Source organism: Pseudomonas nabeulensis, from assembly GCF_004682045.1.
GTDB classification, from domain to species: domain Bacteria; phylum Pseudomonadota; class Gammaproteobacteria; order Pseudomonadales; family Pseudomonadaceae; genus Aquipseudomonas; species Aquipseudomonas nabeulensis.
Genome location: NZ_QUZT01000005.1, coordinates 1 through 54997, shown reverse-complemented (window position 1 = coordinate 54997; position 54997 = coordinate 1). Strand labels below are relative to the sequence as shown.

Annotated in this window: 53 protein-coding genes, 2 tRNA genes and 4 pseudogenes; 20 read left to right on the top strand and 39 right to left on the bottom strand. The window is 59.7% G+C overall.

The genetic code is table 11. The features are described 5' to 3' along the window. Positions 1–11 precede the first annotated feature (11 nt). The 5 genes from DYL61_RS04470 (at position 12) to DYL61_RS04450 (ending at position 4243) form a co-directional block, all read left to right on the top strand. Positions 12–455: a hotdog fold thioesterase gene (locus DYL61_RS04470; RefSeq protein WP_135307363.1), complete on the top strand. Its 444-nt coding sequence runs from the start codon at positions 12–14 to the stop codon at positions 453–455. Between the two features lie 97 nt (positions 456–552). After that, positions 553–1356 (top strand): alpha/beta fold hydrolase, encoded by an 804-nt coding sequence (locus DYL61_RS04465; protein WP_135307362.1) that lies wholly within the window; start codon positions 553–555, stop codon positions 1354–1356. Then, entirely contained in the window at positions 1353–2207 is an 855-nt protein-coding gene (locus DYL61_RS04460; protein ID WP_135307361.1) for an alpha/beta hydrolase, read from the top strand. The genes DYL61_RS04465 and DYL61_RS04460 overlap by 4 nt, the downstream gene beginning before the upstream one ends. 102 nt (positions 2208–2309) lie before the next feature. Next, positions 2310–3116, top strand: coding sequence for a DUF4892 domain-containing protein (locus tag DYL61_RS04455; protein WP_135307360.1), 807 nt, complete (start codon positions 2310–2312; stop codon positions 3114–3116). Positions 3117–3187: 71 nt separating this feature from the next. Continuing rightward, on the top strand, positions 3188–4243 hold the full coding sequence (locus DYL61_RS04450; protein WP_135307359.1) for an AI-2E family transporter: 1056 nt from the start codon (positions 3188–3190) through the stop codon (positions 4241–4243). 60 nt (positions 4244–4303) lie between these two features. Here DYL61_RS04450 and DYL61_RS04445 read toward each other — a convergent pair whose 3' ends face one another. Beyond that, positions 4304–5344 (bottom strand): sensor histidine kinase, encoded by a 1041-nt coding sequence (locus tag DYL61_RS04445; protein ID WP_135307358.1) that lies wholly within the window; start codon positions 5342–5344, stop codon positions 4304–4306. Continuing rightward, complete coding sequence (locus tag DYL61_RS04440) at positions 5344–6108, bottom strand: response regulator (protein ID WP_105699928.1); 765 nt, start codon at positions 6106–6108, stop codon at positions 5344–5346. The genes DYL61_RS04445 and DYL61_RS04440 overlap by 1 nt, the downstream gene beginning before the upstream one ends. Positions 6109–6367: 259 nt before the next feature. Here DYL61_RS04440 and pyrF point away from each other — a divergent pair, with 259 nt between their 5' ends. After that, positions 6368–7066, top strand: coding sequence for an orotidine-5'-phosphate decarboxylase (gene pyrF / locus DYL61_RS04435; RefSeq protein WP_017734306.1), 699 nt, complete (start codon positions 6368–6370; stop codon positions 7064–7066). A 132-nt stretch (positions 7067–7198) separates the two neighbouring features. Here pyrF and DYL61_RS04430 read toward each other — a convergent pair whose 3' ends face one another. Continuing rightward, positions 7199–8206 (bottom strand): NADP-dependent oxidoreductase, encoded by a 1008-nt coding sequence (locus tag DYL61_RS04430; protein ID WP_135307357.1) that lies wholly within the window; start codon positions 8204–8206, stop codon positions 7199–7201. Between the two features lie 173 nt (positions 8207–8379). Here DYL61_RS04430 and DYL61_RS04425 point away from each other — a divergent pair, with 173 nt between their 5' ends. The 4 genes and pseudogenes from DYL61_RS04425 to DYL61_RS31820 all read left to right on the top strand — a co-directional run bounded on the left by DYL61_RS04425 (position 8380) and on the right by DYL61_RS31820 (position 12822). Beyond that, complete coding sequence (locus tag DYL61_RS04425; protein WP_135307356.1) at positions 8380–9141, top strand: SDR family oxidoreductase; 762 nt, start codon at positions 8380–8382, stop codon at positions 9139–9141. Positions 9142–9344: 203 nt separating this feature from the next. Beyond that, positions 9345–10757, top strand: a complete 1413-nt coding sequence (locus tag DYL61_RS04420) for an aminotransferase-like domain-containing protein (RefSeq protein ID WP_135307355.1) — start codon at positions 9345–9347, stop codon at positions 10755–10757. A gap of 97 nt (positions 10758–10854) precedes the next feature. Further along, a pseudogene (locus tag DYL61_RS31825) lies at positions 10855–11961 on the top strand (HAMP domain-containing protein); the annotation flags it as partial. Then, positions 11941–12822 carry a methyl-accepting chemotaxis protein gene (locus DYL61_RS31820; protein ID WP_420825063.1) on the top strand — a complete coding sequence of 294 codons (882 nt, stop codon included), beginning with the start codon at positions 11941–11943 and terminating at the stop codon, positions 12820–12822. The pseudogene DYL61_RS31825 and the gene DYL61_RS31820, both read left to right, overlap by 21 nt. Positions 12823–12855: 33 nt before the next feature. Here the strand turns inward: DYL61_RS31820 and DYL61_RS04410 are convergent, their stop codons facing one another. Then, positions 12856–13668, bottom strand: coding sequence for an alpha/beta fold hydrolase (locus DYL61_RS04410; protein ID WP_135307353.1), 813 nt, complete (start codon positions 13666–13668; stop codon positions 12856–12858). A 241-nt stretch (positions 13669–13909) separates the two neighbouring features. Next, positions 13910–14668, bottom strand: a complete 759-nt coding sequence (locus DYL61_RS04405; RefSeq protein ID WP_135307352.1) for a hypothetical protein — start codon at positions 14666–14668, stop codon at positions 13910–13912. Between the two features lie 370 nt (positions 14669–15038). Here DYL61_RS04405 and DYL61_RS04400 point away from each other — a divergent pair. The 3 genes from DYL61_RS04400 (at position 15039) to DYL61_RS04390 (ending at position 17353) form a co-directional block, all read left to right on the top strand. Continuing rightward, positions 15039–15114: transfer RNA gene (locus tag DYL61_RS04400), tRNA-Glu, on the top strand. A 3-nt stretch (positions 15115–15117) separates the two neighbouring features. Next, a tRNA-Gly gene (locus DYL61_RS04395) sits at positions 15118–15193 on the top strand. 225 nt (positions 15194–15418) lie between these two features. Then, the gene (locus DYL61_RS04390; protein WP_135307351.1) at positions 15419–17353 is read left to right on the top strand and encodes a tyrosine-type recombinase/integrase; all 1935 of its coding nucleotides are present in this window, start codon (positions 15419–15421) and stop codon (positions 17351–17353) included. Here the strand turns inward: DYL61_RS04390 and DYL61_RS04385 are convergent. Continuing rightward, positions 17347–17997 (bottom strand): LysR family substrate-binding domain-containing protein, encoded by a 651-nt coding sequence (locus DYL61_RS04385; protein WP_167497936.1) that lies wholly within the window; start codon positions 17995–17997, stop codon positions 17347–17349. The genes DYL61_RS04390 and DYL61_RS04385 overlap by 7 nt on opposite strands. Before the next feature lie 294 nt (positions 17998–18291). Between DYL61_RS04385 and DYL61_RS04380 the strand changes: the two genes are divergently transcribed. Then, positions 18292–18603, top strand: coding sequence for a helix-turn-helix domain-containing protein (locus DYL61_RS04380; protein ID WP_135307349.1), 312 nt, complete (start codon positions 18292–18294; stop codon positions 18601–18603). 373 nt (positions 18604–18976) lie between these two features. On the opposite strand, the gene DYL61_RS04375 is transcribed toward DYL61_RS04380, so the two are convergent. After that, on the bottom strand, positions 18977–19561 hold the full coding sequence (locus DYL61_RS04375) for a superoxide dismutase (RefSeq protein WP_135307348.1): 585 nt from the start codon (positions 19559–19561) through the stop codon (positions 18977–18979). Positions 19562–19997: 436 nt separating this feature from the next. Here DYL61_RS04375 and DYL61_RS04370 point away from each other — a divergent pair, with 436 nt between their 5' ends. Further along, positions 19998–20531 carry a helix-turn-helix transcriptional regulator gene (locus DYL61_RS04370; protein ID WP_228392664.1) on the top strand — a complete coding sequence of 178 codons (534 nt, stop codon included), beginning with the start codon at positions 19998–20000 and terminating at the stop codon, positions 20529–20531. 56 nt (positions 20532–20587) lie between these two features. Here the strand turns inward: DYL61_RS04370 and DYL61_RS04365 are convergent, their stop codons facing one another. The 18 genes from DYL61_RS04365 to DYL61_RS04280 form a co-directional block, all read right to left on the bottom strand. Continuing rightward, positions 20588–21403, bottom strand: a complete 816-nt coding sequence (locus DYL61_RS04365) for a DUF1460 domain-containing protein (protein WP_135307346.1) — start codon at positions 21401–21403, stop codon at positions 20588–20590. A gap of 117 nt (positions 21404–21520) precedes the next feature. Further along, positions 21521–21904 (bottom strand): VOC family protein, encoded by a 384-nt coding sequence (locus DYL61_RS04360; protein WP_135307345.1) that lies wholly within the window; start codon positions 21902–21904, stop codon positions 21521–21523. A gap of 86 nt (positions 21905–21990) precedes the next feature. Then, entirely contained in the window at positions 21991–22677 is a 687-nt protein-coding gene (locus DYL61_RS04355; protein ID WP_135307344.1) for a class I SAM-dependent methyltransferase, read from the bottom strand. Then, positions 22674–23393 (bottom strand): bifunctional diaminohydroxyphosphoribosylaminopyrimidine deaminase/5-amino-6-(5-phosphoribosylamino)uracil reductase RibD, encoded by a 720-nt coding sequence (gene ribD, locus DYL61_RS04350; RefSeq protein ID WP_135307343.1) that lies wholly within the window; start codon positions 23391–23393, stop codon positions 22674–22676. Before ribD ends, DYL61_RS04355 begins: the two co-directional genes overlap by 4 nt. After that, on the bottom strand, positions 23368–23856 hold the full coding sequence (gene hisI, locus DYL61_RS04345) for a phosphoribosyl-AMP cyclohydrolase (protein WP_135307342.1): 489 nt from the start codon (positions 23854–23856) through the stop codon (positions 23368–23370). The genes ribD and hisI overlap by 26 nt, the downstream gene beginning before the upstream one ends. A 105-nt stretch (positions 23857–23961) precedes the next feature. Further along, positions 23962–25113, bottom strand: coding sequence for an L-threonine dehydrogenase (gene yiaY / locus DYL61_RS04340; RefSeq protein WP_135307341.1), 1152 nt, complete (start codon positions 25111–25113; stop codon positions 23962–23964). A 169-nt stretch (positions 25114–25282) separates the two neighbouring features. Beyond that, the gene (locus DYL61_RS04335) at positions 25283–26668 is read right to left on the bottom strand and encodes a dihydroorotase (protein ID WP_135307340.1); all 1386 of its coding nucleotides are present in this window, start codon (positions 26666–26668) and stop codon (positions 25283–25285) included. Continuing rightward, the gene (gene thrS, locus DYL61_RS04330) at positions 26665–28695 is read right to left on the bottom strand and encodes a threonine--tRNA ligase (protein WP_135307339.1); all 2031 of its coding nucleotides are present in this window, start codon (positions 28693–28695) and stop codon (positions 26665–26667) included. The genes DYL61_RS04335 and thrS overlap by 4 nt, the downstream gene beginning before the upstream one ends. Beyond that, positions 28696–29184: a hypothetical protein gene (locus DYL61_RS04325; protein ID WP_135307338.1), complete on the bottom strand. Its 489-nt coding sequence runs from the start codon at positions 29182–29184 to the stop codon at positions 28696–28698. Positions 29185–29247: 63 nt separating this feature from the next. Then, on the bottom strand, positions 29248–30318 hold the full coding sequence (locus tag DYL61_RS04320; RefSeq protein WP_135307337.1) for an arsenic resistance protein: 1071 nt from the start codon (positions 30316–30318) through the stop codon (positions 29248–29250). Continuing rightward, positions 30312–31433, bottom strand: a complete 1122-nt coding sequence (locus tag DYL61_RS04315; protein ID WP_135307336.1) for an NAD(P)/FAD-dependent oxidoreductase — start codon at positions 31431–31433, stop codon at positions 30312–30314. Before DYL61_RS04315 ends, DYL61_RS04320 begins: the two co-directional genes overlap by 7 nt. After that, positions 31426–32070: a 6-pyruvoyl trahydropterin synthase family protein gene (locus tag DYL61_RS04310; protein ID WP_135307335.1), complete on the bottom strand. Its 645-nt coding sequence runs from the start codon at positions 32068–32070 to the stop codon at positions 31426–31428. The genes DYL61_RS04315 and DYL61_RS04310 overlap by 8 nt, the downstream gene beginning before the upstream one ends. Then, a complete protein-coding gene (gene yidD, locus DYL61_RS04305; protein WP_135307334.1) occupies positions 32064–32318 on the bottom strand; it encodes a membrane protein insertion efficiency factor YidD in 255 nt (84 codons plus the stop codon). The genes DYL61_RS04310 and yidD overlap by 7 nt, the downstream gene beginning before the upstream one ends. Beyond that, a complete protein-coding gene (cysS, locus tag DYL61_RS04300) occupies positions 32315–33730 on the bottom strand; it encodes a cysteine--tRNA ligase (protein WP_135307333.1) in 1416 nt (471 codons plus the stop codon). The genes yidD and cysS overlap by 4 nt, the downstream gene beginning before the upstream one ends. Next, entirely contained in the window at positions 33727–34875 is a 1149-nt protein-coding gene (locus DYL61_RS04295) for a CobW family GTP-binding protein (RefSeq protein ID WP_135307332.1), read from the bottom strand. The genes cysS and DYL61_RS04295 overlap by 4 nt, the downstream gene beginning before the upstream one ends. Beyond that, complete coding sequence (folE2, locus tag DYL61_RS04290; protein ID WP_135307331.1) at positions 34872–35786, bottom strand: GTP cyclohydrolase FolE2; 915 nt, start codon at positions 35784–35786, stop codon at positions 34872–34874. Before folE2 ends, DYL61_RS04295 begins: the two co-directional genes overlap by 4 nt. Before the next feature lie 59 nt (positions 35787–35845). Then, positions 35846–37063, bottom strand: a complete 1218-nt coding sequence (gene zigA / locus DYL61_RS04285; RefSeq protein ID WP_135307330.1) for a zinc metallochaperone GTPase ZigA — start codon at positions 37061–37063, stop codon at positions 35846–35848. A 49-nt stretch (positions 37064–37112) separates the two neighbouring features. Beyond that, complete coding sequence (locus DYL61_RS04280) at positions 37113–37517, bottom strand: Fur family transcriptional regulator (RefSeq protein ID WP_135307329.1); 405 nt, start codon at positions 37515–37517, stop codon at positions 37113–37115. 177 nt (positions 37518–37694) lie between these two features. Here DYL61_RS04280 and DYL61_RS04275 point away from each other — a divergent pair, with 177 nt between their 5' ends. Next, positions 37695–37853, top strand: coding sequence for a hypothetical protein (locus DYL61_RS04275; RefSeq protein ID WP_238704527.1), 159 nt, complete (start codon positions 37695–37697; stop codon positions 37851–37853). 73 nt (positions 37854–37926) lie between these two features. Here the strand turns inward: DYL61_RS04275 and DYL61_RS04270 are convergent, their stop codons facing one another. The 5 genes and pseudogenes from DYL61_RS04270 to DYL61_RS04250 all read right to left on the bottom strand — a co-directional run bounded on the left by DYL61_RS04270 (position 37927) and on the right by DYL61_RS04250 (position 42873). Next, a complete protein-coding gene (locus DYL61_RS04270; RefSeq protein WP_135307328.1) occupies positions 37927–39282 on the bottom strand; it encodes a peptidoglycan DD-metalloendopeptidase family protein in 1356 nt (451 codons plus the stop codon). Between the two features lie 217 nt (positions 39283–39499). Further along, positions 39500–40717 (bottom strand): PepSY-associated TM helix domain-containing protein, encoded by a 1218-nt coding sequence (locus tag DYL61_RS04265; RefSeq protein ID WP_135307327.1) that lies wholly within the window; start codon positions 40715–40717, stop codon positions 39500–39502. Between the two features lies 1 nt (position 40718). After that, positions 40719–42341: a TonB-dependent receptor gene (locus tag DYL61_RS04260; protein WP_135307326.1), complete on the bottom strand. Its 1623-nt coding sequence runs from the start codon at positions 42339–42341 to the stop codon at positions 40719–40721. After that, a pseudogene (locus DYL61_RS31815) lies at positions 42226–42579 on the bottom strand (TonB-dependent receptor plug domain-containing protein); the annotation flags it as partial. The pseudogene DYL61_RS31815 and the gene DYL61_RS04260, both read right to left, overlap by 116 nt. A gap of 15 nt (positions 42580–42594) precedes the next feature. After that, on the bottom strand, positions 42595–42873 hold the full coding sequence (locus tag DYL61_RS04250) for a hypothetical protein (RefSeq protein WP_135307325.1): 279 nt from the start codon (positions 42871–42873) through the stop codon (positions 42595–42597). Between DYL61_RS04250 and DYL61_RS04245 the strand changes: the two genes are divergently transcribed. Then, positions 42872–43069: a hypothetical protein gene (locus DYL61_RS04245; RefSeq protein WP_135307324.1), complete on the top strand. Its 198-nt coding sequence runs from the start codon at positions 42872–42874 to the stop codon at positions 43067–43069. The two genes, DYL61_RS04250 and DYL61_RS04245, sit on opposite strands and share 2 nt — an antisense overlap. A 446-nt stretch (positions 43070–43515) precedes the next feature. Here the strand turns inward: DYL61_RS04245 and DYL61_RS31245 are convergent, their stop codons facing one another. Continuing rightward, the gene (locus DYL61_RS31245) at positions 43516–43830 is read right to left on the bottom strand and encodes a TetR/AcrR family transcriptional regulator (protein WP_167497935.1); all 315 of its coding nucleotides are present in this window, start codon (positions 43828–43830) and stop codon (positions 43516–43518) included. Positions 43831–44088: 258 nt separating this feature from the next. Here DYL61_RS31245 and DYL61_RS04235 point away from each other — a divergent pair, with 258 nt between their 5' ends. From DYL61_RS04235 to DYL61_RS04225, 3 genes are read left to right on the top strand one after another with little or no spacing between them, the layout of a single operon-like run. After that, complete coding sequence (locus tag DYL61_RS04235; RefSeq protein WP_135307323.1) at positions 44089–46476, top strand: membrane-bound PQQ-dependent dehydrogenase, glucose/quinate/shikimate family; 2388 nt, start codon at positions 44089–44091, stop codon at positions 46474–46476. A gap of 20 nt (positions 46477–46496) precedes the next feature. Next, complete coding sequence (locus tag DYL61_RS04230) at positions 46497–47540, top strand: zinc-dependent alcohol dehydrogenase family protein (RefSeq protein WP_135307322.1); 1044 nt, start codon at positions 46497–46499, stop codon at positions 47538–47540. Between the two features lie 40 nt (positions 47541–47580). Then, positions 47581–49929 carry a membrane-bound PQQ-dependent dehydrogenase, glucose/quinate/shikimate family gene (locus DYL61_RS04225; protein ID WP_135307321.1) on the top strand — a complete coding sequence of 783 codons (2349 nt, stop codon included), beginning with the start codon at positions 47581–47583 and terminating at the stop codon, positions 49927–49929. A 700-nt stretch (positions 49930–50629) separates the two neighbouring features. Here the strand turns inward: DYL61_RS04225 and DYL61_RS04220 are convergent. The 8 genes and pseudogenes from DYL61_RS04220 to DYL61_RS04195 form a co-directional block, all read right to left on the bottom strand. Beyond that, positions 50630–50875: a DUF2274 domain-containing protein gene (locus DYL61_RS04220; protein WP_135307320.1), complete on the bottom strand. Its 246-nt coding sequence runs from the start codon at positions 50873–50875 to the stop codon at positions 50630–50632. After that, a complete protein-coding gene (locus DYL61_RS31755) occupies positions 50872–51006 on the bottom strand; it encodes a hypothetical protein (protein ID WP_338053102.1) in 135 nt (44 codons plus the stop codon). Before DYL61_RS31755 ends, DYL61_RS04220 begins: the two co-directional genes overlap by 4 nt. Before the next feature lie 3 nt (positions 51007–51009). Beyond that, on the bottom strand, positions 51010–51507 hold the full coding sequence (locus DYL61_RS04215) for a TraB/TrbI/VirB10 family type IV secretion system protein (RefSeq protein WP_476705391.1): 498 nt from the start codon (positions 51505–51507) through the stop codon (positions 51010–51012). Positions 51508–51558: 51 nt separating this feature from the next. Next, positions 51559–51753 (bottom strand): annotated as a pseudogene (locus tag DYL61_RS32060) (VirB8/TrbF family protein); the annotation flags it as partial. 17 nt (positions 51754–51770) lie between these two features. Next, the gene (gene trbL / locus DYL61_RS04210) at positions 51771–53159 is read right to left on the bottom strand and encodes a P-type conjugative transfer protein TrbL (protein ID WP_135307319.1); all 1389 of its coding nucleotides are present in this window, start codon (positions 53157–53159) and stop codon (positions 51771–51773) included. Further along, positions 53156–53470 carry a hypothetical protein gene (locus tag DYL61_RS04205; protein ID WP_135307318.1) on the bottom strand — a complete coding sequence of 105 codons (315 nt, stop codon included), beginning with the start codon at positions 53468–53470 and terminating at the stop codon, positions 53156–53158. The genes trbL and DYL61_RS04205 overlap by 4 nt, the downstream gene beginning before the upstream one ends. Before the next feature lie 12 nt (positions 53471–53482). Then, a complete protein-coding gene (gene trbJ, locus DYL61_RS04200; RefSeq protein WP_338053100.1) occupies positions 53483–54142 on the bottom strand; it encodes a P-type conjugative transfer protein TrbJ in 660 nt (219 codons plus the stop codon). A gap of 2 nt (positions 54143–54144) precedes the next feature. Further along, a pseudogene (locus DYL61_RS04195) lies at positions 54145–54895 on the bottom strand (LysR family transcriptional regulator); the annotation flags it as partial. Positions 54896–54997 lie beyond the last annotated feature (102 nt).

Genomic DNA, 54997 nt, shown 5'->3' with positions numbered 1-54997 from the left:
AGGACAACGGCATGAGCCTGTGGCGCACCCAACCGAATATCGAACAACTCAATGCGATCCAGAAAAACACCATCGGTGAACTGCTGGACATTCGCTTTGAAAGCTTTGATGAGGAATCCCTGACCGCCAGTATGGTGGTCGATCATCGCACCCATCAGCCTTACGGCCTGCTGCACGGCGGCGCGTCGGTGGTGCTGGCGGAAAGCGTCGGCTCCATGGCCGCTTACCTGTGCATCGACCCCAGCAAATTCTATTGCGTGGGCCTGGAGGTCAACGCCAACCACCTGCGCGGTGTGCGCAGCGGGCGGGTGACGGCGGTGGCGCGGGCGATTCATATTGGCCGTACGACCCAGGTGTGGGACATCCGCTTGACCAGCGATGACGGCAAGGCCAGTTGCGTATCGCGCCTGACCATGGCCGTGGTGCCGTTGGGTGAGAAACCGCCGGCCCGATAGGCGTGGCGTGAGTGTCATCATTCCTGGCAGTTACAGTCATTGCTGTAGTGCGCGAGGGTGGTGACAATCGATCTCTGTTTTTGTAGATGGAACCGGTATGTCGCAGCACGTGTTTTTTGCCCACGCCAATGGCTTTCCCTCGGCCACCTACGGCAAGTTGTTTGCCGCCCTGGCCCCGGAATATGCAGTGGCGCATTTGCCCCAGCATGGTCACGACCCGAGGTTTCCGGTGGATGACAACTGGCAGAACCTGGTGGACGAGTTGATCCACCATCTGGAACTGCAACCGGAACCCGTGTGGGGGGTTGGCCATTCCCTGGGCGGCGTGCTGCATCTGCATGCGGCCATGCGTTGCCCGCAGTTGTATCGCGGTGTGGTCATGCTCGATTCGCCGGTGCTGACCCGCGCCGACCGTTGGGTGATCCGCGCGGCCAAGCGCTTGGGCTTTATTGACCGCCTCACGCCGGCCGGTCGCACCTTGGGCCGTCGTGAAGAATTCAACGATTTGGACACCGCGCGCAGCTACTTCGCCGGCAAGACCCTGTTTCGTGGTTTTGACCCGGAATGTTTCGACGCATATCTGCAACATGGCCTGCAACAAGTGGGCGACCGCCTGCGCTTGCGCTTCGACCCGGCTACTGAAATCAGCATCTACCGCGGTGTGCCCCACACCAGCCCTGGCCAGGTGCGTCAATTGAAAGTCCCATTGGCGGTGGTGCGCGGTCGCCAGAGTCGCGTAGTGATGCGCCACCACGCCAGTGGCGTTGATCGCCTGCCCATGGGCGAGATGCTCACCATGCCCGGCGGCCATATGTTCCCCCTCGAACGCCCCCAGGATACCGCGACCTTGATCAAGCAACTGTTCGCCCGCTGGCAGGCTCGCGAGCGCAATTGCGCATGAGTACGCCCGTCGAAGAAGTGCGCCTGAGCCTGCCCCATATCGAACTGGCCGCCCATTTGTTTGGCCCCGAGGACGGTGTGCCGGTGATCGCCCTGCATGGCTGGCTCGACAACGCCAACAGCTTTGCGCGGCTGGCGCCGAAGCTCAAAGGCCTGCGCATCGTGGCGTTGGACATGGCGGGGCATGGGCATTCGGCGCACCGTCCCGTGGGCGCCGGGTATGCCTTGTGGGATTACGTGTTTGATGTGCTGCAAGTCGCCGAACAACTGGGCTGGAAACGTTTTGCATTACTTGGTCATTCCCTCGGCGCCATCGTCTCGTTGACGCTGGCGGGTGCGTTACCGGAACGGGTGACGCACCTGGGTTTGATCGACGGCGTGATCCCGCCCACCGCCACCGGTGAGAACGCCGCCGAGCGGTTGGGCATGGCCTTGCAGGCCCAATTGAACCTGCAAGACAAGCGCAAACCGGTCTACAGCACCTTGGATCGCGCCGTCGAAGCGCGGATGAAAGGCGTGGTGGCCGTCAGCCGTGAAGCCGCCGAACTGCTGGCCCAGCGCGGCTTGATGCCGGTGCCGGGCGGGTATACCTGGCGCACCGACAGCCGCTTGACCCTGGCTTCGCCGATGCGTCTGACAGACGAACAGGCCATGGCTTTCGTGCGGCGTGTGGGCTGCCCTACGCAGTTAGTCGTCGCGGCTGATGGCATGTTGGCGAAACATCCCGAATTGCTTTCCCAGTTACCCTTTACGGTGACCACGTTGCCAGGCGGCCATCATTTGCACCTGAATGACGAGCCCGGCGCGCTCCTTGTTGCAGACTGTTTCAATCGGTTCTTCTCCGCGCCTTGACTTGGGACGGTCAACTGCCGAGGCTGGGCGGATTGAAAGGGAGTCAACCATGAATAAACTCAACATCGCTGCGACCGCCCATGGCCAGAGCTCGTTGATCCTATGAGCGTGCGTAACGGATGTCTCCGTGTCCTCGGGTTGAGCCTGCTCAGCCCATTGGTGTTCGCCGCCGACGCACCGGGTAGCCAGGACCTGCCCAACGTGGCCCGCCAGGTCGACGCACAGATTGTCGACTACCGCCCCGCCGAAGAAAAAGAACGCATCTACCCCATGGGCGCGATCCGCAAGATCAGCGGCCAGTTGCGTTATGAAGGCCAGGCCACCGCACGGGGCCAGACCACTGCCATCACTTATGAATTACCGCCCGAGCACAGCTCCAGCGCAGCGTTTACCGCCACCCGTGAAGCGTTGCAGGAGAAGGGCGCGCAGCTGTTGTTCTGGTGCAAGGCCCGTGATTGCGGAGAAAGCAGCCTGTGGGCCAACGAGGTGTTTGGCAACGCCAAGTTGGTAGGTGCCGACAGCCAGCAGGAATACCTGCTCCTGCGCATGGACAACTCCCTGCTGGCGCTCTACGGCATCACCCGTGGCAACCGCCGCGCCTATCTGCATGTCGAGCAACTGGACGCCACCGCGCCGTTGGGAGATCTGCTGCCAACCTCGGCCACCTTGTTGCGTGAGCTGAAAAGCACCGGCGAGCTGGATTTTCCTACGCTGGGCGGTGAGCCGGATGACACCTGGCTGACGCTGATTTCCCGCGGACTGAACCTTGACGCAACGTTGCGAGTGAGTTTGACCGGGCCGACCGCCGAAGCCTGGCGCCAGGGCCTGATCGACAGCGGCGTACGTGCTGCGCGCATGGAGACCGGCACCGGCGATGCCAAGGGCCTGCACCTGCATCTGATACGCTAAGCGTCACAGGGCGAACGGACCCGCGCCGTTCGCCTAAGCTTCTTCCTACCGTCTTCTTCTAGAGAACCCCCATGCTCAATAACGATCGCCTGCTGGTGCAAATCCTGCTGCTGGTGCTGTTTGGTGCCAGCTTCTGGGTGATGGCGCCGTTCTGGTCGGCGCTGTTCTGGGGCGCGGTGCTGGCGTTTGCCAGCTGGCCGCTGATGCGCCTGCTCACCCGTTGGTTGGGTGGTCGCGAATCCTTGGCGGCCGGCATCCTGACCTTGTGCTGGATGCTGCTGGTGGCGGCGCCGCTGGTGTGGATGGGGTTCAACCTGGCGGACCATGTGCGTGACGCCGTCACGTTGATCAAGGATATCCAGGTCGACGGCTTGCCCGAGGCGCCAACCTGGCTGGGCTCGATTCCGTTTGTCGGTGAACGCCTGGTCGGCATGTGGGACAGCATCGACCAGCAAGGCGCGGCGCTGATGGTCACGCTCAAGCCGTACTTTGGCCAGGTCGGCAACTGGCTGCTGGCGCGCAGTGCACAGATCGGTGGCGGCATTCTGGAGCTGACCCTGAGCCTGGTGTTCGTGTTCTTCTTCTATCGTGACGGGCCGCGCCTGGCGACGTTTGTACACCGTTTGCTGGAACGTTTGATCGGCGAACGCGCCGGCTACTACATCGAACTGGTGGCAGGCACCGTGCAGCGGGTGGTCAACGGTGTGATTGGTACGGCGGCAGCCCAGGCGCTGTTGGCGTTGATCGGCTTCCTGATCGCCGGCGTGCCGGGCGCGCTGGTGTTGGGCATCGTGACCTTCCTGCTCAGCCTGATCCCCATGGGCCCTCCGCTGGTGTGGATCCCGGCCACGGCGTGGCTGGCCTGGAAGGGCGATTACACCTATGCGGTGTTCCTCGGCATATGGGGCACGTTCATCATCAGTGGCGTGGACAACGTGCTCAAGCCGTACCTGATCAGCCGTGGCGGCAACCTGCCGTTGGTGATCGTGTTGCTGGGGGTGTTTGGCGGGTTGATTGCGTTTGGTTTTATCGGCCTGTTTATCGGCCCGACGTTGTTGGCGGTGGCGTATAGCTTGTTGATGGATTGGAGTGCGACCCAGGCCCAAAACCGTCGGGAAAACACCTGAATGGCCTCGGTCGATGTGGGAGGGGGCAAGCCCCCTCCCACATTTAGAACTGTGTGTGTCCTATGCCCTTGGCAACCACAAGACCGCGGTCAACCCACCGCCTGGGGTTTCTTCCAGGCTCAAGCGCCCACCCAGGCGCTCCACCGCCTCTTTGGATATCGTCATCCCCAATCCAACCCCGCCGGAATTGCGGTTGCGCGAGCCTTCCAGCCGATAAAACGGCTCAAATACCGCCTCGCGCTTGTCCGCCGCAATGCCAGGCCCGTGGTCGATCACCCGAATCAGCAGCGCCTCGCGGCTGTCTTCCAATTCGATACGCGCCGTGCCGGCATAGCGCAGCGCGTTGTCGATCAGGTTGTTGAGGCACGAGCGCAGGGCCATTGGCTGCACCTGCAAGGGTGCGCAAGTGCCGGCGAATTGCACATCCGAGCCTTGGTCCTGGGCGTTTTCGCTCATGGACTCCACCAGCGCCTGCACATCCAGCCAATGCCGGGTTTCGCTGGTGCGCTGTTCGTGCAGGTAGCTCAGGGTGGCGTCGAGCATGCCGATCATGTCGTTGAGGTCCTGACGCATCTGGCCCTGCAACTTGGCGTCCTCGATCTGTTCCAGGCGCAGCTTGAGGCGTGACAGCGGGGTGCGCAGGTCATGGGACACCGCGCCCAGCATGCGTGCCCGTTGGCTGACTTGCTCACGGATACGCCGCTGCATCAGGTTGAACGTCGATGCCGCCTGGCGCGCCTCGCGGGGGCCGGTTTCTTCCAGGGGCGGGCTGTCGAGGTCCAAACTCAGGCGCTCGGCGGCGTCGCTCAGGCGCTGGATCGGCCGGCTCAGCAGTTTGGCGCCGTACCACGCAGCAATGATCAGCGAGATGAACTGGAACGTCAGCGGCACCACCGGGCCACCAAACCAGGGGCGATGATGCTCCTTGTTCAGCGGCTTCATGCTGCCGTCAGGTTGCTCGACAAAGGTTTCTTGAGGCGGCGGCGGAGGCGGTGGGCCGTAATGCCGGAACCAGGCGATGGCCAGTACATGGGCCAGGATGATCGCCACCAGCAACACGCCGAACAGCCGACCGAACAGCGTGTTGAAGGGGGCGCGCATCAGCCGATGTCTCGGGCGTCGAACAGGTAGCCTTCGCCACGTACGGTCTTGATCAACTGCGGTGCCTTGGGGTCATCCCCGAGTTTTTGGCGCAGGCGCGACACCAGCAGGTCGATGCTGCGATCGAATGCTTCGATGGAGCGGCCTCGGGCAGCGTCCAGCAGTTGTTCGCGACTCAACACCCGGCGCGGGCGTTCGATAAATACCCACAGCAGGCGGAATTCGGCGTTGGACAGCGGCACCACCAAGCCATCATCGGCCACCAGTTGGCGCAATACGCTGTTGAGGCGCCAGTTGTCGAAGCGGATATTGGCGCGCTGTTCGGTGCGGTCATCGCGCACACGGCGCAGGATGGTCTGGATACGCGCCACCAGTTCACGCGGCTCGAAGGGCTTGGACATGTAGTCGTCGGCCCCCAGTTCCAGGCCGATGATGCGATCGGTGGGTTCGCAGCGGGCGGTGAGCATCAGGATCGGGATGTCCGATTCCGAACGCAGCCAGCGGCACAGCGACAGGCCGTCTTCGCCCGGCAGCATCAGGTCGAGCACCACCACGTCAAAGGTCTCGGCCTGCATGGCCAGGCGCATGGCGGCGCCGTCGGTCACGCCGGTGGCGAGGATATTGAAGCGCGCCAGGTAGTCGATCAGCAGCTCGCGAATCGGCACATCGTCGTCGACGATCAGTGCGCGGGTGTTCCAGCGCTTGTCATCGGCGATCACCGCGCCTTTTGGCTCTTCGTGTACAGGGACGGAAGGAGTATGCATAGTGCGATCATCTGCCTGGTTGTTGCGGTCAGCATAGGCGCCCAGCCCCATGGCTGGTAGTGCTGGTCGGTGGGTCGTGCGAGCGAGCCTAGCCGGGGGGCGTGTTGGGGGCATGTCGTGAATGTATCAGCTTTGAAATAATTGGCTGAAATGTCCGTCCGATGGCACCTGGTCAGTATTTACCGATCATCGGATCCCGCAACGGCGCCGCTTGCGCTACAATCCGCGCCGATTTCGACTTGCCTGAGAGCCCATCCCAATGTCCGTCTGCCAGACTCCTATCATCGTCGCCCTGGATTACCCCACTCGTGACGCCGCACTGAAGCTGGCTGACCAGTTGGACCCGAAGCTTTGCCGGGTCAAGGTCGGCAAGGAACTGTTCACCAGCTGCGCGGCGGAAATCGTCGGCACCCTGCGTGACAAAGGCTTCGAAGTATTCCTCGACCTGAAATTCCACGATATCCCCAACACCACTGCCATGGCCGTGAAAGCCGCCGCTGAAATGGGTGTGTGGATGGTCAACGTGCACTGCTCCGGCGGCCTGCGCATGATGACCGCCTGCCGTGAGGTGCTGGAACAGCGCAGCGGCCCTAAACCGCTGTTGATCGGTGTGACCGTGCTGACCAGCATGGAGCGCGAAGACCTGGCCGGTATTGGCCTGGACATCGAGCCTCAGGAGCAAGTGCTGCGTCTGGCGGCCCTGGCGCAGAAGGCCGGTCTTGATGGCCTGGTGTGCTCGGCGCTGGAAGCCCAGGCGCTGAAGACCGCCCATCCGTCGCTGCAACTGGTGACACCGGGAATTCGTCCGGCGGGCAGCGCCCAGGATGACCAGCGCCGTATCCTGACCCCACGTCAGGCACTGGATGCAGGTTCCGATTACCTGGTGATTGGCCGTCCGATCAGCCAGGCGGCGGATCCGGCGAAGGCGTTGGCGGCAGTGGTTGCCGAGATCGCCTGATCGCTAAGGCAAACAAAGATCCAAATGTGGGAGGGGGCTTGCCCCCGATTGCGGTGTATCAGTTACAGATGAGCTGTCTGACACTCTGCTATCGGGGGCAAGCCCCCTCCCACATTTAGATCTCCAAAGCCATCAGTTGACTTTCAATACAAGCTTCCCAAAGTTCTCCCCGTTGAACAGCTTCATCAACGTCTCGGGGAACGTCTCCAGCCCCTCCACAATATCCTCTTTGCTCTTGAGCTTGCCCTGAGCCATCCAGCCGCCCATCTCCTGGCCGGCAGCCGCAAAGTTCGCGGCGTGATCCATCACCACAAACCCTTCCATACGTGCGCGATTGACCAGCAGTGACAAATAGTTGGCCGGGCCTTTGACGGCTTCCTTGTTGTTGTACTGGCTGATAGCCCCGCAAATTACCACCCGTGCTTTCAACGCCAGGCGGTTGAGCACGGCATCGAGAATATCCCCGCCGACGTTATCGAAATACACATCCACGCCCTTGGGGCACTCGCGCTTGAGCGCAGCCGGCACGTCCTCGTTTTTGTAGTCGATAGCGGCGTCAAAACCCAGCTCATCCACCAGAAACTTGCACTTGTCGGCGCCGCCAGCGATGCCCACCACGCGGCAGCCTTTGATCTTGGCGATTTGCCCGGCAATGCTGCCTACCGCACCGGCCGCGCCGGAGATCACCACGGTGTCGCCGGCCTTGGGTGCGCCCGTATCCAGCAGGGCGAAGTAGGCGGTCATGCCGGTCATGCCAAGGGCCGACAAGTAGCGTGGCAGCGGTGCCAGTGTTGGATCGACCTTATAGAACCCACGCGGCTCGCCAAGGAAATAATCCTGCACGCCCAGGGCACCGTTTACGTAGTCCCCTACGGCGAATTTCGGGTTATTCGACGCAATCACCTTGCCTACGCCCAGTGCGCGCATAACCTCACCGATACCGACCGGCGGAATGTAGGACTTGCCCTCATTCATCCAGCCGCGCATCGCCGGGTCCAGAGACAGGTATTCATTGCGCACCAGTACCTGGCCATCCTGGGGTGTGCCCACCGGCACTTCCTGGTAGGTGAAGGTGTCCCGGGTTGCCGCGCCGACCGGGCGTTTGGCGAGCAGGAATTGGCGGTTGGTCTGGGCAGTCATGGCAGCGACTCTTCTGGAAATGAACGGGAAGTGATAGACCTTCAGCGCGTGGGAGGCAAGGCCCGGCGCCCCTGCGAATGCAGGTTGATAGGCGCAACTGATAGTGCTGACGTGGCTCTCATGGCGTTGGCTAGACTGCTGCCACGGTCATTTTTCCTACAGGACATCCTCCCATGAGCATGACGTTTTCCGGCCAGGTCGCCCTGGTAACCGGCGCCGCCGCCGGTATTGGCCGCGCCACCGCGCTGGCATTCGCCGCCGAAGGCTTGAAGGTCGTCGTCGCCGACCTCGATGTGGCGGGCGGTGAGGGCACCGTGGCGCTGATCCGGCAGGCCGGTGGCGAAGCGCTGTTTGTGCGTTGCAACGTCACCCAGGAGGCGGATGTGCAGCAGTTGATGGCCCAGACCCTCGGTGCATACGGCCGTCTGGACTATGCCTTCAACAACGCCGGGATCGAGATCGAGAAGGGCAAGCTGGCGGATGGCAGCCTGGACGAGTTCGACGCCATCATGGGCGTCAACGTCAAGGGCGTGTGGCTGTGCATGAAGCACCAATTGCCGCTGCTGTTGGCCCAGGGCGGCGGTGCTATCGTCAACACCGCGTCGGTGGCTGGGTTGGGGGCGGCGCCGAAGATGAGTATCTACGCGGCGTCCAAGCATGCGGTGATCGGGCTGACCAAGTCGGCAGCCATCGAATATGCGAAGAAGAACATCCGCGTCAACGCGGTGTGCCCGGCGGTGATTGATACCGATATGTTCCGGCGCGCCTATGAAGCCGACCCGCGCAAGGCGGACTTCGCGGCCGCCATGCACCCGGTGGGGCGCATCGGCAAGGTTGAAGAGATCGCCAGCGCGGTGCTGTATCTGTGCAGTGATGGCGCCGCATTTACCACCGGGCATGCCTTGGCGGTGGATGGTGGCGCCACGGCTATCTAGGACCTCGCGCCGTACCCCATTCGAAAAGGGTTGGGGTGCTGTGAGGTTTTTTCCGGGCTGGCAAAGTGCCCTGTCAGAATGTGTATCACAAGGTAAATAATTCAATAAAATCAATACTTTAATAAATTTTTGCCGCCGGCTTTCTCAGGCTTCTGTGCTTAACTCCCTCGGGTTGAATAACAGACAGTTGAAGTGAGTGGCTCATGGATTTAGGGATCGATCGACAAGCCCTTGTACCGGTGGTGCAGCAAATCGTCAGTGCGGTAGCGCAGTGGATTCGCAACAGCGGGGCGAGCCCCGGCACCCGTCTGCCGTCCATTCGACAATTGGCCCAAGACAACCTGCTCAGTCAGTCCAATGTGATCGAGGCATTTGAACGGATGGTCGCCCAGGGGGTGCTGGCATCGAAGCAAGGCTCGGGTTTTGTGGTGGCCCATCCGCCGCTTGTGCATGAAGGCCAATGGTATGAAGGTGCGGAGCGGATCTGGGGCGCCTTTGCTGATAATCCGCTGGGCGAGCTGAAACTGGGCTGTGGCTGGTTGCCGGATACCTGGCGCGAAAGTGATGACATCAGCTACGCCATTCGTGAAGTCACACGCACCGACACCGCCGGCCTGTTCAACTACAGCACGCCGCTGGGCCTGCCCGTGCTGCGCGAGCAATTGCTCAAGCGCCTGACTCAGCTTCACATTCCCGCCAGCGTTGACGGCATTCTTACTACGGCAGGCGTCAGTCACGCCCAGGACCTGTTGATACGCACGCTGCTCAAGCCCGGTGATTGCGTGGTGGTGGAGACACCCGGGTACGGCAACCTTTATCGTCAACTGGCGTTCCAGGGCGTCAGCGTGCTTGCAGTACCACGTATGCGAGGCGGCCCGGACATTGCGGCGCTCGAAGCCCTGTTGCTCCAGCATCGCCCCAAATGCCTGTTTATCCATAGCCTTTATCACAACCCCACCGGCACCAGCCTGTCTCGAGGGGTGGCCGAGGACCTATTGGCGCTGGCGCATCGCGAGAACTTCCTGATCATCGAGGAGGACGTGCTGGGCGATCTGCAGCACGCCAGCTGCACGCGGCTTTCGGCCTTGCCCCACGATGAACGGGTGATTTATGTCGCGAGCTTTTCCAAGACCCTGAGCAGTGCCCTGCGCGTGGGGTATCTCAGCGCCAGCGCAGCGCTCATCGCGCAACTGGCCAACTTAAAGACGCTGACCGGCTTCGGCACCTCGCGGTTTGCCGAGGCGGTGGTCGCGTCCTTGTTGGCCAATGGCACCTATCGCAAGTGGGTGCAGCGCCTGCGCAAACGGCTGAACGCCGAAATGGCCGCCACATTGCAGGTGCTGGAAGACGAAGAGTGGGAGGTGTTTGCCGTACCCGCAGGCGGCATGTTCCTGTGGGTGCGGCCGGGTGGCGGGGAGTTTTCGCGGTTGCAGGCTTGCGCCCGACGGCTGGGGGTATTGTTGTCTCCAGGCTCGCTGTTCTATCCGAGTGGTGAGCACAGTGAGTGGTTGCGTATCAATGTGGCCTATGCGAGCGACCCGCGTGCACAGGCGTTGTTTCGGGAAATGGGCCCTGCCAGATCGACCTCGACCATTCTGAAAACGACGAGCATGTAGCTTTTTGCCATTATTCCGGCGCCAGCGTCTTGTGTTGAGTGCCTCTGGATTGCGAATCTCGCAGCTTGGAAACCCGGTGCAAGAGGATTCAAGTGCAATGATTTCGTCCGTGCAACGACGTTTCGCCAGCCTGGGCATGGCAAAAAAACTGGGCTCGGGCTTTGCCTTGGTGTTGCTGCTGACGGCCCTGGTGGCCGTCATCGGTGTGGGGTCCCTGCAATCGGTGGGTCAGCGTTTTGAAGGCTTGAATGCCATGTCTTCGCTCAACAGCGGCTTGCTCAAGGTTCGTTTGATTGAGCAGGACTACGCGCTGCATGCCGACCCCAAGGCTGTCGACGCGCTGCATGAAAGTGTTGATGCCTTGGCGGCCCTCGCAGCCAGCCTCAAATCCCAATCCGCCGCGAATGTCCCGGTGATGACCGACGTCGAGCAGGCGTTGGCGGCGTATCGCAAGGCGTTTGATGAGTTTGTCGAACTGACCCAGACCAAGGACCTGGCGCTGGAAATGGCCAGTTGGTCGGTGTCCAGCGTGGCCAATAACCTTGACGTGTTGCAGGCCGGGCTGGCGGACGACGGCGCTTATGGCCTCAAGGAAAGCCAAGGCAAGGAGGGCGCCGAATTTATCGAGCAGGCCGGGCAAGTCAGCCAGGTGTCGCGCTTGATGCTGCAAGCGATGAACGAAGCGCGGCTGCGGTTGGACCAGAGCCGCAAGGTGAGCGAGGACGACGCCGAGCAAGGCAAGATCGAACAGGCCGAGCAGGCCTTGGCTCAGGTCGAGCAACTGAAAACCTCGGTCAAGGACCCAGGTTATCAGACGGTACTCAATGAAGTGTCCGGGCATATCGCGGCGTTCAGCGAGAAACTCGGCGAGTACACCGGCCTGCTGGCTCAGGAAAAGGTGGTTTACAAACAACTGAATGATCGGGCGGCCCAGGTGGTCAGTCGGGTCAACCAGGCCTACGACGCCGAAGACCAGTCGATGCAGGCTCAGTTGAATAAAAGCACCGTGTTGATCATCGGCTCGTCGGCGCTGGCGCTGTTGGTGGGGTTGGTCGCGGCCTGGGTGATCACGCGATTGATCGTCGCGCCGCTGCGCAGCGTGATTGCCGTCGCCCAGCAGATTGCGGCGGGTGATTTGAGTGGGCGCATGGACGTCAGCCGCCGCGACGAGATCGGCCAGTTGATGCAGGCCATGCAGCAAATGGGCAATGGCTTGAGCCATATGGTCAGTGGCCTGCAAGCGGGTATCGAGCAACTGGCCAGTTCGGCGCACTCGCTGTCCAGCGTCACCGAGCAGACCAATGTCGAGGTCAGCAGCCAGAAGGAAGAAACCGAGCAGGTTGCCACGGCGATGAACCAGATGACCGCCACCGTGCACGACGTGGCGCGAAATGCCGAAGAAGCCGCGCAGGCGGCGCAGACGGCGGACGACAAGGTCGACAGCGGCCAACACGTGGTGCGCCAGAGTTTGCAACGCATTGAATTGCTGGCCACCTCCAGTACCAGCGCCAGTGCCAGCATCGAGAGCCTGAGTGCGGAAATCCAGAATATCGGCACGGTGTTGAGCGTGATCAAGAGCGTGGCCGAACAGACCAATTTACTGGCGCTCAACGCCGCCATCGAAGCGGCCCGTGCCGGCGAGCAGGGCCGCGGCTTTGCGGTGGTGGCCGATGAAGTGCGGGCACTGGCCAAGCGTACTCAGCAGTCCACCGAAGAAATCGAGCGGTTGGTCAGCACCCTGCGCAGCGCGGCGCAGTCCTCGGTGCAGCAGATTCAGGAGAGTGGTGAGTTGGTGAAGCTGGCCGTGAGCGATGTGCTGGAGACTGAAAGCGCCTTGGGCAGCATCGCGGTAGCCGTGTCGTTGATCCAGCAGATGAACCAGCAGATTGCCGCCGCCGCCGAGCAGCAAAGTTCGGTGGCCGAAGAGATCAATCGCAGCGTGACCAGCATTCGTGCCAGCGCCGACCAGTCGGCGTTGAGCATGCAGGGCAATGCCGCGTCGAGTATCCAGTTGGCGCAACTGGGCACCGAATTGAAAGGCATGGTGGGGCACTTTCGCCTCTGATCGCCATAGAGCGGCGATCAAAGGCGAGGGCGGTCAGGCGTTGTTGACGAGGAAGGTCAACAGCGCTTCGTTGACGAAATCCGGGTTTTCCCGCGCGCTGATATGGCCTGCTTCCGGGATCAGGATCAGGCTGCAGCCGATCAGTTTGGCCATTTCCTCGGCTTCGGCGGGTGGCCGGGGTTTGTCATGCTCGCCGCACATCACTTGGGTGGTGTCGGCGTCCAGGCGTGGCAGCTGTTCCAGAATGTCTTCACGGCTAAAGATCAACCGGCCCAGGGGCACGATGCTGTCCAGCAGGCGCTCACGGGAATACGCCTGTAGCGACGCGCGAAAGTCCTGGTACAGCGCAGATTCGCGGTCGATGCCCGGGCGGAAGAAAATCGGTGCGATCACATCCAGCAGCGGCTCGGGGATGGCGCCGGCGTCCTCGATCATCTTGAACAGCGAGAAGTAATACTGGCGGGTAGCCTCGGGCTCGGCACCGAGGTAGGTGTCCATCAGCACCAGGCTGTTGATGCGTTGCGGCGCCAGCAACGCCAGGCGTGCGCCCCACATGCCGCCGACCGAAAGGCCCACCAGATTGGCCTGCTCGATATCCAGGTGATCCAGCAGGGCCAGGGCCTGGCGTGCCAGGTCATCGAGGGAACGGGTTGGCGCAGGCAGGGGGCCCGATTCACCATGGCCCCACAACTCGGGAACGATCACCCGGTATTGGTGCGACAGGGCTTCGATCTGCGGTGCCCACATGTCGTGGCCCCACAGGTAACTTGACCCCAGCAGGACGACCGGGCCGGTGCCCTGGTCGATGTAGTGCAGCGGTTGTCCATCAATGACGGCGACAGGCATAGCAGGCCTCTGACTTCACGGAGTGAGGGGCATTTTTTACGCTAGAAGAGGGCGGGGGGATAGATGCAAAGTGATGGCATGTGCCGATGGGGCGGGATTGTTGTAGTGAGCGGGCTTGCCCCGCGCTGGGGGGCGAAGCCGCCCTAAAACCATACCGCTCGGTCTATCTGACACACCGCGGCGCCTGGGTTTAGGGCGGCTGCGCCCCCCAGCGCGGGGCAAGCCCGCTCACTACAAGGTCTTAGTCGTAGATGACTTTCTTTTTCCACTCGGCATCGGCGTCGACGACTTTGAGGCCTTCGGTCAATTCGTTGACTTCGTCTTCGGCGGGCTTGCTGTTGGTCAGCACAGTAGAGTTGGCGCGGGCCAGTTGCGCTTCCAAGTGTTGCAACTGCGCGCTGTAGATCACCGGCTCCGGTTGTTTGCGCAGGTATTGCACGCCACGTTCGAAGGCCAGGCGCGCCTGACCCGGTTGGCCTTGTTGCAAGGCATGCTGGCCGAGGTTGTTGAAGAACTCGATGTGCAGCAACACCAGAATGTGACGGATTTCCTTGATCCAGTGCTTGGCCTCATTGGTCGGCAGGAAGCCATCCTGGGCCGCGCGGGTGACCTGGCCGTGCAGCGCCTCAAGCAGGAAGCGCACATCCTTGGCCTTGGCTTCGGTCTGGATCGGCGCCGGCGGGTTGTTCACCGGGATTGACTCGCCCTGGGCGATTAATGCATTCAACTCGGTGATACGCGTCTTGAGCGGTGCGCTGCTCTTGTTGAGGTGGAGCAGACGCTGGTTGACGTTGAGCTCCAGGCGGGTCAACAACAGTTTGAGCGCCGGGGTCATCAACTGGCCTGGGAACGTTTCGGTGATTTCACCGCAGCGGCGCAGGCGATCGTTAAGTTCGATCTCGGTGCGCTTCTTTTCCAGTTTGTTGTTTTCCACCACATGGTTCATGTAGCCAATGGCGATCAGTATTACGATCCCGGCTATTACCAGCAGGGTGATCATGAGTGGTGTCACCGGTGTGACCTCTTTATAGGGTTTGCTGTGGAGTGTAGTGACTGGGCCATCCGGCGGATAGCGCGGATCGACCAGTTGTCCAGGTAGAGGCTTCTATATAAGCAAAGGTTCCATGGGTGGATGCACATTGCCATCATCTGTTGGAACGAACTATAGCGTCTTGTCGTGCGTCAGAATATAGGCGCCAAGGCTCAGACAGGCAGAATCCCTGCACAGCCCTGGAAAGCAGGGCGAAGTCATTGATTTTAATAAATTTATCCTTGGGGGTTGACGACCTTTCAATCCATCCATAGAATGCGCGCCACTTAACGCGTAAAGCACATCGCGAAACGCGTTAGGTAGTGAATGTTGTACGTGTGTCCCCTTCGTCTAGTGGCCTAGGACACCGCCCTTTCACGGCGGTAACAGGGGTTCGAGTCCCCTAGGGGACGCCATATGCGGGAATAGCTCAGTTGGTAGAGCACGACCTTGCCAAGGTCGGGGTCGCGAGTTCGAGTCTCGTTTCCCGCTCCATTTTAAGATCTGCAGACATCCACTGACGTCTGTAAGTCGTTGAAAACAGGGCCGAAAGGCCCTTTTTTCATTCCAGTGACGTCCACTGAAATCCACTCGTATCCACGACTTTTTAGTCCATAATTTAGTCCATAAATACGGGTGTGAGTGGTTCCGCATTGTTGCTGGGTGCGAGCGGTGAACAAGTCCAGGATTGGCCCTAACTCTGCAAGTTAGGAGCTACCCATGGCACTCTCCGAAATGGCTGCACGCAAGGCCAAAGCAACTGGCAAGGCCTATACACTAGGCGATATTGACGGCCTCTCTCTCGCTGTCACGGCTCAAGGTGGCCGCACTTGGCACTTCCGCTACTGCTGGGCGGGCAAACAAAAACGCATGTCCCTAGGCACCTATCCCGAGGTGGGCTTGCGCGAAGCCCGAGAACTGCGTGATCAGGCTCGCGCGCTTTTGGCCAAAGGCATCAACCCAAAACTCGATCGCAAGCACAAACGTCAGGCTGTGCGGCTGGCAGATGAACACACCTTCAAGGCAGTGTTCCTGCAATGGGTAGAGCATCGCAAACTGGAACTCAAAGAGGGACGCCAGAGCACGCTCTCTCAGATTCAACGCATTTTTGGTAAAGATGTATTGCCTACGCTGGGCAAGCTATCCATCTACGATGTCCGTCGTGCCGATCTGCTGGATGTGTTGGCCAAGATCGAGCAGCGCCGAGCATTTACCACTGCAGAAAAGGTACGGACATGGTTCAACCAATTGTTCCGTTATGCGCTGGTGAAAGTCGAAAGGATGGAGGTCAATCCTGCGTCCGATCTGGATGTTGTGGCCGTTCCCAAGCCCCCAGTGGTTCACAATCCCTTCCTGCGTCTGCCGGAACTGCCTGAGTTGTTGCAGAAGCTGCGCGGCTATCGTGGCGCGCTAACAACGCAACTTGGCATCCGTCTGTTGCTGTTGACGGGGGTGCGGACTGGCGAACTGCGTCTGGCGACCCCAGATCAGTTCGATTTGGATCAGGGGCTGTGGATCATTCCGCCCGAGGTGGTCAAGCAGTTGCAGTTAGATATGCGCAAGAAAGGCAAGCGCCCGCAAGACATCCCTCCCTATATCGTGCCACTGTCTGTCCAGGCTATTGAAATCGTCCGCCACCTGTTGAGGGAGGTGCGGCCTGCTCAGCGCTACCTGCTGGCTCACCGCAGCGACTTGAAAAAGCGAATCAGCGAGAACACTCTTAACTATGCGTTGAACCGGATGGGATACAAGGATGTGCTGACTGGGCACGGCGTCCGCGGAACGATCTCCACTGCCCTCAACGAAGTGGGCTATCTGAAAATTTGGGTCGATGCGCAGTTGTCCCATAGCGATCCCAATCAGGTCAGCGCAGCTTACAACCATGCCATGTACGTGGAGCCTCGGCGCAAAATGATGCAGGACTGGGCTGATCGCCTTGATCTTCTGGAACAGAACCAGGTGGAAGCTGCCAGTACCCATCTCCACATCCATATCGAAGGTATGCCGACCCTGGCCGATGACGATGTATTGCCCGGAGCTGCGCTTGCGCCTTCGATGAGCGCATCATCTTCGTCTGGTCACGCGCCCATTGTTGTCAGTTCGGTTGGTCAAAGTGCAGCCTTCCAGCGCCTGCCTGCTGTGCCAATCTTGCAGAAGGCGCCAAAAGAGCAAGAGGACGAGGTGTCAGCAATTCAGCGCGAGCGTGAAGCGATGCTTGCCATCTATGAAGACTCAAGCAGCTTGCCTGTTCCTTTGTTTGCCAAGCTGGCAGGCAAGTCCAAGGATCAGATCAATCGCGAACTGAAGGCCGGCAAGCTACTGTCCCTCAGTCTGGGCAATCGGGGGCAGCGCGTTCCTGATTGGCAACTGGTGCCGCTCAAGCAAAAACTGGCGCAAACCCTAATGAAGCAATGCCCGGAGGCCGATTCGTGGGAGTTGTACCATCTGCTGACGAAGCCCCATCCCGGTTTAGACGATCGTGCGGCCATCGACATGGTCACGCCGACCAATCTAGGGCTGGTACTACAAACCATCAGGCCTCGTCATGAACCGATGATTGATAGGACGACTGACTCGTCCCAAGTCCATGAACATGTTTGGCAAGGCGTGCGGCAGTTGGTAAGCAGCGTGCCGATGTTTGAAGAAGTTCAGTGATGTGCAGATGAGCCTTGGCTAGCCAAAGCACGTTCGATAAATCGAAGCGTCTCAGATGAAGCTTGGCTTCGGGAGCTAAGTAAATAGGTGGTCAGGCTCTCAGTGCCTTCGGCAAAGGGCCTGGCCACCACACCGGCTGAACGCGCGGCATCAATCCAAGAGCGAGCGGCCAATCCGATGCCGTAGCCGGCCGCGACCAAAGCTGTCATGAAAGAAAAACTTCTGGCATGAGCCTCGATCTGCGGCGTGACTGCGGCCGTGGCGAGCACGGTCGCAACACGTTGGTGCATCGCGGCACAAGCCTCAGGATGCCACATCACCAAAGGGTATTCTGCAAGAACAGGCAAAGGAATAGCCGGGTAGGCCAACAACGGAGAGCGGACAGGCACGGCAACTGCCAGTTCGTCATGCCATAGCGGCGCTACGCTCAGGCCGTGTCCCGATCCTGCCTCAAGACTAAATCCCAAGTCATAGCGACTGTCCATCAAGCCTGTGCATTGCTCCGTCGAGAAAACTTCAGTGAACGTAAGAGAGGTTTCCGGCTCTTCAACTCGCTGGCGTGCAAGGAGCGTTGCTAATCGCGCATGGAATGCCCCGAACGACAAGGCGATCCGCAAAGGACGGTGTTCACTGTTGGCGAGCATGTTGCGCTCCGTGTCTGTAGAGAGGCTGACGCCTTCTGTAAAAGCTGGATTGACTGATGAATCAGCTGGCGGTGAGTCAGGGCGCGCCGCGCAAGCGCCCGTGTCTTGAGGCATGCCCAAAGGCCACCATCTCAAGGTAGGTACGTTCTGCTACGGCCTCGCTGTCGCAAGGGTCCAAACCTGGACAAGTTCTCGTCTCGTCGGAAAAGTCGTCATCCAGGCAACGCATTAATATAGCAGGATGAGTTAAATTTAACGTGGTTTAAGGCGGACTTGTATTTCAGGCTTCTGCTGATGCAGAAGCGTACTATCCAAAGAGGTCGCCCTACAGGCGCAACGACATACGAAGCAGAGCCCGCCCGCGCGTTTGGTCAAGCCGTCCGTGCCGCTCGGCACTACCAGGGCATCGCCCAGGAAACGCTGGCTCAATTGGCGAACATAGAACGTTCGCACATGGGAAAGATCGAGCGAGGTGAACATATGCCCACCTTGGCGATTATTCTCAAGATATCCAAGGCGCTGAAATGTAGTGCTGCGGATCTGATGACGGCCACCGAGAAAAACCTAGAAGCGCAGAGCCAAATCAGCATTGATCCGCCTGTTTAGTCCGAACATTTTCCCGTTTGGTACCGTGTACGCCAAGAGCAGCATACGCCGCTGGTTGGAGTGTCAATTGATGGAGTGGTATGCAGGGAGTGCGGGCCTCTCGGCTCCGATTGGAGAGTCAATTCCCCACCCGGCAAGGTTCCCACGTTACCTATCGTAGATAGTGCGAGGAGATGGGGCGGCGGAGAGCCCAATGCTTCGATGAAGGTCTCAGCCGAGTTAGAGATGGACATGGCGGCCGGCTGTTGCGTCCGGGCCCAGGCGCTAAGAAGCCTGGTCGACACCGTACACAGCCAGCGTCGACCCGGGCGGCATCACCTTCATTCCCTATGGGGCGATCCGGTAGGCTGAACCCTAACCGCCATTGGGGTAGTCATGAACAGAAGTTGGCCGAGGCGAAGTCCCAGTTGACCAAGTGCTTGAGGAACGTCTCTATGAACTTGGGTCTGGCATTGCGGTGGTCGATGTAATAGGCATGCTCCCATACGTCCAGCGTCAGTAAAGGCACGTCGTCTGAAGTGATCGGGGTGAATGCATTGCTGGTGTTTGTGATGTCCAGCCTGCCATCAGGCTTCTTGACTAGCCACGTCCAACCAGAACCGAAGTTGCCAGTAGCGCTCTTGGTAAAGGCTTTCTCGAATTCGCCATGATCGCCCCAGCGTTCGGCAATTGCCTGTGCCAATGCTCCTTCTGGCCGGCCGCCACCCTGTGGCTTCATGCTGTGCCAAAAGAACGTGTGGTTCCAAATCTGAGCCGCGTTATTGAAAATCCCGCCACTGGAGCGGCGAATGATGTCTTCGAGGCCTTGACCTTCTAGCTCTGTACCCTGCACCAAGGCATTAAGGTTGTTGACATAGGTCTGGTGATGCTTGCCGTAGTGGAAATCTAAGGTTTCTTCACTCATGTGAGGCGCCAGGGCCGATTTGGCGTAGGGCAACGGGGGAAGTTCGTGTTTCATAGTGGCCTCCAAGGTCTATAGAAAAGCGACCGAACATCACCAGATGAAGGGTCGCGGAAAAACGCAGGATTGTTGGGCTCCTTGATCTCCAGCCTGGCACCGCCACGCACCGCGTTAACGGTGAGCAACGGCGAAGCAATGCCACAGTCCCGGCAGGACAATCGAACTCGACAAATACTGGTTGGAGACGAAAAGCCCTACCTACAGCCAAGCTTTGGGTAGCCGAAAGCCCACGCTATTCATTGCCAGGCAAAGGCGCATACGCTACATTAATAAAACAAGGTAATGCTTTGAATATTATGGAGGCACCATTAATTTGTCAAGAACACGCTTGGAAAATTGCGCTGAAGCTGCATCCTCAACAACTGATCGCCTACTCCACCTGCTCAAGACACGCGGCCCGCAACAAGCGGCAGACGCGGGAAGAGTTCTGAGCATGACGGCTGAGGCCGCACGTCAGCAGTTCAACAAGCTGGCCTCATCGGGGCTGGTGGAGGCGTACACGCAAGCCAGAGGCGTTGGCCGCCCCAGCCAATTCTGGAAGCTGACGGAGGCGGGTCATAGCCGCTTTCCAGATACACATTCGGAGCTGACGATCCAGTTGCTGGATACGGTGCGCCAAGCATTTGGTGAACAGGCGATCGACCGCTTGATCGATATGCGTGAGCAGAAAAGCCGAGAGTGGTATTTGCACGAAATGAGCGATGCTCATGATCTGAAGGAGCGGGTGAAGCGCTTGGCGCAGCTGCGTTCGCGAGAGGGTTACATGGCCGAGTATGAGGAGCTGGACGACGGCACCTTGCTGTTCATTGAAAACCATTGCCCGATCTGCGCAGCGGCCACTGCATGCCAGGGCTTCTGTCGAGCAGAACTAATGGTGTTCGAGCAAGTCTTGCGGGCACGCGTAGAGCGTATCGAACACATCATCTCCAACGCCAGGCGCTGTGCTTACAAGATCACGCCTCTTTGACGAGTGTCTCTAACGCAGAAGGTTCCGTGGTTCACTCGTCCAGTCGTCTCTTCTGGCTACTCCGCCCTAAGCACAACAATACCTGGTGTCGAAGCAACGTACTCCATGAACGGCGAATCAACTACTCGCATATTCTCCGCTTTTGATGACGCATTTCTGAACCAAACGCCTTGCTCATTTTTAATAACTATTCCAACGTGAGATACGTCAAGGCCAACGCTTGGTGAATAAATACCGATGTAATCACCTGTCTCTAGTCTATTAATTACCGTTTGGTTTATTGCATGTGTGGGTATGTAATTGATTTCCCTGTGAGTAATGCCAAGCCCTGGCACATACTCGCCCCCATCGGGTTTGCTGTTCAGTTCCTTTTCCGCGGTGATGTAGGAGTGACTGATTTCCTTTGTCACATCGCTGGCATTTGCGGGTGTGGCGGCATACCAATCAGAAAAGAAATGCTTTCTGCTACGATAGTCTACTCGTCCGTCGACATACCGCGTTCTGACAAGATTTTTTATGAAAGTCTTCTCGTCACTGGATCTGGTCAAGGCTTCGACATAGTCAATGAGGGTGAGGCAATCCACCTCACTAAGGTCAGCAACGAGAACTTCGGTAGTAGATGAGGAGCCGATAAGCCTGTTGGCCTGATATGGTGTTGCCAGAAAAGCAGATGACACGCTTGCGATCACATCTCCATGACTGGTCGAGTGTCTCGATAGAGCCTTGCTGCGAAGTATGCCGTCTACCTTTTCAGCCGTGAATTGATCTTGCTTAATAAAATCAACTCTTTCATGGGCAGATACATAAGGGATCGTTAAGGCGAAAATAACCGAGAGGGGGATTGCCCGTGCTATCTGGGTGAGCACGCGCATTAGAGGGCACTTCTGACCCTCTTCCAGCATACGGCTGATATTAGGGTTTTCAGTTGTAATGCAGGCTCTATTGCCCTGTATCCTTGAACTCATGATGCCATCATCTCTCGCAAACCGTTACTCATCTTCTCGTTCAGAAATCTCTATGAGATTGAGATCAGGATCGCGCAGATAGATGGAGCGAATTGGAAAGCAAGCGCCCGTTCGCCGCACAGGTCCTTCAATAATCTCAACACCCTTGCTCTTGATGTGAGCAATAATTTCATCGAGCGGGCGCGACGCAATGAAGCATAGATCCAAAGCACCCGGCACGGGTAAATGTGCTTTCGGCTCAAATTCCTTGCCCTTTACGTGCACATTAATTTTCTGATTGCCGAACTTGAATGCTTTTCTCCCTTCACCGAAAGTTTCCAGGGTCATGCCTAAAAGGCCAACATAGAAATCAGTACAAGCTTGTTCATCAGTGGTTGTGAGCACCAAGTGATCCAGATGGTCAATCATAAGTAAACACCCTGAATTTCAAATAATTAACTTTAACCAGATGGCTGCGTCACCGATCACTTCACCCGACCAGCTGAAAGCAGCACTCAGCATTCAGTATCATTTCGCTTGATCAATCGGAAGACTATTTTTGTCTGAGTATAATAATCTAACGTATCGCGAAAATCCGGCAGCCATCCGCTTGGCATGTAGGGTAAAAAACCATCGAAATCGAGTTTTCTCGCGGTAACAAGGAAGCCTGCAGCTTTGAAAATTTCCGCGTAATCGGTGATCGAGCGATCCTGAACCACGGTATTGGTGCGTTCGGCGACCAGGTCTCGCCAGCGCGGCCACAAGGGATTGTCGGAGTGGCAGCCCGTCACCGCGTAATAGACACCGCCTGGCTTCAATACCCGCAAAATATCCTGTGCATGGCCGGCCAAATCCTCAATGAGGTAGATCACTTCGTGGCTGATGGCAATATCGAACTGATCGTCCCAGCCTACTAGCTGCACATCGGTCTGGTACTGGACAGGCAGCATGCCCTTGAGGTCGTTGGCCCGCGCCACCGATTGCTCGGCAATGTCCACGCCCAGCGCTTTGCGAAAAGGCCGTAGTGCGTGCAGGTGGCGCAAGAAGCCGCCCTGGTTGCACCCGAAGTCCAACACGGTCTTGGTAGACAGATCGTGTTCAGGCATCAGTCCGATCAAGTGGCGCCAGATCGGCGCGTGGCCTTCAGCCATAGCTGCTTCAGCGTCAGGATCAACGTACCAGGTGGGAATGGATGAAGTCATAAGGGATTCTCCAGAGGGCGCGGGGATCCCAAGGCAACCGCGAAGGGATCACCGGTATAGATTGCGACGCTGGTCAGCCCGAGCTGACCGAGGTGAGCTAAGACATCCGTGTCTCGGTTGATATCAAGGACGCTGGAGTTTTCTAAGGTGCGCTGAGTGGTCAGTACCAAGGTGGGCAGACCCTGTTGGGTCATCAACAAAGCATCTTCTCCATCGGGTACCCTGCCGGCCGGCTCATTCAGCCAAGTGACATGCGGAGTTCCAGTGTGCACGCGGTGCAGAAAGCCCATCATGATGCATGCGGCTTCCTTGGCCCCTTCGCCGATGGCGACGTCGATTCCCGCCTCAGCCAACTGTCGGAAGCCGCCTCCGTTCACCCGTGGATCGGGGTCTTGTTGCGAAGCGACCACACGGATGATACCGGCCATGATAATAGCGTCTGCGCATGGCGAGGTATGGCCCCAATGACAACACGGCTCCAGGGTCACGTACAGGGTGGCTCCCCTGGCGGCTTCGCCGGCGATGTCCAGCTCAACCCGTTCGGCATGAGGCCGGCCACCGGGCTGAGTGGCCCCTTCGCCAATGCAGATGCCGTTCTTTACGATTACGCAGCCGACAGGTGGATTGGGCCAGACATGACCGCGCATCGCCTGCGCCAGATCAAGCGCTCGCCGCATCCAGCGGGCATCGTCAGAGCTGTGTAGGGTTGGGTGCATCGCCGTAGACCTGTTTCGGGTCAAACGTCTTGTCCGATTCGGTAAAGATCAGTGTGTCGCCCTGTCCGCGCTCGTTGCCGACCGGGACGCGGCGGTAGAAGCAGGACCGATAGCCCACATGACAGCTCGCGCCTGAGCCCGCGACGCGCACGCGCAGCCACACGGCGTCCTGATCGTCGTCAATCCGCAATTCCTCTACGACCTGAACTAGGCCACTGGTCGCGCCCTTGTGCCATAAGGCCTGGCGTGACCGGCTCCAGTAGTGGGCCTCACCCGTCTCGATAGTCTTTTCTAGGGCATCCTGGTTCATATAGCCCAGCATGAGCACTTCGCCGTTGGCTGCATCGGTGGTCACACAGACGATCAGACCGTCGCGGTCGAACTTCGGTGCCAGTTCATTGCCTTCTTCGACTTGCTCAATGGAAGTCCTCTCGTAAAAAAACACACTTCCTAACTCTGCCATGTTAGCTCCTCTATTCCACATGAACTTATGCTTCTCTGTCGTGACGTTGAGACACCAGACGTGCCACTACTCGCGGCATGTCTGGCAAAGGGCCGCCCCGATGGATCAGAATGCCGCCGCAAAAATACTCTCGATTTCAGCTTGCGACGCAGGACGGGGGTTGGTGAGACCGCAAACATCTTTCAGTGCGTTCTCTGCCAAGACAGGAATGTCGCTGTGCTTTGCTCCAAGCTCGCTCAGCCCTGCAGGAATGCCAACATCCTTGGACAACTGACGAATCGCCGCGATTGCAGCAACAGCTCCAGCCCCAGCGTCCAATTGTCGGACATCCACTCCCAATGCCTGCGCGACATCGCGCAGACGGGCTGCGCTCACACTGGCATTGAACTCTTCGACATGCGGCAGTAAAACGGCATTGCATACCCCGTGTGGCAAATCATAGAAACCACCGAGCTGGTGGGCCATCGCATGTACATAGCCTAGTGAGGCATTGTTGAATGCCATACCGGCTAAAAACTGCGCATAGGCCATGCTCTCGCGAGCCTCTAAATTTTTACCGTCGGTGACCGCGTTTCGAAGATTCGCCGAAATCAGTTCAATCGCTTTGATAGCGCAGGCGTCGGTGATTGGTGTTGCGGCCGTCGAAACATACGCCTCGACGGCATGCGTGAGCGCATCCATCCCTGTAGCGGCGGTGAGCCCCTTAGGCATACCCACCATCAGTTCGGGATCGTTCACCGATAGGATCGGGGTAACGTTGCGATCGACGATCGCCATTTTTACATGCCGCTTTTCATCGGTGATGATGCAAAAGCGAGTCATCTCACTGGCCGTACCGGCTGTCGTGTTGATGGAAATCAGCGGCAGTTGGGGCTTGGCGGAACGATCCAAACCTTCGTAGTCGCTGATGTGCCCTCCGTTAGATGCGCAAAGTGCAATCCCCTTGGCACAGTCGTGGGGCGAGCCACCCCCGAGGGAAATCACGCAGTCGCATTGATTGGCATGCAACATAGCCAAGCCAGCCTCAACATTTGCAACCGTAGGGTTCGGCTTGGTTCCATCAAAGATGACACTTCCGATGTCTTTTTCGGCCAACAGACGCGCAACTTGGTCTGGAACCCCCACAGAAGCCAACCCCGCATCGGTCACGATCAACACCTTGCGGAAACCGAGATTATGGATGGCTTGCATAGCCTCATTGAGGCTGCCCGCTCCCATCATATTGACTGCAGGGATAAAAAAAGTTGTTGATGCCATGAGAACTCTCCTTTCATTTACGGGTTGGTACACTTCACTGACAGTCAGTGAAATCCTTGCTGCTCACATGGTTCGTTGACAGAAAGGCGCTTCGATCGTGTGTCGTGGCCAATATCGAAGTTGCTGGCACATAGGCGTTACTGCGTATCCACCTCCGAATTCAACGGCGTTAGGCATACGTGCCCCCTTGTTGCCCCAAGGAATTTGTTTCCAAAAAACGAATAGGCTCGCCTGGCGGCTGAAGAGAAACCAAATGCGCATCACGTACGACCACATGGCCGCGCACGACCGTATGAATAGGCCACCCCGTGACGGTCACGCCGTCATAGGGGGTCCAGCCGCTAACGCTGGCGATCCAGTCATTGCGGATGGTGCGGCGTGCTTGCAGATCGACGATGCTGAAATCGGCATCGAAACCCAGGGCGATGCGACCCTTGCCTTCAATCCCGAAGATGCGTGCTGGGCCACCGCTGGTGAGGTCGACCAAGCGTTGCAGGCTCAGGCGACCCGCATGTACATGGTCAAGCATCAGCGGCAGCAGAGTTTGTACGCCGGTCATGCCGCTGGGTGACTGCGGATAAGCCTTGGCTTTTTCGTCAAGCGTATGCGGGGCGTGATCGCTTCCGATGACGTCCACCACACCATCGCGTATGCCTTGCCACAGTGCGTCTTGGTGGCGTTGTTCACGTACTGGCGGATTCATTTGTGCCAGGCTGCCCAGACGTTCGTAGCAGTCGGGCGCGTGCATCGTCAGGTGGTGCGGCGTGACTTCCACCGTAACGCGGCTCTTGTGCCTGGCCAGGTACTCCATTTCGGCCGCACTGCTGACGTGCAGCACGTGGATGCGCCGGCCAGTTTCTGCCGCCAGCTGCACGATGCGCTGGGTGGCCATCAGGGCACTGGTCTCGTCGCGCCACACAGGGTGTTGGCGCACATCGCCGCTGGTCTCGACGATAGCTTTGCGTTCGCGCAGCCGGGTTTCGTCCTCGGCGTGCACGGCCATACGGCGGCGACCGTGGCGCAGGATGCGGCGCAGCACCTCGGTATCGTCGGCCAGCAGGTCGCCGAAGGAGCTGCCCATGAAGACCTTGACGCCGGCGCAGCCAGGCAGGTTTTCCAACTCCAACAGCTGCTCGGCATTGACCGCCGAGCCGCCGATATAGAAGGCATGATCGCACCAGGCGCGGCCACTCGCCGCATCCAGCTTGGCCTGCAGGTCGGAGGGGGTGAGCGTCAGCGGGCTGGTGTTGGGCATCTCGAAGATGGCCGTGACACCGCCCAGCACTGCGCCGCGAGTGCCCGCCTCAAGGTTTTCCTTATGAGTCAGGCCAGGCTCGCGAAAATGCACCTGACTATCGACCACGCCGGGCAGTACATGCAAACCGCAGGCGTCGAGCTGTGTATCCGCACTCCAGGTCTGCTGCAGATCGCCCAGTGCCACGACGCGGCCATCCACGCAGGCCACGTCGATGCGCTCGGCCCCGTTGGGGGTGATGACCGTGCCGCCCTGAACCAGCAGATCGGCATGACGGCGGGGGAGGCGTTGATCGTTCATACGCTGGCCTCTTGCGGTGCTTTTGCCTCGGCAGTGTTGCCATAGGTCGCCAAGCGGGCACGTAAGTCGCTTAGCGCCGCCTGGCGTGTCGACAGATCCGGGGCCTGCGCCTGGGCCAGCAAGTACGCCACGGCTTGATCCAGGGGCAGCGTGCCGAGATCCTCGCCCTCACGGCTACGGATGGCGATGGTGCCGTTATCGCGCTCCCGGGCGCCGGCCACCAGCAGGAACGGGATACGCTGCAGCGTCTGCTCACGGATCTTGTAGCCGATCTTCTCGTTGCGCACGTCGGCCTCGGCGCGTAGACCAGCACTGCGCAGCAGCTGGGCCACATCCTGCACATAGGCGGTGTGATCTTCGGTGATCGACAGCACCACAGCCTGTACGGGCGCGAGCCAGGCGGGCAGCTTGCCAGCGTGGTGCTCGATCAGGATGCCGGTGAAGCGTTCCAGTGAACCGAACAGGGCACGGTGCAGCATGACCGGAGGTTTGCGCTGGCCGTCTTCGTCCACGTATTCGATACCGAAGCGCTTGGGCAGATTCATATCTACCTGCAGGGTGCCGCACTGCCAGTCGCGGCCGATAGCATCGCGTAGCACGAATTCCAGCTTCGGGCCGTAGAAGGCGCCTTCACCAGGGTTGAGCTGGTACTCCAGGTCCATACCCTCCAGCGCTTGAATCAGTGCGCCTTCGAGCAGATCCCAGGTCGCGTCGTCGCCCATACGGTTATCGGGGCGGGTCGAGAGCTTGATGCGCACGTCCTCGAAGCCGAACTGGCGGTAGATGTCCAACACCAGTGAGACGATCTCCCTGCATTCGCCGTCCATCTGCTGCGGCGTGCAATAGATGTGCGCATCGTCCTGGGTGAAGTGGCGAACCCGTAGCAGGCCATGCAGCGAACCCGAGGGTTCGTAACGGTGCACCTTGCCGAACTCTCCCATGCGGATCGGCAAGTCGCGGTAGCTCTTGAGGCCGTGGCGATACAGCAGCACGCTGCCGGGGCAGTTCATCGGCTTGAGCGCCAGCGCGCGGCCGTCCTCGGTCTCGGTGGTGAACATATGATCGCGGTAGTTCTGCCAGTGCCCAGAGATTTCCCAAAGGCTGCGATCCATCACGTCTGGGGAGTTCACTTCCACATAGCCGGCATCCTGCTGGCGGCGGCGCATGTAGGCAATCAGTTCCTGGAACACGGCCCAGCCACGTGGGTGCCAGAACACCGCGCCCGGTGCATCTTCCTGAAAGTGGAACAGATCCAGCTCGCGTCCCAACTTGCGATGGTCCCGCTTCTCGGCTTCTTCAAGCCGCTGGATATATGCGTCGAGCTGCTTCTTGTCGGCCCAGGCCGTCCCATAGATGCGTTGGAGCTGCTCGTTCTTGGCATCGCCGCGCCAGTAGGCGCCGGCCAGCTTGGTGAGCTTGAAAGCCTTGAGAAAGCGTGTATTGGGCACGTGAGGACCACGGCACATGTCCACGTATTCCTCGTGGAAGTACATGCCCATGGTCTTCTCGTCCGGCATGTCCGAGATCAGGCGCAGCTTGTAGTCTTCGCCACGCTCCTGGAATAGGCTGATCACCTCGTCACGCGGCAGTACGCGCTTGACGACATCGTAGTGCCTGGCGATCAGTTCGTGCATGCGCGCCTCAATGGCGACCATGTCCTCGGGGGTGAAGGGACGCTCGTAGGCGATGTCGTAGTAGAAACCTTCGTCGATTACCGGACCGATAACCATCTTGGCGGAAGGAAAGAGCTGCTTGACGGCGTGGCCGACCAAGTGCGCACACGAGTGCCGGATGATTTCCAGCCCTTCTTCGTCCCTGGGGGTGATGATCAGCAGCGCGGCGTCGTGGTCAATCAGGTCGCAAGCATCGACCAAACGACCGTCAAGCTTGCCCGCCACAGTGTTTTTGGCCAGTCCGGGGCTGATGGATTGAGCAACGTCGAGCACCGTCACGGGGAGACCGAACTCACGCTTCGATCCATCTGGCAAGGTGATTACGAAAGTCTGATTGGAAGCAGTCGAGGTCATTTACTGTGGCGCCTGTGGATGAAACGGTAACGACGACTGATGAAGGACAATTCTGACCCTGCCGTCATCGCAAATCTTGAAGACAAAACTCTTGTTGACGAAAATGTGGCTATCGTCACCTCCGACGAAGTGAACGTTGCACTGAACGATTGCAAGGTCGCCATGAAGCACATAATCGAGTTTGTTGAACCAGACCTTCACCCAAGGCTTGAGCTTGAAACCCTTGTCGTCTGGAAACTCGGGATTGCCGCCAATGAAGTAGGAAAGTGCGCCTTCCTTGGTCGAGCGAAAGGTCTGTAGACCGAAGGTCAACGTCGGCTTGAACAGCACCTTGCCCTTGTCATAGTCGTAGTTGTCACTGAGTATCTGCGCTGCTGTGGCCGCCACATCGCCACCTTCTGAGTGGATCTTGCCAATCCGGACGACGTTGTCGCACCACAGTTGAAGGCTATCGACCACCAACTGGTCGGTAAAAGTTTTGCTGGTCATGTACTTCTCTTTCTGAAGTGCCTCGATGAGGCTTTGGTAAATCACCGCGCGGGTTTTCCTGGATCATTTATGTCCTAGCGATGGCGGCGAGGCGATGGCGGCAGGACTGTTCGGCAGCCCGCTTTCGGCTGGCGTTGACGGTGTGCCCGAAGGTGGAAAGCGACGGCTAGCGGCGAGTAGCAAGCGCCGCAATGCCGTCAGGTGTGGGAATTCGACCAGCATGCCGATCACCAGAGCGGCATAGACCAGAGGCTGATCCGGCAGCGCGGCCATGGTCACGGCCAGCATCAGCGGCGCATTGCGCGCGGCAATGGTCATGGTCAGCAGCGCGTGCTCGGGGTAGCGCAGCCGAAATAGGCGGCTGATGCCTTCACCCAGCAGGAAGGTGAGCACGAAGAACACAAAGACCGCCAGCAGCACCCAGGCGAAGACCGAACGGTGTTCCAGGATCACCGGGATGTTGGCGGAGAAAATCTCCAGTACCAGCAGGGCAATCACCCACGGCGTGGCTTGGTCGGCCCAGTGCAGCACCCGCTCGAAGCGAGCCTGTCCCAGCAGCCAGCGACCAGCCTGATGCAGCACCACGGCAACCACCAGCGGCACCAGGAACCAGTGCAGCAGCGTATCCCCGAGCGTGCCGGCCTCGACTTGCACTGTCTGGTGGGTGAACCACTGCAGGTACAGCGGGTAGAGCAGCAACTGCACCACCATGTTGATCGGGATCAGCGCCGTGCCCAGCGCCACGTTGCCGCCGGCCAGGCGGGTGAAACCCAGGAACCAGTCGGTGCAGGGCGACATGAAGTAGATCACCAGCCCGACCATGAACAGCGGATGCGCGGACAGGAACAGTGATGCCACGCTATAGCCGATCAGCGGCACTAGCAAGAAGTTGGCCAGCAGCGCGATGACCAGGAAGCGCAGGTGGCCCGCCGCCTGCACCAGCGCACCGAAGCGCACGCCGAAGAACAGCAGGCCGACCAGCGCGAGCAGCGTGTGATCGACGCGCTCGCCCAACCATTGCCCGGTGTCGGGCAGAAAGTGGCCTAACACGCCGCCGGTCACGATCGCGGCGACCAGCAGGAAAGAGGTCACGGCCACGCCGGGCAGCCGTTCCGGTGAAGATGGAGTCAGCATTCGCACCCCTCGCAGCAATCGCTATTGCCAAACGGCCCCCAGGCCCCATCACCTGTGTTCAAGGCCGAGGCGTCGATGTCCAGGCGTTCCGCGACATGGCCGGCAATCACTGCGAAGCGCTGGCGGAATTTATAGATGAAGCAGTAAATGAGCGGGTCGTGGCGCACCTGCGGGCCAACCAGGAAAAGCCCAGGGGTGCGGGTGGATTCGTCCAACTCGCTCAGTACGAGTCGATCTTCGTTGTCCCACTCCCAGAGGTCGGCGATCTGACGTGCTCCGCCGCCCTTGAGAAAACCTGTACCAAGGATGGGAGGGTGTTCTTCATCCCAGTATCGACCGTCACCCGCATGGATTCGGTAGCGGTTTTCTGCTTCTTGGGTGACGGCCAGTACGTCGACACCGAACACGATCTCCAGCTGTCTGGTCTCCATCGCCTGGAGAAGTCGGCCACGGGTATAGGGTGACAGCGACAGGCTGGGATCGTAAGGGCTGTCAGGGTCCCAGGTGGATTTGCGGGCCAACAGGCGCACTGTACGGCCCAGCCGAACCAGTTGAACCGCCGCGTCGACGCCACTCTCATAGCCACCGATCACCGTGTAACGCGGTGCGTTGAAATCTTCCCAGGTACTGACCTGCGCATAGTGGGGGCACCATTGAGCACCTGGGAAAGGAGCAAGATCGGGGAACTGGTATTCACCCGTTGCCCAGATCAGGAAGCGGCTGTGCAATTCGCCCTGTTCCGTGGAAAGAACGAACCCGCCCTCTGGCGCGGGCACGACCTGCAGCACCTTGCAGTCCTCAATGATGGGGAGTTCATGTTCCTGGGCGATGAACGTCAGATAGCCGGCGTACTGTTCACCACTCGGGTGTTCAGACCCGGTGACGATTGCCGGCGAACTCCCTTCGTTGACGGCATTGAGGTCGGTCAGTCCGAATGGGTTGCTATGGAAGGACGGAGTGATAAAGCGAGTTTGTTGTGGCCAGTGGTGGAAGGACTCACCAATGCGTCCACCTTCCAGCACGCCATAGCGGAGTGTCGGTAGTTTGGCCAAGGTCAGTGCCATGCCGATGCCGGCCGGACCAGCACCGACAATCACAACGTCAAGGCTACGCATGGGTACCTCCTTGATCGGAATCCACATGGGTTGCATGTGCCTGGTGCATGTACCTCTCCCCAGGGCGGGGATTTTCTTGGGACTCACCACGCTTGAGGCGCTCGAAAAGGTTTGGATCGCGCCACTCTTGAATGACGGCCGGCGAGAAGGTGATGCTGTCTAGGTCTATTTGACCCATGCGCGGATTGTCGACATCCTCGCGGAAGCACTGCGCATAACCTGTCTCGGTTTCATGGACGATGACCGAATGCAGCCGCACGTCGTCTTCGCCATTGGCCATGACGGTCAGCGAAAGTGCGGTATCGACGAGTCGGAAAAACAACCGAGCGAACTGCTCGGCACTGGGCGATACAGGGATCAGTACCCAGCGCTCAGAGTGTTTGCGCATGGTTGCTAGATAGTCAGGGTCGTCTCCCGACCACAAGGCGACGGCATGGTCGAAGGCGTCGATCAGGTCGCGGATGTCGCCTTTGAGCAAGCCGAAGTCATAGATCATCTGGCCGTTGTCCAGCGCATGGGCCTCCAGCAGAAGCTCGACCTTGTAAGAGTGCCCATGGATCGAATAAGCGCAGCGTTGAGTGCTGCAACCACGCACGATATGGGCGTTCTCGAACTTGAACAGCTTGCGGATCAGCATTGACCGTCCTCCTTGCCGGACCTGGTGGGCGGCACCGGGTCGTATCCACCAGGATGGAGAGGGTGGCAGCGCCCAAGGCGCATCAGGGTGAGCCATGAGCCTTTGAGCGCGCCATGGGTCCTCAGCGCCTCAATGGCGTATTGCGAGCACGTGGGGTGGAAGCGGCAACGTTGACCGAGCATCGGGCTGATGAATAATTGGTAGCCACGCACCAGTAGCACCAGCAGTTGTGAGGGCCAGCGCTTCATGCAGGCTCCTTGGCAACTGGGCGTAGCAGTGGTCCGGTAGAGGTGTCTTCAACCATGAAGCCCAGGCCTTCCAACTCCTCGCGCAGCGCATCCGCTCGGGCGAAGTTGCGATGCTGGCGCGCCTGTTCACGTTGCACTAGAAGAGCCTTAAGCCTCTCGTCATCGGCAGACTGCGTGGCGGCTAACGGCGTTGTCGGACGTAGCGTTGCCAGGGCGGCATGGGGCTCCTGTTGGAGGAGTCCCATCAATCCCGCAGAAGCCAGCAACAAAGACTTGGCATGTGATTGTTGAACCGGGGTGACCGCGTCATCGAGTTGCTTCAACAGAACGTGCAGCCGCACCAAGGCGTTTGGGACATTCAGATCATTGTGCAACGCCACCAATACCTCGGGATCTACCTCGGTTTGGGGCTGGATAGGTACCTGTTCGACCTTTGCCAGGCTCTCGTAATAGCGCGTCAAGGTCTGTTTCGCGGCCTGGAGACGTTGGGCGTTCCAGTCCAGCGGTCGCCGGTAGTGAGTGGACAGCAGTGCCAGCCGGATTGCTTCTCCCGGCGCCTGTTCCAGCAGGTCGCGCACCAACAGCACATTGCCCAGTGACTTGGACATTTTCTGCCCATCCACGGTAACGAAGCTGTTGTGCACCCAGGTGCGGCAATAGAGCGTGCCGTGTGCGCAAGTACCCTGTGCGATTTCATTTTCGTGATGGGGGAAGATCAGATCCTGCCCACCGCCGTGAATGTCGATGGTGTGCCCCAGGTGCTGTCCGATCATGGCCGAGCACTCAACATGCCATCCGGGTCGGCCTCGGCCCCATGGGCTGTCCCAGCCTGGCTGGTCCGGCGTCGACGGTTTCCAGAGCACAAAGTCCAGCGGGTCGCGTTTGTACGGAGCAACTTCCACACGAGCGCCTGCCAGCATGTCTTCGGTGCGTCGGCCTGACAGTCGCCCATAGTCTGGATAGGACGATACATGGAACAACACATGCCCTTGCTCGATGTAGGCGTGGCCCCGTTTGACCAACGTTTGAATCAGCTCGATGATCGCAGGGATGTGGTCGGTGACACGAGGTTCGAGTTCAGGCGGTAACACACCCAGTGCTTGCATATCCTCATGGTAGGCGTCGATATAGCGATGGGTGATGGTACTGATGGGAACGCCCGCAGCGGCTGCAGCGGCATTGATCTTGTCATCCACGTCGGTGAAGTTGCGTGCGTAGATCACCTGTGGGTAGTCGTGCCGCAGCAGTCGGGAAAGCAAGTCAAAGGCCACGGCGGGGCGCGCATTGCCGATATGGGCGAAGTTATAGACCGTAGGGCCGCACACATACATCGTCACCCGGTCGGGTTGTTCGGTGCGCAACGGCTCCTTTTGGCGCGTCAAGGTGTTGTACAGGCGGATGTGGGGTGTCATTGAGCGGACTCCGTGGCTTGCGGGATGACCTGCTGGAAGGCCCGGAAAGTGGCTTCGATCGCGCTTTTACTCACATCCTGCGTGATAAAGACCAACCGAGAACGATGATCGTCGGTCGGCCAAGCGGGTAACGGAACGGGAGGGTGGAAGATATGCTGAACCCCATGCACAACAATCGGCTTGTCCTGCCCTTCAACATTCAAGATGCCCTTGACGCGCAAGATGTTGCTGCCGAGCAGACTCATCAGCACCTCCAGCCACCCCACAAGCAAGTCCTCCGGGATCGGATCGTCCACAGCAAAGCAGAACGCCCGGATGTGATCGTCATGTCGATTCACATCATGGTGTTCATGCGTATGCCCATGCCCGTGTTCATGGCTGTCATGCTCATGCTCGCTATGCCCGTGCCCGTGCCCGTGCCCATGTTCATGCCCGTGCGTATGCGGTACGTCCTCGACGTAGGCTTCTTCGCGTAGCCAGCGTGCTACGTCCGGTGTCTTGCTCTCGGGCGAGAACAGTCCTAGGTTGAGCACCTTCTCGGGAGCGATTTCGCCGCGAGAAACCTCCCACTGCGGGGCCGCCGGGTTGATTGCGGCCAGACGTTGGAGTAATTGGGTTCGCTGCGCTTCTGAGACAAGATCGGCCTTGGTCAGCAGCAATGTATCGGCCATCGCAACTTGTTTGATTGCCTCGGCATGCTGATCCAGCGTGTTCGATCCGGTTGCCAAATCAACTGTCGCGACGATGCCGTCAAGTCGGTACCTTGAGGCAATCTGCGGATCGGTCATCAAGGTGTGAATGATCGGTGCCGGATCTGCCAGCCCCGTTGTTTCGATCAGCACACGATGGAACTGCCTCTCGCCATTGCGCGAGAAGCGCCAGGTGATGTCGCGGAGTGTTTTCACCAGATCGCCACGGATGGTGCAGCACAGGCAACCGCTGCTCATTTCCATGACTAAGTTTTCAGTGCTGTGAGCAACCAGCAAGTGATCCAGCGCCATCTCGCCGAATTCGTTGATGATGACCAAGGCATCTGCCATCTCGGCTTGTTGCACGAGGTGGTTCAACACGGTCGTCTTGCCACTGCCGAGAAAGCCAGTCAGTAGCGTGACAGGAATCAGACTGCGGGTGGATCCGGAACTCATGTAAGTACTCCTTCAGGCAACGGAGAGGCCCAAGCCACGGCATCATGAGGGTGCAAGCTCTCCAGATGACGGACGTGAATGCTGGGCCGTATATAGCCGTACAAGGCAGCCTCGATACGACGCGCCGCGTCTTCGACGAACATCAGGTTTTGGCCGTTGAGCGATGCGAACGCTTGTTCATCGGCACGCTTGACGGCCGTTTGCACTGGTGTGCCGACTGCCTGCTCAATACGCTCGATCAGTGGCAGCAAACCAAGCGTGGTGGCCTCGCCGGTGGCGTTCACGGCGACCACCGCTTCACTACGTTGGCTGTGTGGCGTTGCCAGAGAGGCATGGCGACGCAGCCAGGCTGCCGCGCTGGCCGTCTGTATAGTCTCCTGCCCTTCGAAGGCCTCCTGAAACCCTTGTTCGATCAGCTGTCGAGACAGAGCTGCCGAACAGGGGCATGTCGACGAGTAACCTACTGTGACCTGCACGCGGCAGTCGAACCTACCGTCGATGAGCGAGGCGTCGAGGCGGATCGGGTAGGACTTCCAGCCTGAAAGGTCTTGTGTGACCAAAGCTGGCCGGCGCACCAGCAGATCCACGTTCAGACGCAGCCGTGCACTGCGGCTGTCGCAGTCTTGATGGCTGTCGATCATGGTCTGTAGCAACTGGTGTAGGCCGGCGGGCGACAGTGCTTCACCCTGGCCCAGGGTATCCAGCAATCGGTACAGCCGGGACATATGGATGCCCTTGACGTGCGGTGCAGGCAGGTCGACCTGCACGTCGGCGCGCGCGTGCAAATCACGGCGGTAACCCGGCTCAGCTACAGTGATGGGTAGGTCGATACCCTGCATACCCACCCAGGCGAGTGGACTCAGGTTTGAAGAAACATCAGTGATCGAAACATCAGGTAGTGCTGCATTCATACTCAAAATCCAGTCGGGGTGCACCCCACCCGGTCTGGAGCATGGGGAGCACGGTCGAATTAGGGCCAGTCAGGGAAAGGGTTATGCCAAGTTGTCCAGACTTTGGGGCCTTGAGCCATTTCCTCGTCGGTCAGCAAACACGCATCGAAGCGGGCACGTAGTGCCGTTTCGTCCATGTCCATGCCAATCAATACGAGCTCCTGGCGGGCGTCACCTACTTGGTCGTCCCATTTCGCACGAATCAGCGCGACAGATTCCGGATCCTGCGGCCAGCGCTCCTGTGGCATTGCTGCCCACCAGTAGCCAGCAACACCATGCCGCGCGACAGCACCAGCCTGTGACCAGGAACCAGCCAATGTCGGGTTTGTCGCCAGCCAGAAGAAGCCTTTGGAGCGAACCACGCCCTGCCATTCGCTTTCGACCAGATCGAAAAAGCGCTGTGGGTGGAAGGGGCGACGTGCTCGGTAGACAAAGTTGCTGATGCCGTACTCTTCAGTCTCGGGAGTGTGCGTACCACGAAGCTCCTGTAGCCAGCCGGGAGCTCTGGACGCTTCGTCGAAATCGAACAAGCCCGTGTTCAGCACGCGCTCCAGCGGCACCTTGCCAAACTCCGAGATTTCGATGCGGGCCCGGGGATTGAGGCTGCTCAAGATGGCCATCAACCGCTCGCGCTCTTCGGCGCTGATGAGATCGACTTTATTGAGCACGATCACATCGCAAAACTCGATCTGCTCAATCAGCAGATCCACCACCGTGCGCCCGTCCTCTTCACCCAGGGACTCGCCGCGCGACTGCAAACTGTCGCGTGAGCTGTAATCGCGCAGGAAGTTGTAGGCATCGACCACAGTAACCATGGTGTCGAGCTGAGCCACTTCGTTCAGACAGCGGCCATCTTCCCCTTCGAAAGTGAAGGTTTCGGCCACAGGCAATGGCTCGGAGATGCCGGTGGATTCGATGACAAGCTGGTCGAATTTTCCTTCTCTGGCGAGGCGTTCGACCTCAACCAGGAGATCTTCGCGCAAGGTGCAACAGATGCAGCCGTTGCTCATCTCCACCAGTTTTTCGTCCGTGCGCGACAACTCGGCACCGCCCTCGCGCACCAGATCAGCGTCAATATTGACCTCGGACATGTCGTTGACGATCACCGCAACGCGCCGTCCCTCACGGTTATTGAGGATGTGGTTGAGCAAAGTGGTCTTGCCCGCGCCGAGAAAGCCGGACAAAACGGTGACAGGGAGCTTATGGAGCGTGGGCAGGGCCTGAGCTTGGGTACTCATTTATGTATACCGGTATAAAAATGGATCATCGTGTAAATGCCTTTTGGATTCAGATGGGAGTTGCCTGAGCAAGCTTCATGCAGTTCGCACACGTGCCGCGGAGCTCAATCGCGTGGTCTCCCATAGAAAAAGCGTTGTTCTCTGCCCAGCGCCCCAGGCGTTGACCGAGATCGTTGTCGACAAACTCGTCGATATGTCCACAGTTTTCACAGATGGCGAATGCCTTGAAGCTATGCTTGCAGCTCTGGGGGTGCTTACAGGTGACGTAGGCGTTCAGGGTTTCCAGGCGGTGCACAAAGCCATGTTGTGCCAGCCGCTCCAATGCGCGATAGACCTGCGCCGGTGCGTTCAAGCCAACTGCACGCAGCTGCTCAAGAAGTGCATAAGCGCTGAGCGGGCCATTGGCGCGTTGCAGAGCGCTCAAAACCAGCTGTTGGTTTGCGGTCAGTTGCATTGAAATCTCCCGGCCAGTCTCATGCGGCCCGATTGGAAGGGTTGGTCACTCAATCTGTTATGTTATAACATAACAGTTCAGAGGCGACAGTTCAACGCGTTAAGCAAGAAGGTCTGGCCGTGTGCGATAAAGCAAGCCCGCAGTCTTCGCTCCCGTGAGATTCGAAGAGGGGTATCAATGGTCTTTCCACAAACCTACGAGCAATGGCGTCACTGCATTACGGTTGAATGCGGCATAGCGCTGACACCGGCCTTTATTGCTCAGCGCTTGGCGAGCAGTCAGAAGAAGCGCGAAGGTTTCGCCGCCTCTATGGTGACGCGCATTGGCGATCTGTGATCGGCTGGTTCGAGCGGGCCGAGCGCGATCTAGGTGCGCTTGGCTGATCCTGTAGGCGCAGAGCCGCCATCACTCAACCGTCCGTGTTTTGAGCGTTTGGCTTCATGCGGGATGCCAAGTGCAGTCTATTGTCCATCACTGCGACCAAGGTAGCGACCCTGTTGCGGAACAAGGCCATCTCCTTCGCAGGTATGCGAGTGGCAGTGGGTATATCGGCCTTTAATGGATCAACAGGCCTATTATTGACGTGCAACTCGAAATGCAGATGTGGCCCCGTGCTGCGCCCGGTGTTACCTGACAAGGCGATGCGATCTCCACGGCTGACCTGCTGCCCTTGCTTGACTTGGACCTGGCTCAGGTGCAAGTAGCGCGTTTTGAACTGCCCTGGATGTTCAACTTCGATGTACTGTCCGGCGTACGGGTGGTTGCCGATTCTTGAAACGACCCCGTCGCCTGTGGAAAGTATGGGGGTGCCGGTTGGCATGGCGAAGTCCACGCCATGATGCGGTGCGATACGCTTGGTGACCGGGTGCAGGCGACGAAGGTTGAAAGGTGAACTGACGCGGTAGTTGCCTTGCATGGGGTGACGGAGGAACGCCCTGCTCAGGCTCTCACCGTTGTCGTTGTAGTAGTTGCCATCGACGTGGAGAAACGCGCTCTGAGCAAGCTTGGCCCCCTGGAGTCGAATGGCTTCAATTCGAGTTTGTCCGGTTGATCCGGCATCGACCATTTCTCTACTCAGGACAATCTCAAAACGGTCGTCCACCTGAATGTCCCGATGGAAGTTCACACGATCTTCGAGGATGCGTTGAGCTTGCAGGATTTCCCCGTCGCTCAGTCCCGTTTGGCTGGCCGAGGTGTAGAAACTGCCGCGGATCTGGGCACTGAATACATCTTCGTGCCAGTAACTGGGCTTGATTTCCTCTTCAAACTCGAAGAACCCATCAGTTGCTCGTCGGTAATGAATAGTTCTGCCTGGATGTACGACCAGCGAGAGCGCAAGCAGCTCGATTGAATTGGGGGCTTGCTCGAAATGCAGCGTATTACCTGGCCTTAAAACATCAAGTGCGAGCAGCTCCTCATCAGCAGCTAGAACTGCGTTCATAGTCGCCGCATCAATGTTTCGTTGGGAAAATATACCGCTAAGTGTATCCCCAGGTTGAATGATATGAGTTGTAGCCGCTGCATCCTGTGGGGCGTCCGCCGAAGAGGGTAATGGGTCGATGGAGGCTAAGGAGGAGATGGTCTTAATAGGCGGCTGAATGGAATCTGTTTGTTTTGAGGCTGGCGCATGGGGCCAGAAGTAGGCATACAGGCACAATGCACTCGCCAATACCAAGAGTGCCAACCGAAGTTGATAAGCGCGGGGGGAAAGCGCATTTGTTCTGTCGTTGTTTGAGGGTGTTCTTTCCGCGCGCGAAAATACCATTGGGAGTGCCTACCTCTATCAATGGATGGAAGATACAAGACAGGCACGCCTGCCCCAAAAAGTAATGTTATAACATAACATTAAAGGTAGGTGGAAGGCTTTCTGCAATGCCACGCCACAGGCCTCGACAGGATAAGCTCCCTTCAAATCAGTACGAATGAAGGGCCTGTTTCTGCTCCTGTACCAGTTGTGCCTACTGTTCGCGGCGCCGGTAAGATTATGTCTGCTCGGATTTGGCGGCGCGTTTACGCATCCAGATGAGAATGCCCGTGACCGACAGCATCGTCACAATGATGCCTAGAGCCGCAACGATGAGCCTCCAGGGCCACCCCCAGACATTCGCCACATGCAACGCATAGAGCCAGTGCGTGATCGTCTGGCCGGCCTGATCCCCGGTCGGCAACTGGAGCGTCACCAGATCGCCGGTGCCTGCATCAAGGTACAGGTCGGTCGCGCCGCGGCGCTCCAGAACATCGCGATTGGTTCGGGTGCGATACAGCCACATCCTGTCGTCCGGCATGAAGCGCAGCATGACCTCGCGATCAATGGTCAGGCCTTGGTGCGCAGCCTGCTCCGCCATCAGCAGGCGGGCCCGGCTCAGGGCCAGCGGCCACGACAGAGTAGCGACCAGGTCGACGTCCGCTGCAGCTTTGGGCATGTCCGCCACGGCGGGCGTTTGATAGCCAGTCAGTGTCCGCATCACCGGCTCGTAGACCGACGGCAGATTTAAGGACACGCTGGACCAGGCGAATACCAGCAGCACCAGCCAGCACCAGAGACTGAACGCCCGATGCAGATCGAACAGCCGTCGTATGCTGGAGGCCGGATGCTTGATCCGCCATGCGGGCGCCCAACGCGACCAGAAGCTTTTGACCTGCCTGCGGGCAGCTGTGCGCTGTGCCGGCATAGGCAGGGTCAATAAGAGGCCCACGAAGCAGTCCAGTGTCCAGCCCAGTGCGATCAAGCCCAGCAACAGCATGCCCGGATGACCCAGGGCGAGTTCATAGTGCAGGCGGTAAACGAAGGGGACGAGGTTGATCGTACCCTGTCGAATATCGCCCCAGGTACGTCGGCCGAGTTCGGCCCCGGTCCAGGGATCGAGCAGGAGACTGTCGAACCCTGGATCGACGCCGGTTTGCGCCCCGGCCCACGGACGGGTACGAATCTCGGCTTGCCGTCCGGCGTGACGCCAGGTGGCCTCCACCACCTGAACCTCGGGAGCAAGTGCCTGCGCACGTTCGGCCAGCGTGGCCAGATCCAGCGGTTCCTGGTCTGGCCGTGCGGATGCCAGGAGCTCGGGGGTCATCCATGCATCGAGCTCTTCGTAGAAGGCCAGCACGCAGCCGGTCAGGCCGATCAGCACGAAGAATGCGGCGCCGGCCAGACCGAACCAACGATGCAGGCGCAGGCAGCCTGCCCGGAGGTTCCTGAACATGTCAGAAACGGAACTGCGTCGACAGGAAGACCTCGCGCCCGCGTCCCACCATCAGACCACCCTGATACAGAGCGCTGGCGTAGTAGTACTTGTTGGTGAGGTTCTTGCCGTGCAGCCGGAAGGTCGTGGGGGTGCCGCCTAACTTGGTCTCATAGCTGATGCCGGCGTCCCAGAGTGGGTAGCTGGGGATGAAGCCGCTGTTCTGGGCATCGACCGGTCGGCTACCGGTATAGCTGAGCATCGTGTCAACCGACAGACCCGGCACCTGGGCAAAGGCGTAGCGCCCGCCCAGCGCCCCCTTCCAGCGCGGTACACCTTCACTGCGCTTGCCGAGGACGGTTGGATCGACGACACCGCGCAGTTCGGTGTCTAGGTAGGCCAGGTTTCCGTACAGCGTCAGCTGGTCGCTGATTTCTGCGGTACCCGTGAATTCGACGCCTCGATGGCGATACTGGCCTCCGCTGACGAAGTAGTTATCCAGGTTCACGTAGTTGGCATCGCGCTCGATGTTGAATGCTGCGACCCCCAGGTTCAGCCAGCGGTTGATATCCGCCTTAAGGCCGATTTCCAACTGCTCGGACTCGATCGCATCGGATGGTGGGTTGGCGTTGTGGACATAGAACGGCGCGTATTCGCCCTTCTCGAAGCCGCGCGTGTAGCTCAGGTAGGTCATGATGTTGGCCGTCGGGCGGAAGATCAACGCACCCGTCGGCACGAACGCGTTCTTGTCTTGAGGTAGCGCATCGGCGGACAGGTTACGCGCACGGTACTGGATGTAGCGCCCGCCCAGCAGCACCTCGAAGTAGTCGTTCAATGTGATCAGGTCACTGGCGAAGACTGAGCTTTCCTTGATCGTTGTGTGGAACTCAAGGTCGTTCTCCGGGCCGAAGTGCCATTTTGGGGGCTGTACTGGGTTGAGGATGTTGCCCACGGAAACGTCGCCTGGGGTCAAGGCGCCGCCGCTCTCCACGAAGTCCCAGTACGGACTGCGATCCTTGAACTGCTTGTGGCTGGCACCGAAGAACACATCGTGAAGCACGTCGCCCGTGAGAAACTTGCCGGCCAGGTAGCTTTGCAGCGACCAGGTGCTGAATACCTCGCCACGAGACACATAGTAATCCGCATAGCCGATGTCGCCATTGGGTTGAATGTCGAACAGATCGTTGAAGCCGCCGTGCCGCTCGACGCGGGAATAGTTCGCTTGCGTCACCGATGTCCAACTTTCGTTCAGGTTGTACTCGAACTTGGCGTCGATGTTCTGGCCTTCGGTCTTGTGCCGGAACCATGAGGGGGACAATGCATCGCGCCGATTTACCCTGGGCGGAAGCACATAGCTGGACGGATCGAGTGGATTGGCTCGTCCGCTCTGATCGGCGCGTAGCAACGGGTCGGCCAGATTGGTCTTCGACGAGTAGTCGGCACTCAGTTGCAGCAAGGCACGATCGCTGATGCGGAAGTCTGTACTCAGGCCGAGGAATTTGCGTTCTAGGTCATAGGCATGGTCGAAATCACCGTTCTTCTCGTAGCCAGCATTGAGCCGGTAGCCGAACGCCCCGTCGAACGCTGAATCGCTGGTGTCGATAGCGACATAGCGGCCCTGCAGACTGGAGCCTTGCAGACTCACGTTCGTGAAGGGCGAGGGTCGGCCGCTTCGTCAGGTAGTTGACGCTACCGCCCGGCGAGTTGAAACCGTAGAGGAACCCGGATGGCCCCTTGAGCACATCCACCCGCTCGAACAGCTCCAGCGGCATGTCATGGTGCGGCGCCAACGTCAGGCCGTCCCGGCGAACCGTATTGAAGTTGTCCATCACAAAGCCGCGAATGCGGAAGTTGTCGAAGCTGCTCCCGTAGGAAGCGCCCGTGACCGATGGATCGTTTTAGAGCACGTCCTGCACGGTTCGGGCGGAAGACTCGGCGATGGTTTTGGCCGAGTAGCTCTGGATGGAGATCGGAATCTCCATCGTATCCTTGGCGCCGAAGGCTCCGGCGTTGACTTCCAGTGCTTTGTTGAGTGGTGGTGCAGTCACCGTGACGGCTTCGAGCTCGGTAATAGTACCGTCTGTGGGGGAAGACGTTTGGGCGATTGCCGGAAGACTGAAGGTGGCTGCGGCCGCACTGATCACGATGATCCTGGCGGGATACCGATATGAAAACATGAATAGCATTCCTGAAGATAATCGCGATGCAGTGCGCCCTATGACGCATTGCATCGCCCACAAATCGAACTTGCGCGATCAGCTACAGGCACAGATGGGTCGAAAGTCCCAAATGAGCGCGTGGCGCAAGGACTGGATTAAAAAAGGCAGGCGTCAAGTCATCCGTACCAACCATGTGACGCTTGGAAACGCATAAGGAGCATGAGGTTAGCGCTGTCTTGAACCATTTGCATGAGGTGCGTCGTCGTGGGCCAAGTGCCACATGAGAGCCGAAAAAAAGCCAGCTGGATCGCGCTGTGGAGGCGATGAGCGCCCGGAGCTTGCAGATTTGTTGGGTCTTCATAGTCGATTCCTACGCATGCTATCCAGAGCGAAGAGCGCGTCGCGCTGGACTGCGCGCCCGAGTCCTGGAATCTGCTTGTAAGTGGCACGTCAACTAACTGCTCTCAGCTCACAGCCGGCTGATGACGTCACGGCACCATCTTGCGCTGTTGCGCAAAGCGGCAATAGCAACATTTCTGCAGACAGGGCATGTGCTGTTGCACTTACGTCCGAAAAGCGCGTTCAGATGCCGATCAATTTGGGCTGAATGACAGTCTAGCTAGCCGATTGCTGGAGTCGTCTTCGCAGGGGGAAGAGCGCCTACGCATCAGGACCGTAAACAATGCTGTGGAACAAGTGCCCCTCCGATGTGGTGATTAATTCCGTTGCAGCCTCTTTGGTGGGCTCCCGCCCCTGTTGCGCCATTGACTCCATCGCTAACGCTATAAAGCGCTCGCGGTGTCGAAGCAGCTGGGCCCTGAACGTTCCGTCGCGCGCCGCCATTAGAAACAATTCGAAGCGTGCCAGTGCCAGTTCTCGCGCCTCGGGCGATGCCAGGTGTGCCAGCAAACCATCTAGATCCACACCTCCCGCCGGAAGCATGAATTGCTGGAATATCGCTCTGTCTTGTTCCATTGCGCTATCCAGCGCAAGTTGCAGCAGGGCCGCCCGGGTTCTGCAGTAAAAGGACGTCGACCCAGTTGGTAATCCCAAAAGTTCGTCAACAGCTCGATGCGTCAACCCACGAGCCCCATGCCTCGAAAGAACTCGAACAGCCCCTGCTCCGATCTGATCCTTGCGTTTGTTGTTCAATTGAATGATGATCCTCTACAAATGTAGATACACTATAGCGTATGCACGCGACATCCGCGTGGCCCTAATTGGAAGACAAATATGACTGCTACGCAATTCAGGAATAGGCCATGGTTCGTCTTTGCCTTAGGGCTCGTACTGCTGTTGGCCGGCCTACCACTGCTGGCCGGCGGACTATGGCTGATCGGCCTGGGTGGCTCGTGGTACTACGCCCTGATCGGTGCTGTGCTGGCGCTGTCGGGAATTCTCATGGCTCGCGCTCGTCTCGCGGGAGCTTGGCTGTTCGGACTGGGCTTCGTCGCCACGGTGGTCTGGTCCCTGGCCGAGGTTGGGACGAGCTTCTGGCCGCTTGTGCCCCGGCTGGCGCCAATGCTGGTGCTGGCAGTATTGGTCGTGCTGGTACTGCCCAGCCTGCGCGGTGGCCAAGGAAAGGCGCTAGCACGCGGGCTGGCCGTCGCGCTGGTCGCCGTGCTAGTGGCCGGTGCTGGCGCGATGTTTATGCCGCATGGCGTGATCAGCCCCAAAGTAGCGTCTGGATCCGCGCCTGAGGCTCCTACCCATCAGGCGGCCGAGGACACGAGTGGCTGGAGCCATTTCGGACGCACGCCTGACGGCACACGCTACGTGCCAGAGACTCAGATCACCCCGGCCAACGTCGGTCAGTTGCAGGTGGCGTGGATCAAACGCACTGGTGACATGAGCGAACCTGGCGTGGAAGCGCAGGACACACCGCTGCAGGTTGGCGATACGCTCTATGCCTGCACACCACGTAATCAGGTGCTGGCGCTAAATGCCGACACAGGCGAAGAACGCTGGCGGTTTGATCCCGGCATCCGCGAGACGGCCTACAGCCGCTGTCGAGGCGTGGGTTATCACCAGGCAACTGCGGCGGAAGGAGGGGGCACTGCCGGTGCCGCTCCGGCGCTGTGTGCCAACCGCATTCTCGTGACCACTGTACAGGCAAAAATGTACGCTCTGGATGCGCGAAGTGGTCAGCGTTGCCCTGAGTTCGGCCGAGATGGCGAGGTCGACCTGACCGAGCGCATGGGCAAGGACAATCTGAACTTCTACTACCAAACCTCCGCCCCGACCGTAGTGCGCAACTTGGTCGTTGTTGGTGGTTTTGTTATGGACGGCCGCGCCGAGACCATGCCCGGTGGAGTTATCCGCGCCTTTGATGTGACTTCCGGCGAGTTGGTATGGGCGTTCGACCCGGGAAGCCCGCACACTCCTGCACCTCCGCCGCCGGGACAGGATTTCTTGCACAGTACCGCCAACATGTGGTCCACCCCTGCCTTCGATGACGCGTTAGGCCTGATCTACCTGCCCATGGGCGGAGGCTCAGACGATTTCTGGGGCGCCAACCGGAGCAAGGAAACACGCGACTATTCCACCACCATTCTCGCTCTGGACATAGCTACCGGGCAAGAGCGCTGGAAGTTTCAAACTGTGCATAACGACACGTGGGACTACGACAACGCCACTCAACCCGCTCTTGTGGATGTTCCAGATGCCAACGGGAAAGTCGTGCCAGCACTAATTCAGCCAACCAAGACTGGGCAGTTGTTTGTGCTTGACCGTCGCACCGGCCAGCCGATTACTACAGTTGAGGAGCGGCCAGTGCCGCAGGGTGCTCAGCCCGGCAACGTAGTCTCGCCAACCCAGCCGTACTCGGTTGGCATGCCGCAGATTGGTACTGAGCCGTTGACAGAAGCCTCAATGTGGGGTGCCACGTTCTATGATCAACTGTATTGCCGCATCAAGTTCCGTCAAGCCCGCTATGAGGGGCCGTTCACGCCAATCACTACCCAGCCCACGATCATCTACCCCGGCTACTACGGTGGGATGAACTGGGGTGGAGTCAGCATCGACAAGCAGCGCGGTCTAATGTTCGTCAACGACATCCGCATGCCGCAAGTGGTCTCGTTGGTACCGCAAGCAGACGTAGACCCGGCCGCGACAGCGGCTGCACACTCACTGGGGCTCTACCCTCAGAAGGGCGGCCCCTATGCTACAAGACACGCTACGTTGATGTCGCCGCTGGGCATCCCCTGCAACGCACCACCGTGGGGGACGATGTCGGCCATCGACCTGAATACGCGTCAATTGGCCTGGCAGCGCCCGGCCGGGACCATCAAGGATTCGGTACTTCCTATCGGCATCCGCTCGCCACTGCCGATGCCGGTCGGCATGCCTACGCTGGGCGGACCGATCAGCACCGCTTCGGGGCTGACGTTTTACTCCGGAACCCAGGACTATTACTTGCGCGCATATGACAGTCGCAGCGGAAAGGAATTGTGGAAAGGGCGTCTGCCGGTTGGCACCCAGAGCACACCGATGAGCTACCGCTCACCGACCACTGGCAAGCAATACGTGGTGGTGACCGCCGGCGGTGCTCGACTCTCTCCGGATCACGGGGACTACATCATCGCCTACGCGCTGCCGCAAGCTGCTGGCGGGAAAAACTGATCTCTCACAGGAGCTCTGCCATGTCTAGCGCCATGATGCAATGGTCTATGGATGCCATCGGCCGCGATCGGCTGGGGCTGCATAGCGTGGAGCGGCCCGTGCCGGGCCCAGGGCAGGTACTGGTGCGCACCCGGGCCGTATCGCTGAACTACCGCGACAAGATGATGATCGAGACCGGCATGGGAATTGACCTGTCCTTCCCTTTTGTGCCGGCCTCGGACTTGGTAGGCACGGTGGTCGCTTCTGGAACGGGCGCAGAGCGCTTTGCAGTGGGAGACCGGGTCATCACCCATTTCAGTCCGCACTGGCGTGAAGGCTGGCCGTCCGGAAGCGCGGCACAGCCGCCGTACAACTCGCTCGGCGGCGTCTACCCCGGGGTGCTGTCCGAGTATGTGTGCTTCGATCAAGAGTGGTTCGTCCAGGCATCGGCAACGCTTGACGATGCGCAGGCTAGCACGCTGAGCTGCGCCGGACTGACCGCTTGGTTCGCCCTGTTCGAGCTAGGCCGGGTCAAACCGGGGCAGCGAGTGCTGGTCCATGGCACAGGTGGGGTGGCGCTGTTCGGCCTGCAACTGGCCAAGGCCGCTGGTGCCGAGGTGTTTGTGGTCTCCGGCAGCGACGACAAGCTGGCCAGGGCCATGGCATTGGGCGCTGCGCACGGCGTTAACCGCAAGACCCAAGACTGGGTGCAAGAGGTGCACCGGCTGACCGCTGACGCAGGCGTAGACCATATCCTGGAAACCGTCGGCGGCGATCACCTCGGGCGCTCGGTCGAGGCGTTGGCCCTCCGAGGCGCGATCTATCTGATCGGCGTGCTCGAGGGCTTCACCGTGTCCTCACCAGCGGCAGCGCTGTCGCTGAAGATGGCGACGATCAGCGGGGTCAGCGTCGGCCACCGCCGCGCGCTGGAAGACCTCGTGACCGCCGTCGACCGTCTTGGGCTCAAGCCGGTGATCGACCGGTGCTTCGCCTTCGACGAACTGCCGCAGGCGCTGGACCATCTGAACCAAGGACCGTTCGGCAAGATCGTGATCGAGTTGGCAAAGGACTGGACGTCGGCCTAGGCGAGGTCATTCGACGATGAGCCAGGGTGATTAAACTATCATGCAAAATCTCATAACAACTCGTGGCTGGGCTACAACTGCTTTGAGTGTGTTGCTTGCAGTCCTCGGGCTGGTCTTTGTGGCCGGAGGCGCCCGCTTGGTCGGCCTGGGTGGCTCTTGGTACTACCTGCTGTCCGGGGTGGGCCTGCTGGTGGCTGCAGCGCTGTTGTGGAAGAGACGGTATGTCGCTGCGGCTCTGCTGTACGCCGCTGGCTTGTTGGCTACGCTGCTGTGGGCGTTGGTCGAAGTCGGCCTCAATGCCTGGCCACTGGCACCGCGACTGATCTTGCCGGCGATGATCGGTCTTTTGTTCTTGCTGCCTACAGCGCTGCGCCGCAGCGCGAGCCGCCCCCCGGCCCTTGCGGCCGCGCTGTGCTTGCTGGTTCTGCTGTGCGCCGCGCTTAAGCCTGCGCCCGATGCCTTGCCCGCAACGGCTTCGTCCATCATAGAGTTCACTCCATCCGGCGCGTTGGGCGAATGGCCGGCTTACGGACGGGACCAGGCCGGCACCCGCTTCTCACCGCTGACCCAGATCACCCCGGAAAATGTTTCGTGGTTGAAGCCAGCATGGACCTACCGCACCGGTGTGGTGCAGCCTGGGACCAAAAGCCCGCTGGAAACCACGCCGCTGATGGTTGGCGATCGGCTGTTCCTGTGCACCCAAACCAACATCGTCATCGCACTCGATCCGGAAACCGGTGAAGAGCTATGGCGCTTCGATCCGCAAGTCGACGCCACGGGCGCCTCCAGCGTGACAACCTGCCGCGGCGTTGTCCATGCCCACGTCGAGGCGCCGCCAGCGCAGTGTCCGAAACGCATCCTCACCGTTACCTTTGACGCGCGACTGATCGCGCTCAACGCCGACACCGGACAGCTGTGCCCAGGATTTGGGCAGAATGGTGTCGTCGACCTGAAGGAAGGCATGGGAGAGGTGCTGCCCGGCTTCTACTACGCCAGTTCACCGCCGGCTCTGGTGCGCGGCAACATCGTGCTAGGTGGCTGGGTGGCCGACAACCAGAACGTGGACGTACCGTCGGGTGTGATCCGAGCTTTCGATGTGGTCAGCGGAAAGCTGAATTGGGCATGGGACGCGGGCAATCCCGACAACCGCCATGGCGCGCCAGTCGGCCACTACTATACTCGTGGCACACCCAACAGCTGGGCCGCGCCAAGTGCGGACGAGGCGCTAGGCCTGGTCTACATCCCCACTGGCAACCCATCGCCGGATCACTTTGGCGGACAGCGCACGCCGGCCGATGAGCAGTATGGGAGTGCGGTGGTGGCGTTGGATGCGCTTACCGGCGAGGTGCGCTGGTCGTTCCGCACCGCGTACCACGACCTGTGGGACTACGACATCGCCTCACAGCCTACCCTGGTGGATGTCGACACCGCCAAGGGCCGGGTGCAAGCTCTCCTGCAGGCGACCAAGCGTGGCGAGTTGTTCCTCTTGGATCGTCGCAATGGCCAGCCAGTGGCGGACGTCGTCGAGAAGCCGGCGCCGACGCGCGGTGCCGTGCCGGAAGAGCGGATGGCGCCCGTGCAACCATACTCGGTCGGCATGCCTTCGTTCGCCGGCGATCCGCTAACTGAGCGTGACATGTGGGGCGCTACTCCGTTAGACCAGCTCTGGTGCCGGATCCGCTTCCGTCAGCTGCGCTACGACGGGCATGCCACCCCCCCCGGGCTGGACGAGTCTCTGATTTACCCCAGCATCGGCGGCGGCATGAACTACGGCGGCGTCGCCGTGGACCCAGAACGAGGGATCGTCATCGTTAATTCCATGTATTACGGCACAGTGATCCAACTGATCCCGCGTGAGGATACCGACCGCGCATTGGCTGCGGCTGGCAGTGGCGATTTCCACGGTTTTGACCTGCCGCTTCCGCAAACCGGTACGCCCTATGGTGCCAAGCTCAGCGGATTGATGTCGCCCCTCAATACGCCCTGTAACGCGCCGCCGTACGGCAAGCTCAGTGCCGTGGACGTGCATTCGGGCAAGTTGTTGTGGTCGCGGCCCATCGGTACCCTGCAGGACAGCGGCCCATTCGGTCTGTCGCTAGGGGTGCCAATTCCGATGGGGATGCCCGGATTCGGTGGCAGTGTGGTCACGCGTAGCGGTCTGACCTTCACGGGCTTCGCACGTGAACATGCCTTCCGCGCCTTCGAGACCGCCACTGGAAAGGAAGTTTGGCGTGCGCGCCTGCCAACCGGTGCGCATGCTAATCCGATCACGTACATCAGCCCCAAGAGCGGTCGCCAGTTCGTGGTAGTCGCCGCAGGAGGACACACCAACCTGCAGTCCTATCCGCTTAGCGATGCAATCGTGGCCTTCGCATTACCGGAAGATTGAGTAGGGACACTGCCATCGTACACTGACCCGAGAATCATCATGTAAGAGCGTGGCTCGGGGGCCGCGCTTTGATGATGCACAACGCAGCAGCCTGAGTACCATTAACTCCACCTCGGTTACATGGACTCACCTGCGTTTTCTGGTCTGGTCTAATTCGAGAGTCCAGCAAGAGAGATCGTGAGGGCATGGAAGCCTTGAGGCGCCGCCAAGCTCCAGGTGGCGCAGGTGACCTGATAGTAAAGCCTCAGCACATTCCAAGTTTGTCGAGACCAGCCTCTGGTTGACAGCGCGGTACGACGCTGAGCAATCACGGCATGCCAACCATCGACACGCCACTCACGCCCGAACAGCAGCCCATTCGCGCGTTGGAGCGAGAGAGCATCGGCTGCGCGAGGGCGTCGGGAATGGAGATGTCAGACGTCAAGATTCTCGTGCAATTCACGCAAGGCTTTGCGCCAGAGAGGGGGCAACAGGTTAATTCTGACTAATGCCGTTTGCAGAGGATGAGGCATTGTAGGCTGGAAGCCACATGAGAGCTTTGATAAAGCAAGCCGGGTCGCGTCGCGGCGATGGAGATTGCCAAGAGCTGGCAGGCTTGTTTAATCATCTTAGCCGATTCCCTCGCAGCCTAGACAGAACGAAGAACGCGCAGCGTTGGGCTGCGCGTTCGAGCGATGGTCAGTCTGGTTCCGGCGCATTTTCAGTTCGGCTTCGGCGGTAAGGCCTTGCTGGAGTTTCCTTTCTTGAATCCCCGATCCCCCGCCAGGAATGCCTCCAACATGTGCGGGATCAGCGTCACGGCATCGACCGCCTCGCCATACGCCTGCGCGTGCAGCGCGGCGTAGCGGTCGAGATCGGCTTTCAAGCTGGCCGGGCAAGCGAAGGTCAGCTTGACGCTTTCGGTCTTAGGCAACGGCCCCAGCCGCAGTTTCCTGTTCGTGCTCATCTCGAAGTCCCCTTATTGAAGAACAGCGGCTGATAGGGCCGCAGCACCAGATCGCGGTTGACGATGATGCGCACCGGCAAGCCTGGGCGGCTGGTCAGCGTGGGTTGGATGTTGAGGTTGCGCCGGGTCACTTCCTAGCCGACCTGATTCACGGTGTCCTGCAAGCTGTCGCGCCCGGCGATGATGACGCGATCGGGTGCGGCCAGTTCGGCACCGACGCCCAGCAGCGTGGTCAGCACGGCACCGGCAAAGATCCGATCCCAATGCCAGTCCACGTCGTCTTCCAGACCCGCATACCCTGCTGGGTCGGTGCCGACCAAGTTGTCGAGCGTCAGCGATGACGTATCGGGCAGGATGATGCGGTTCCACACCACCTGCACGCGGCTCTGCCCGTAGCTGACCTGGCTGTTGTACTTGCCCAGGATGCGCGAACCCTGCGGGATCAGCAGGAACTTTCCAGTAGCCGTGTCGTAGATCGGCTCCGTCACCGTGGCGATCACGTCGCCCGGCAGGTCGGACTTGATCCCCGTGACCAGTGCCCCGGCAATGACCGTTCCGGCCATCACCTGATACGGCGAGGTGGGCATTTGCAGGTTGCCGGAGTTACGGGTTTCCGCAGAGCCGCCTGTCAGGAACGCCTCTTTCTGGTCTTGCCGGTTCTGCGCGGCAGTCGGGTCTGCAGGCTGGGCCGCCGCCGAGGCCGGGCCAGCGGCCATCAACAGCGCGAGCACGAGGCAGCCGAAAGCCATCAGCCGCCAGTTCTTGGCCTGCACACGGGCCGAGCCGATGCGCTCGTCCCAAACCTGGGCTGCGGATTGATAGGGAGTGGCAGGCTGCGGCGTATCGCCATAGCGCACCTGCGGTCGTTTGAATCGCATGGAGTTCTCCTTGAAAGTCAGCTATCGGAATCCCGCAGGCTCGGGCCTTGGCCCGAACCGCCGCCGTCGCCACCGCGCAGCGTGTGCGCGGCAGTGGTGGTGGCCTGGGTGAGTTGTTGGCGACGTTGCAGGCGCTTGGCCCAGCCGGGTTGTTCCTGCTTCTGCGCGTTGGCCGTGTTGCCAGTGGCACCGTCTGTGGCGGCTGGCCCGGCAGTGCCTCCGCCTGAGCCGTCATCTGCGCCAGAGCCTTGCCAGCCTGCTTTGAATGGCGCGGCCGCCTTGGCCGCCGCTGCCTGGATGCCAGCGCCAGCGCGCTGTCCTGCCGCCTGTGCGCCGCCCTTGGCAACACTGCCCAGCCCTGCCATCGCGCCTTTGGCTCCGCCGCCCGCAGCGGCAGAACCGGGCTGGAAAGCCGACTTCGCGCTGCCAGCCGCCGAGGTCGCAGCGCGCGCGCCAGCCCCTGCGAGCTTGGCGGCAGCCGGTGCCATACGCGCTCCAGCCATCACCGCACCGCCCACTCCGGTGGCAGCGGCTCCCACGGCCACCGCCGCGCCTGCTGCACCTACAGCAGCACCGGCCATTGCGCCGGCACCCAACTGCGGTGCGCCGGAGACCAGCCCGGTGGCGATGCCCGGGCCGAAGATCCCCAACGCCAGCAGCGTGAGCGAGGCCAGCATGATGACCACCGCATGGTCAATGGACGGCTCGGCCGGATGCACTTGGAACTCGGCAAACAGGCCAGAGCCAATACCGACGATAACGGCCAGCACCAGCACCTTGATGCCCGACGACACCACGTTGCCCAGCACCTTCTCGGCGAGGAAGCTGGTCTTGTTCCACAGCGCGAACGGCACCAGTACGAAGCCCGCGAGCGTGGTCAGCTTGAACTCGATCAGCGTGATGAAAAGCTGGATCGCCAGCACGAAGAAGCACAGGATCACCACCGCCCAGGCCAGGAACATGACCACGATGGGCGTCATGTTCACGAACACTTCGGGGAAGCCCGCCATTTCGCTGATCTGCTCAAGGATCGGTGCCGCCGCGTCGATGCCAGTCTTGGCCAGGCGGCCCGGTTGCAGAAATTCGCCCATACTCATCGTCGAGCCACTGGCCGTCAGGCCCAGGCCCGCGAAGGAGCGGAAGACGATGCTGGCCAGCCAATTGAAGTTATTGATGATGTAGGCGAAGGCACCGACGTAGAGCACCTTGCGCAGCAGCTTGGCGATCACGTCATCGCCCTGGCCGGTGGCGTGGCTCATCGCCCAGTACAGCCCGGCAATCGTCATGTCGATGACGATCAACGTGGCGGTGAGGAATACCACTTCGCCCTGCAGCAGCCCAAAGCCCGAGTCGATGTAGCGCGAAAAGGTAGCGAGAAATCGGTCGATCACTGTCACGTCATTCATGGCGCGTCCCCCTCGAAGGACATGGCGTCCTGGTCACTGGCGGGTGTATCGAAGCTCGCCGGAACCGGTGGCAGTTCGGCCAGCGAGGCGTACTCGTCCGGCCCGGTTTCACCGGCGAAGAAGCGCCGCCGGAAAGCATCGGCCGCGGCCAGGCAGGCGTCCTCGTCTGCGGCCGTCCTGTTGGCGGCACACTGCGCACGCACAGCCTTGAGCCGCACGGGATTGGCGGCCAGGGCAGCGGCTAGGTCTTCAGTCGGCTGCTGGTTGCAAGCGACCAGCAGCACGGGCAGCAGCAAGGAAACGCATCGCATGGCCGTCTCCCGTCAGTTGCCGTAGAAATCCACGCGCTGCGGCGTGTAGGGCGTGCCATCACCCAGGAAGCGGCGCGTCACTTCACGGCCACGTTCGACAGCCGCCGCCTGGCGTGCCAGTTCCAGCGCGGCGGCGCGTTCCTGCGTGATCTGGAGTTGCTGCGCTTGGATGGACTGCTTGGCCTGCAAAGCCAGAAGCTGGTTGGTCGCCTGCATGGCTTGCAGCGCGCCGGTGGCGGACTGGCTCTGGCTGACCAGATCGGCCAGCGCGCTTTCGTCTTGGGTCAGGTTCTGCGACACCTGGGCCTGCATCCGCCTCGCGGTGTGCAGGCCGTTCAGCGTGTTCTTCCAGCGTTCCTGCGCGTCGCGCAGCATCTGGTCGCCGCTGACGGTCGCGGCGTACTGCTCCGGGTACAGCCGGACGAAAGTGGCATCCATGCTCTGCACGTCGTAGGCCAGGCCGCGTGCCTCGGCGATCAGGCGTTCGGTGGTCGCCAGCGTCGAACGCAAGCGATTGACGATGTTGAAGTCCAGGTTCGCCAGATTGCGCGCCTGGTTCATCAGCATCTGTGCTTCGTTCTGGAGTTGGTTGATCTGGTTGTTGATCTGCTCCAGCGTGCGCACGGCGGTCAGCGTGTTCTGCACGAAGTTGGACGGATCGAACACTGTCAACGCGGATGCGGGCTGGCCATGATGTGCCGCTCTCCGGTAATGCCAGTGCAAACCCTGCCGATACGAACGCCATCATCAGGTCGCATGAGGCCACACGCTCGGCAATCAGCGGTTCTGTATCCGAGCGACGCAGTACCCGCTCGATCTGGCGGGTTCACACACAGTCGGGTCGCACATCACCAGCGGATGGTGCAGCACTTCTTCCAGAGGGATACGCTTGTGCCGCAGCAGCGGATGACGCGCAGGCACCACCGCCATCAACGGATCACTCCACACCGCGTCCGCCACAATGCCTTCGCCTACCTCGTCGGACTGCGCGAAGCCCACGTCGTACAGGTCGTCGTGCAGCCCCTTGATCTGCTGCGACAGCGGCACTTCGAACAGACGGATTTCAACCTCGGGTTCTTCCTGTCTGCACAGCGCCAACAAGGTTGGCAGGCGCGACTGTGTGATGCCGTCGGACAGCGCTATACGCAACTGTGCGTGAAAGCCATTGGCCGCCGCATTTACGCTATCGCGCGCTTGCTGAAAGGCCGTAAAGATGCGCGGCACATGCTCCAGAAACAGCTTGCCCGCCCGTGTCAGTCGCGTGCTGCGGCTGGTGCGCACGAACAACTGCTCGCCCAGATCTTCTTCCAGTTCCTTGATGGTGCGCGACAGCGGCGATTGCTCTATGTGCAGCCGCTCGGCGGCACGGGCGAAGTGCAGTTCTTCAGCCACAGCCATGAAGCATCGTAGATGCCGAAGTTCCATCCTCGTGCCCTCCTGGTTGACGTGCAGATTGAGCAGCTGGCCAAAACCACTGCCGGAGCCATTGAACGATGACCATCACAGCGAACAGCGTGGTCGAACACA

What these genes read in the sequence shown, in the direction of transcription:
- DYL61_RS04470 (WP_135307363.1), top strand. Translation starts at nt 12, where the DNA reads ATGAGCCTGTGGCGCACCCAACCGAATATCGAACAACTCAATGCGATC.
- DYL61_RS04465 (WP_135307362.1), top strand. Translation starts at nt 553, where the DNA reads ATGTCGCAGCACGTGTTTTTTGCCCACGCCAATGGCTTTCCCTCGGCC.
- DYL61_RS04460 (WP_135307361.1), top strand. Translation starts at nt 1,353, where the DNA reads ATGAGTACGCCCGTCGAAGAAGTGCGCCTGAGCCTGCCCCATATCGAA.
- DYL61_RS04455 (WP_135307360.1), top strand. Translation starts at nt 2,310, where the DNA reads ATGAGCGTGCGTAACGGATGTCTCCGTGTCCTCGGGTTGAGCCTGCTC.
- DYL61_RS04450 (WP_135307359.1), top strand. Translation starts at nt 3,188, where the DNA reads ATGCTCAATAACGATCGCCTGCTGGTGCAAATCCTGCTGCTGGTGCTG.
- DYL61_RS04445 (WP_135307358.1), bottom strand. Translation starts at nt 5,344, where the DNA reads ATGCGCGCCCCCTTCAACACGCTGTTCGGTCGGCTGTTCGGCGTGTTG.
- DYL61_RS04440 (WP_105699928.1), bottom strand. Translation starts at nt 6,108, where the DNA reads ATGCATACTCCTTCCGTCCCTGTACACGAAGAGCCAAAAGGCGCGGTG.
- pyrF (WP_017734306.1), top strand. Translation starts at nt 6,368, where the DNA reads ATGTCCGTCTGCCAGACTCCTATCATCGTCGCCCTGGATTACCCCACT.
- DYL61_RS04430 (WP_135307357.1), bottom strand. Translation starts at nt 8,206, where the DNA reads ATGACTGCCCAGACCAACCGCCAATTCCTGCTCGCCAAACGCCCGGTC.
- DYL61_RS04425 (WP_135307356.1), top strand. Translation starts at nt 8,380, where the DNA reads ATGAGCATGACGTTTTCCGGCCAGGTCGCCCTGGTAACCGGCGCCGCC.
- DYL61_RS04420 (WP_135307355.1), top strand. Translation starts at nt 9,345, where the DNA reads ATGGATTTAGGGATCGATCGACAAGCCCTTGTACCGGTGGTGCAGCAA.
- DYL61_RS31820 (WP_420825063.1), top strand. Translation starts at nt 11,941, where the DNA reads ATGCAGGCCATGCAGCAAATGGGCAATGGCTTGAGCCATATGGTCAGT.
- DYL61_RS04410 (WP_135307353.1), bottom strand. Translation starts at nt 13,668, where the DNA reads ATGCCTGTCGCCGTCATTGATGGACAACCGCTGCACTACATCGACCAG.
- DYL61_RS04405 (WP_135307352.1), bottom strand. Translation starts at nt 14,668, where the DNA reads ATGATCACCCTGCTGGTAATAGCCGGGATCGTAATACTGATCGCCATT.
- DYL61_RS04390 (WP_135307351.1), top strand. Translation starts at nt 15,419, where the DNA reads ATGGCACTCTCCGAAATGGCTGCACGCAAGGCCAAAGCAACTGGCAAG.
- DYL61_RS04385 (WP_167497936.1), bottom strand. Translation starts at nt 17,997, where the DNA reads ATGCTCGCCAACAGTGAACACCGTCCTTTGCGGATCGCCTTGTCGTTC.
- DYL61_RS04380 (WP_135307349.1), top strand. Translation starts at nt 18,292, where the DNA reads ATGCAGAAGCGTACTATCCAAAGAGGTCGCCCTACAGGCGCAACGACA.
- DYL61_RS04375 (WP_135307348.1), bottom strand. Translation starts at nt 19,561, where the DNA reads ATGAAACACGAACTTCCCCCGTTGCCCTACGCCAAATCGGCCCTGGCG.
- DYL61_RS04370 (WP_228392664.1), top strand. Translation starts at nt 19,998, where the DNA reads ATGACGGCTGAGGCCGCACGTCAGCAGTTCAACAAGCTGGCCTCATCG.
- DYL61_RS04365 (WP_135307346.1), bottom strand. Translation starts at nt 21,403, where the DNA reads ATGCGCGTGCTCACCCAGATAGCACGGGCAATCCCCCTCTCGGTTATT.
- DYL61_RS04360 (WP_135307345.1), bottom strand. Translation starts at nt 21,904, where the DNA reads ATGATTGACCATCTGGATCACTTGGTGCTCACAACCACTGATGAACAA.
- DYL61_RS04355 (WP_135307344.1), bottom strand. Translation starts at nt 22,677, where the DNA reads ATGACTTCATCCATTCCCACCTGGTACGTTGATCCTGACGCTGAAGCA.
- ribD (WP_135307343.1), bottom strand. Translation starts at nt 23,393, where the DNA reads ATGCACCCAACCCTACACAGCTCTGACGATGCCCGCTGGATGCGGCGA.
- hisI (WP_135307342.1), bottom strand. Translation starts at nt 23,856, where the DNA reads ATGGCAGAGTTAGGAAGTGTGTTTTTTTACGAGAGGACTTCCATTGAG.
- yiaY (WP_135307341.1), bottom strand. Translation starts at nt 25,113, where the DNA reads ATGGCATCAACAACTTTTTTTATCCCTGCAGTCAATATGATGGGAGCG.
- DYL61_RS04335 (WP_135307340.1), bottom strand. Translation starts at nt 26,668, where the DNA reads ATGAACGATCAACGCCTCCCCCGCCGTCATGCCGATCTGCTGGTTCAG.
- thrS (WP_135307339.1), bottom strand. Translation starts at nt 28,695, where the DNA reads ATGACCTCGACTGCTTCCAATCAGACTTTCGTAATCACCTTGCCAGAT.
- DYL61_RS04325 (WP_135307338.1), bottom strand. Translation starts at nt 29,184, where the DNA reads ATGACCAGCAAAACTTTTACCGACCAGTTGGTGGTCGATAGCCTTCAA.
- DYL61_RS04320 (WP_135307337.1), bottom strand. Translation starts at nt 30,318, where the DNA reads ATGCTGACTCCATCTTCACCGGAACGGCTGCCCGGCGTGGCCGTGACC.
- DYL61_RS04315 (WP_135307336.1), bottom strand. Translation starts at nt 31,433, where the DNA reads ATGCGTAGCCTTGACGTTGTGATTGTCGGTGCTGGTCCGGCCGGCATC.
- DYL61_RS04310 (WP_135307335.1), bottom strand. Translation starts at nt 32,070, where the DNA reads ATGCTGATCCGCAAGCTGTTCAAGTTCGAGAACGCCCATATCGTGCGT.
- yidD (WP_135307334.1), bottom strand. Translation starts at nt 32,318, where the DNA reads ATGAAGCGCTGGCCCTCACAACTGCTGGTGCTACTGGTGCGTGGCTAC.
- cysS (WP_135307333.1), bottom strand. Translation starts at nt 33,730, where the DNA reads ATGACACCCCACATCCGCCTGTACAACACCTTGACGCGCCAAAAGGAG.
- DYL61_RS04295 (WP_135307332.1), bottom strand. Translation starts at nt 34,875, where the DNA reads ATGAGTTCCGGATCCACCCGCAGTCTGATTCCTGTCACGCTACTGACT.
- folE2 (WP_135307331.1), bottom strand. Translation starts at nt 35,786, where the DNA reads ATGAATGCAGCACTACCTGATGTTTCGATCACTGATGTTTCTTCAAAC.
- zigA (WP_135307330.1), bottom strand. Translation starts at nt 37,063, where the DNA reads ATGAGTACCCAAGCTCAGGCCCTGCCCACGCTCCATAAGCTCCCTGTC.
- DYL61_RS04280 (WP_135307329.1), bottom strand. Translation starts at nt 37,517, where the DNA reads ATGCAACTGACCGCAAACCAACAGCTGGTTTTGAGCGCTCTGCAACGC.
- DYL61_RS04275 (WP_238704527.1), top strand. Translation starts at nt 37,695, where the DNA reads ATGGTCTTTCCACAAACCTACGAGCAATGGCGTCACTGCATTACGGTT.
- DYL61_RS04270 (WP_135307328.1), bottom strand. Translation starts at nt 39,282, where the DNA reads ATGGTATTTTCGCGCGCGGAAAGAACACCCTCAAACAACGACAGAACA.
- DYL61_RS04265 (WP_135307327.1), bottom strand. Translation starts at nt 40,717, where the DNA reads ATGTTCAGGAACCTCCGGGCAGGCTGCCTGCGCCTGCATCGTTGGTTC.
- DYL61_RS04245 (WP_135307324.1), top strand. Translation starts at nt 42,872, where the DNA reads ATGAATAGCATTCCTGAAGATAATCGCGATGCAGTGCGCCCTATGACG.
- DYL61_RS04250 (WP_135307325.1), bottom strand. Translation starts at nt 42,873, where the DNA reads ATGTTTTCATATCGGTATCCCGCCAGGATCATCGTGATCAGTGCGGCC.
- DYL61_RS31245 (WP_167497935.1), bottom strand. Translation starts at nt 43,830, where the DNA reads ATGGAACAAGACAGAGCGATATTCCAGCAATTCATGCTTCCGGCGGGA.
- DYL61_RS04235 (WP_135307323.1), top strand. Translation starts at nt 44,089, where the DNA reads ATGACTGCTACGCAATTCAGGAATAGGCCATGGTTCGTCTTTGCCTTA.
- DYL61_RS04230 (WP_135307322.1), top strand. Translation starts at nt 46,497, where the DNA reads ATGTCTAGCGCCATGATGCAATGGTCTATGGATGCCATCGGCCGCGAT.
- DYL61_RS04225 (WP_135307321.1), top strand. Translation starts at nt 47,581, where the DNA reads ATGCAAAATCTCATAACAACTCGTGGCTGGGCTACAACTGCTTTGAGT.
- DYL61_RS04220 (WP_135307320.1), bottom strand. Translation starts at nt 50,875, where the DNA reads ATGAGCACGAACAGGAAACTGCGGCTGGGGCCGTTGCCTAAGACCGAA.
- trbL (WP_135307319.1), bottom strand. Translation starts at nt 53,159, where the DNA reads ATGAATGACGTGACAGTGATCGACCGATTTCTCGCTACCTTTTCGCGC.
- DYL61_RS04205 (WP_135307318.1), bottom strand. Translation starts at nt 53,470, where the DNA reads ATGCGATGCGTTTCCTTGCTGCTGCCCGTGCTGCTGGTCGCTTGCAAC.